Annotated in this window: 51 protein-coding genes and 2 pseudogenes (1 of these 53 cut by a window edge); 13 read left to right on the forward strand and 40 right to left on the reverse strand. The window is 57.9% G+C overall.

Annotated elements, in window-relative coordinates; translation table 11 throughout:
- Positions 1 to 320: 320 nt before the first annotated feature.
- A complete protein-coding gene (locus FJ145_16480) occupies positions 321 to 1676 on the reverse strand; it encodes a TldD/PmbA family protein (protein ID MBM4263014.1) in 1356 nt (451 codons plus the stop codon).
- 113 nt (positions 1677 to 1789) lie between these two features.
- Positions 1790 to 3235, reverse strand: coding sequence for a metalloprotease TldD (gene tldD / locus FJ145_16485; GenBank protein ID MBM4263015.1), 1446 nt, complete (start codon positions 3233 to 3235; stop codon positions 1790 to 1792).
- 159 nt (positions 3236 to 3394) lie between these two features.
- On the opposite strand from tldD, the gene FJ145_16490 reads away from it, so the two are divergent.
- Entirely contained in the window at positions 3395 to 4462 is a 1068-nt protein-coding gene (locus tag FJ145_16490) for a hypothetical protein (GenBank protein MBM4263016.1), read from the forward strand.
- 54 nt (positions 4463 to 4516) lie between these two features.
- Here the strand turns inward: FJ145_16490 and FJ145_16495 are convergent, their stop codons facing one another.
- From FJ145_16495 to FJ145_16505, 3 genes are all read right to left on the reverse strand, one after another.
- The gene (locus FJ145_16495; GenBank protein ID MBM4263017.1) at positions 4517 to 4954 is read right to left on the reverse strand and encodes a DUF192 domain-containing protein; all 438 of its coding nucleotides are present in this window, start codon (positions 4952 to 4954) and stop codon (positions 4517 to 4519) included.
- 19 nt (positions 4955 to 4973) lie between these two features.
- Positions 4974 to 6974 (reverse strand): (Fe-S)-binding protein, encoded by a 2001-nt coding sequence (locus FJ145_16500; GenBank protein MBM4263018.1) that lies wholly within the window; start codon positions 6972 to 6974, stop codon positions 4974 to 4976.
- A 130-nt stretch (positions 6975 to 7104) separates the two neighbouring features.
- Positions 7105 to 7884, reverse strand: coding sequence for an IclR family transcriptional regulator (locus FJ145_16505; protein ID MBM4263019.1), 780 nt, complete (start codon positions 7882 to 7884; stop codon positions 7105 to 7107).
- Between the two features lie 301 nt (positions 7885 to 8185).
- Between FJ145_16505 and trpE the strand changes: the two genes are divergently transcribed.
- The 3 genes from trpE to FJ145_16520 are packed head-to-tail and all read left to right on the forward strand — an operon-like array spanning position 8186 to position 10659.
- Positions 8186 to 9673 carry an anthranilate synthase component I gene (gene trpE / locus FJ145_16510; protein MBM4263020.1) on the forward strand — a complete coding sequence of 496 codons (1488 nt, stop codon included), beginning with the start codon at positions 8186 to 8188 and terminating at the stop codon, positions 9671 to 9673.
- Positions 9670 to 10236, forward strand: coding sequence for an aminodeoxychorismate/anthranilate synthase component II (locus tag FJ145_16515; protein ID MBM4263021.1), 567 nt, complete (start codon positions 9670 to 9672; stop codon positions 10234 to 10236). The genes trpE and FJ145_16515 overlap by 4 nt, the downstream gene beginning before the upstream one ends.
- 6 nt (positions 10237 to 10242) lie before the next feature.
- The gene (locus FJ145_16520; protein ID MBM4263022.1) at positions 10243 to 10659 is read left to right on the forward strand and encodes a hypothetical protein; all 417 of its coding nucleotides are present in this window, start codon (positions 10243 to 10245) and stop codon (positions 10657 to 10659) included.
- Between the two features lie 25 nt (positions 10660 to 10684).
- On the opposite strand, the gene FJ145_16525 is transcribed toward FJ145_16520, so the two are convergent.
- The 3 genes from FJ145_16525 to FJ145_16535 all read right to left on the reverse strand — a co-directional run bounded on the left by FJ145_16525 (position 10685) and on the right by FJ145_16535 (position 13995).
- Complete coding sequence (locus FJ145_16525) at positions 10685 to 11299, reverse strand: CatB-related O-acetyltransferase (protein MBM4263023.1); 615 nt, start codon at positions 11297 to 11299, stop codon at positions 10685 to 10687.
- Positions 11300 to 11344: 45 nt separating this feature from the next.
- Positions 11345 to 12316, reverse strand: coding sequence for an amidohydrolase (locus tag FJ145_16530; GenBank protein ID MBM4263024.1), 972 nt, complete (start codon positions 12314 to 12316; stop codon positions 11345 to 11347).
- 275 nt (positions 12317 to 12591) lie between these two features.
- Positions 12592 to 13995, reverse strand: a complete 1404-nt coding sequence (locus FJ145_16535; protein ID MBM4263025.1) for an MFS transporter — start codon at positions 13993 to 13995, stop codon at positions 12592 to 12594.
- A 456-nt stretch (positions 13996 to 14451) separates the two neighbouring features.
- On the opposite strand from FJ145_16535, the gene FJ145_16540 reads away from it, so the two are divergent.
- On the forward strand, positions 14452 to 15651 hold the full coding sequence (locus FJ145_16540; protein ID MBM4263026.1) for a hypothetical protein: 1200 nt from the start codon (positions 14452 to 14454) through the stop codon (positions 15649 to 15651).
- 6 nt (positions 15652 to 15657) lie between these two features.
- Here FJ145_16540 and FJ145_16545 read toward each other — a convergent pair whose 3' ends face one another.
- Positions 15658 to 15933 carry a hypothetical protein gene (locus tag FJ145_16545; GenBank protein ID MBM4263027.1) on the reverse strand — a complete coding sequence of 92 codons (276 nt, stop codon included), beginning with the start codon at positions 15931 to 15933 and terminating at the stop codon, positions 15658 to 15660.
- Positions 15934 to 16056: 123 nt separating this feature from the next.
- Here FJ145_16545 and FJ145_16550 point away from each other — a divergent pair, with 123 nt between their 5' ends.
- From FJ145_16550 to FJ145_16560, 3 genes are all read left to right on the forward strand, one after another.
- The gene (locus tag FJ145_16550; protein MBM4263028.1) at positions 16057 to 16437 is read left to right on the forward strand and encodes a RidA family protein; all 381 of its coding nucleotides are present in this window, start codon (positions 16057 to 16059) and stop codon (positions 16435 to 16437) included.
- 273 nt (positions 16438 to 16710) lie between these two features.
- Complete coding sequence (locus FJ145_16555) at positions 16711 to 17040, forward strand: DUF3179 domain-containing protein (GenBank protein ID MBM4263029.1); 330 nt, start codon at positions 16711 to 16713, stop codon at positions 17038 to 17040.
- 21 nt (positions 17041 to 17061) lie between these two features.
- Positions 17062 to 17727 carry a DUF3179 domain-containing protein gene (locus FJ145_16560; GenBank protein ID MBM4263030.1) on the forward strand — a complete coding sequence of 222 codons (666 nt, stop codon included), beginning with the start codon at positions 17062 to 17064 and terminating at the stop codon, positions 17725 to 17727.
- A 295-nt stretch (positions 17728 to 18022) separates the two neighbouring features.
- On the opposite strand, the gene FJ145_16565 is transcribed toward FJ145_16560, so the two are convergent.
- The 3 genes from FJ145_16565 to FJ145_16575 all read right to left on the reverse strand — a co-directional run bounded on the left by FJ145_16565 (position 18023) and on the right by FJ145_16575 (position 20627).
- Positions 18023 to 19330, reverse strand: coding sequence for a twin-arginine translocation signal domain-containing protein (locus FJ145_16565; GenBank protein ID MBM4263031.1), 1308 nt, complete (start codon positions 19328 to 19330; stop codon positions 18023 to 18025).
- 31 nt (positions 19331 to 19361) lie between these two features.
- On the reverse strand, positions 19362 to 20282 hold the full coding sequence (locus FJ145_16570; protein MBM4263032.1) for an LLM class flavin-dependent oxidoreductase: 921 nt from the start codon (positions 20280 to 20282) through the stop codon (positions 19362 to 19364).
- Positions 20283 to 20345: 63 nt separating this feature from the next.
- Complete coding sequence (locus tag FJ145_16575) at positions 20346 to 20627, reverse strand: hypothetical protein (protein MBM4263033.1); 282 nt, start codon at positions 20625 to 20627, stop codon at positions 20346 to 20348.
- Between the two features lie 229 nt (positions 20628 to 20856).
- Here FJ145_16575 and FJ145_16580 point away from each other — a divergent pair, with 229 nt between their 5' ends.
- The gene (locus FJ145_16580) at positions 20857 to 21030 is read left to right on the forward strand and encodes an RES domain-containing protein (protein MBM4263034.1); all 174 of its coding nucleotides are present in this window, start codon (positions 20857 to 20859) and stop codon (positions 21028 to 21030) included.
- Here the strand turns inward: FJ145_16580 and FJ145_16585 are convergent.
- From FJ145_16585 to FJ145_16625, 9 genes and pseudogenes are all read right to left on the reverse strand, one after another.
- Positions 20942 to 21196, reverse strand: a complete 255-nt coding sequence (locus FJ145_16585) for a nitrile hydratase accessory protein (protein MBM4263035.1) — start codon at positions 21194 to 21196, stop codon at positions 20942 to 20944. The genes FJ145_16580 and FJ145_16585 overlap by 89 nt on opposite strands.
- A 252-nt stretch (positions 21197 to 21448) precedes the next feature.
- Positions 21449 to 21639, reverse strand: a pseudogene (locus FJ145_16590) (BrnT family toxin).
- The gene (locus tag FJ145_16595) at positions 21596 to 21991 is read right to left on the reverse strand and encodes a nitrile hydratase accessory protein (protein MBM4263036.1); all 396 of its coding nucleotides are present in this window, start codon (positions 21989 to 21991) and stop codon (positions 21596 to 21598) included. Before FJ145_16595 ends, FJ145_16590 begins: the two are co-directional and overlap by 44 nt.
- Complete coding sequence (gene nthB / locus FJ145_16600; protein ID MBM4263037.1) at positions 21984 to 22643, reverse strand: nitrile hydratase subunit beta; 660 nt, start codon at positions 22641 to 22643, stop codon at positions 21984 to 21986. Before nthB ends, FJ145_16595 begins: the two co-directional genes overlap by 8 nt.
- Positions 22643 to 23269, reverse strand: coding sequence for a nitrile hydratase subunit alpha (nthA, locus tag FJ145_16605; GenBank protein MBM4263038.1), 627 nt, complete (start codon positions 23267 to 23269; stop codon positions 22643 to 22645). The genes nthB and nthA overlap by 1 nt, the downstream gene beginning before the upstream one ends.
- Positions 23270 to 23356: 87 nt before the next feature.
- Positions 23357 to 24100, reverse strand: a complete 744-nt coding sequence (locus FJ145_16610; protein ID MBM4263039.1) for a 3-oxoacyl-ACP reductase FabG — start codon at positions 24098 to 24100, stop codon at positions 23357 to 23359.
- Complete coding sequence (locus FJ145_16615; GenBank protein MBM4263040.1) at positions 24097 to 25719, reverse strand: NAD(P)/FAD-dependent oxidoreductase; 1623 nt, start codon at positions 25717 to 25719, stop codon at positions 24097 to 24099. The genes FJ145_16610 and FJ145_16615 overlap by 4 nt, the downstream gene beginning before the upstream one ends.
- Before the next feature lie 159 nt (positions 25720 to 25878).
- On the reverse strand, positions 25879 to 27456 hold the full coding sequence (locus FJ145_16620) for an NAD(P)/FAD-dependent oxidoreductase (protein ID MBM4263041.1): 1578 nt from the start codon (positions 27454 to 27456) through the stop codon (positions 25879 to 25881).
- A gap of 70 nt (positions 27457 to 27526) precedes the next feature.
- Positions 27527 to 28528: an extracellular solute-binding protein gene (locus tag FJ145_16625; protein ID MBM4263042.1), complete on the reverse strand. Its 1002-nt coding sequence runs from the start codon at positions 28526 to 28528 to the stop codon at positions 27527 to 27529.
- A gap of 103 nt (positions 28529 to 28631) precedes the next feature.
- Between FJ145_16625 and FJ145_16630 the strand changes: the two genes are divergently transcribed.
- Together FJ145_16630 and FJ145_16635 are read left to right on the forward strand one after the other, a co-directional pair.
- Positions 28632 to 29753 (forward strand): AAA family ATPase, encoded by a 1122-nt coding sequence (locus FJ145_16630; protein ID MBM4263043.1) that lies wholly within the window; start codon positions 28632 to 28634, stop codon positions 29751 to 29753.
- A 124-nt stretch (positions 29754 to 29877) separates the two neighbouring features.
- Complete coding sequence (locus FJ145_16635) at positions 29878 to 31452, forward strand: VWA domain-containing protein (GenBank protein ID MBM4263044.1); 1575 nt, start codon at positions 29878 to 29880, stop codon at positions 31450 to 31452.
- 151 nt (positions 31453 to 31603) lie between these two features.
- On the opposite strand, the gene FJ145_16640 is transcribed toward FJ145_16635, so the two are convergent.
- The 5 genes from FJ145_16640 to FJ145_16660 all read right to left on the reverse strand — a co-directional run bounded on the left by FJ145_16640 (position 31604) and on the right by FJ145_16660 (position 37934).
- Positions 31604 to 34423, reverse strand: a complete 2820-nt coding sequence (locus FJ145_16640; protein ID MBM4263045.1) for a formate dehydrogenase — start codon at positions 34421 to 34423, stop codon at positions 31604 to 31606.
- 110 nt (positions 34424 to 34533) lie between these two features.
- Positions 34534 to 36054, reverse strand: coding sequence for a 4Fe-4S dicluster domain-containing protein (locus FJ145_16645; GenBank protein MBM4263046.1), 1521 nt, complete (start codon positions 36052 to 36054; stop codon positions 34534 to 34536).
- A 139-nt stretch (positions 36055 to 36193) separates the two neighbouring features.
- Entirely contained in the window at positions 36194 to 36688 is a 495-nt protein-coding gene (locus FJ145_16650) for a phosphatase (GenBank protein ID MBM4263047.1), read from the reverse strand.
- Positions 36689 to 36846: 158 nt separating this feature from the next.
- Positions 36847 to 37389, reverse strand: coding sequence for a chromate transporter (locus tag FJ145_16655; GenBank protein MBM4263048.1), 543 nt, complete (start codon positions 37387 to 37389; stop codon positions 36847 to 36849).
- On the reverse strand, positions 37371 to 37934 hold the full coding sequence (locus FJ145_16660; protein MBM4263049.1) for a chromate transporter: 564 nt from the start codon (positions 37932 to 37934) through the stop codon (positions 37371 to 37373). The genes FJ145_16655 and FJ145_16660 overlap by 19 nt, the downstream gene beginning before the upstream one ends.
- Before the next feature lie 160 nt (positions 37935 to 38094).
- Between FJ145_16660 and FJ145_16665 the strand changes: the two genes are divergently transcribed.
- Entirely contained in the window at positions 38095 to 39450 is a 1356-nt protein-coding gene (locus FJ145_16665; protein ID MBM4263050.1) for an NADP-specific glutamate dehydrogenase, read from the forward strand.
- Between the two features lie 353 nt (positions 39451 to 39803).
- Here FJ145_16665 and FJ145_16670 read toward each other — a convergent pair whose 3' ends face one another.
- Positions 39804 to 40712 (reverse strand): universal stress protein, encoded by a 909-nt coding sequence (locus FJ145_16670; GenBank protein ID MBM4263051.1) that lies wholly within the window; start codon positions 40710 to 40712, stop codon positions 39804 to 39806.
- A gap of 100 nt (positions 40713 to 40812) precedes the next feature.
- Here FJ145_16670 and FJ145_16675 point away from each other — a divergent pair, with 100 nt between their 5' ends.
- Positions 40813 to 41043 carry a hypothetical protein gene (locus FJ145_16675; protein ID MBM4263052.1) on the forward strand — a complete coding sequence of 77 codons (231 nt, stop codon included), beginning with the start codon at positions 40813 to 40815 and terminating at the stop codon, positions 41041 to 41043.
- Between the two features lie 119 nt (positions 41044 to 41162).
- Here the strand turns inward: FJ145_16675 and FJ145_16680 are convergent, their stop codons facing one another.
- The 13 genes and pseudogenes from FJ145_16680 to FJ145_16740 all read right to left on the reverse strand — a co-directional run.
- Positions 41163 to 42347, reverse strand: coding sequence for a glycosyltransferase (locus FJ145_16680; GenBank protein MBM4263053.1), 1185 nt, complete (start codon positions 42345 to 42347; stop codon positions 41163 to 41165).
- A 190-nt stretch (positions 42348 to 42537) separates the two neighbouring features.
- Positions 42538 to 43983, reverse strand: a complete 1446-nt coding sequence (locus FJ145_16685; GenBank protein MBM4263054.1) for an amidohydrolase family protein — start codon at positions 43981 to 43983, stop codon at positions 42538 to 42540.
- 144 nt (positions 43984 to 44127) lie between these two features.
- Entirely contained in the window at positions 44128 to 45108 is a 981-nt protein-coding gene (locus FJ145_16690; protein MBM4263055.1) for an ABC transporter substrate-binding protein, read from the reverse strand.
- Positions 45109 to 45356: 248 nt separating this feature from the next.
- Positions 45357 to 46571, reverse strand: coding sequence for a CoA transferase (locus FJ145_16695; GenBank protein ID MBM4263056.1), 1215 nt, complete (start codon positions 46569 to 46571; stop codon positions 45357 to 45359).
- Positions 46572 to 46662: 91 nt separating this feature from the next.
- The gene (locus tag FJ145_16700; GenBank protein ID MBM4263057.1) at positions 46663 to 47871 is read right to left on the reverse strand and encodes a CoA transferase; all 1209 of its coding nucleotides are present in this window, start codon (positions 47869 to 47871) and stop codon (positions 46663 to 46665) included.
- 103 nt (positions 47872 to 47974) lie between these two features.
- Positions 47975 to 49159, reverse strand: a complete 1185-nt coding sequence (locus FJ145_16705; GenBank protein ID MBM4263058.1) for an acyl-CoA dehydrogenase — start codon at positions 49157 to 49159, stop codon at positions 47975 to 47977.
- 177 nt (positions 49160 to 49336) lie between these two features.
- Complete coding sequence (locus FJ145_16710; protein ID MBM4263059.1) at positions 49337 to 50161, reverse strand: p-hydroxycinnamoyl CoA hydratase/lyase; 825 nt, start codon at positions 50159 to 50161, stop codon at positions 49337 to 49339.
- A gap of 82 nt (positions 50162 to 50243) precedes the next feature.
- On the reverse strand, positions 50244 to 51236 hold the full coding sequence (locus FJ145_16715; GenBank protein MBM4263060.1) for an ABC transporter substrate-binding protein: 993 nt from the start codon (positions 51234 to 51236) through the stop codon (positions 50244 to 50246).
- Positions 51237 to 51375: 139 nt separating this feature from the next.
- Positions 51376 to 52503 carry an ABC transporter substrate-binding protein gene (locus FJ145_16720; GenBank protein MBM4263061.1) on the reverse strand — a complete coding sequence of 376 codons (1128 nt, stop codon included), beginning with the start codon at positions 52501 to 52503 and terminating at the stop codon, positions 51376 to 51378.
- Between the two features lie 58 nt (positions 52504 to 52561).
- Positions 52562 to 53629: a hypothetical protein gene (locus FJ145_16725; protein MBM4263062.1), complete on the reverse strand. Its 1068-nt coding sequence runs from the start codon at positions 53627 to 53629 to the stop codon at positions 52562 to 52564.
- Between the two features lie 203 nt (positions 53630 to 53832).
- Positions 53833 to 56052, reverse strand: coding sequence for a xanthine dehydrogenase family protein molybdopterin-binding subunit (locus FJ145_16730; GenBank protein ID MBM4263063.1), 2220 nt, complete (start codon positions 56050 to 56052; stop codon positions 53833 to 53835).
- A 372-nt stretch (positions 56053 to 56424) separates the two neighbouring features.
- Positions 56425 to 57243, reverse strand: a pseudogene (locus FJ145_16735) (class I SAM-dependent methyltransferase).
- Between the two features lie 66 nt (positions 57244 to 57309).
- Positions 57310 to 57520 carry the 3' portion of a class I SAM-dependent methyltransferase gene (locus FJ145_16740; GenBank protein MBM4263064.1) on the reverse strand. It continues 560 nt past the right edge of the window, so 211 of the gene's 771 nt are visible here — the last part of the coding sequence; its start codon lies beyond the right edge, outside the window — the gene reads right to left on this strand; its stop codon occupies positions 57310 to 57312.

The following is a 57520-nucleotide window of genomic DNA, read 5'->3' on the forward strand; positions in this document are numbered from 1 at the left end:
GGCCAGTGGTTACGGCGGGCAGCGCATTGGTTGGAATCGGTCCAATAACCGTATATTGATAGCGTTTTCCAATGCAGAAAACTACATGGACGAGCTATACAAGCTCTACGCAAACTGGGCCGCACTAAGATAATCTGCTAAAAGAACTAAAAACTCTCCGTGCCCGGAGGTGCGGCTTTGTGCCTGCACGTCATTCCCGCTTTGGAAAAAGAATTCAACAAGCCGGCGTTCACCAACTTGAGCGCGGAAGTATGGAACGATCTGATTCGTCCCGGCATCATCCCACCCGTCGAGGGATGGGGGAGACTGCTGGCAAACAGTTAGTTTCCCGCCACCGTCATTTTGGAAATTTTAATCGTCGGCGACGCGATCCGGCCGCGCATTTCCAAGTCGCTGCCGACCATTTCGATGTTTTTGAAAATCTCTTTCAAGTTGCCGGCGATGGTCACTTCTTCGACGGGATAGGTGAGCTTGCCGTTTTCGATCCACAAACCGGCGGCGCCGCGGGAATAGTCGCCGGTCACCATGTTGACGCCGAAGCCGATCAGCTCGGTGACGTAAAAGCCGTTCTTGACCGAGCCGATGATTTCCTCCGGCCCGTGCGTACCGGCGGCAAAGTAGAAATTGGTCGGCGACACGCCGGGAGGTTCGCCGACCGATCGCGACGCATTGCCGGTGGAGGGCATGCCAAGCTTTTTGCCGCTGTAAGTATCGAGCAAATAGCTCTGCAACTTGCCATTTTCGACGATGACTTTCTTGCTGATGGGCAATCCCTCGGCATCGAAGGGCTTGGAACCCAGCGCGCCGGCGATCGTGCCATCGTCGATCACGGTCACATTTTCCGATGCAATCTGTTCGCCCAATTTGCCGGCCAAAAACGACGCGCCTTTGTACAAAGCATAACCGGAGATCGCCGAAGATAAGTTGCGCAGGAGCGAGCCGGCGATTTCCGGCTCGAAAATAATCGGCACTTCACACGTCGCCACTTTGCGCGCGCCGAGGCGCCGCACCGTGCGCTCGGCAGCGCGTTTGCCAACCGCTTGCGGCGATTCCAACCGATCGAACCGGCGGTTGGACGAATACCAATAGTCGCGTTGCATCGAGCCGTTCTCTTTGGCCACCGGCGCCACCGAGATGCCATAGGTCGAACCGCGATATTCGCCGGCAAAGCCTTCGCTGCTGGCATAAATCACGCGGCCCGAGCCATTGGAAAATTCCGCACCTTCGGAATTGGTAATGCGCGGGTCATGACTCAATGCTGCCTTTTCAAGATCGAGCGCCATTTGAATACGCTCATCCACCGACAGCGTGCCTCCTGCATCATCGAGCAAGGCCAGATCCGGCACGTTGCGCGCCAACAGCTCCTTAGCCGGCAGCCCGCCGCTTGGGTCTTGCGCCGTCGCCCGCGCCATCTGCACCGTGTCATCGATCAGCTTGTCGATGGCGTCGCGCGAGATATCTGAGGTCGATGCCGACGCCGAGCTGTTGCCGAGAAACAGGCGCAGCCCGAGACGTTTCTCACCGGACTGACTGATCTTCTCGACCTCGCCCATGCGCACGGTGACGAAAAATGAATCACCCTCAACCATCACGACGTCGCCCGCCGTGGCGCCGCGACTCTTTGCCTTCGCAAGTATTTCTCTGCCGAGTTCTTGGGTCAGCTCTGGACGTTCCATCTTCTCTCCAATCCGTTCCAGCGGTTCAATCCCTCGATACGCGCTTCGCGCCACTCGGGATCGTCGGAATAAAGTCACCGTTTCCCCGAGTAATCCCGCAAGCCTCGATGGGTTTAGTGCGCCGTCCCCCCGACCGTGAGTCCGTCAATGCGAATCGACGGCAGCCCAACCCCCACCGGCACCGACTGGCCGTCTTTGCCGCAGGTGCCGACACCTTCGTCTAGTTTTAGATCGTTGCCGACCATCGACACGCGCGTGAGCACGTCGGGGCCGTTGCCAATTAACGTTGCGCCCTTCACCGGCGTCGTCACCTTGCCGTCCTCGATCAGATAGGCTTCGCTGGCGGAAAAAACGAATTTACCGCTGGTGATATCGACTTGGCCGCCGCCGAAAGAAACCGCATAGAGCCCCTTTTTCACCGAGCGCAAGATGTCTTCCGGCGCGCTCTCACCGGCAAGCATAAAAGTATTAGTCATACGCGGCATCGGAATACACGCGTAGCTTTCGCGCCGGCCGTTGCCGGTGGGCGCCATCTTCATCAGACCGGCGTTGAGCTTGTCCTGCAGGTAGCCTTTGAGGATACCCTTTTCGATCAACACGGTGCGGCGCGTCGGCGTGCCTTCGTCGTCAACGTTGATCGAGCCGCGGCGCGACGGAATCGTGCCGTCGTCGATCACGGTGCACAGCTCCGACGCAACTTTCTCGCCAATACGGTCTGAAAATGCCGAGGTCTTCTTGCGATTGAAGTCGCCTTCAAGGCCATGGCCAATCGCCTCGTGCAAAAGAATGCCCGGCCAACCGGGGCCAAGCACGACGTCCATCGTTCCAGCCGGCGCATCCTTGGCTGACAGATTTAGCACCGCTTGGCGCACCGCTTCGCGCGCGTAGCGCTCGTAATCTTTGGCGTCGATGAAAAAACCAAACTCGACGCGCCCGCCGCCGCCAAAGCTGCCCACCTGGCGGTTGCCGTTTTCTTCGACGATGCAGGTAACATTCAGGCGCGTCAGCGGCTGGACGTCGCCAATCACCAGGCCTTGGGAGTTCGCCACCAGCATGACCTTGTACTCGCAGCCGATCGACGCCATGACGTTTTTTACCCGCGGATCGAGGGCGCGGGCGTATTTGTCGATCTCGTAGAGCAGCGCGACTTTCGTGTCGAGGGGCACATCGTTGACCGGGGTTTTGATCGGATACAGGTCATGTGCCTCGGCCTTTGCTTGCCCCACCGGCACCGGAGCTTGGCCGACGCGATTCTGCGCGATGTAGTGCGCCGTGCGCGCGGCGATTTCCAAATTCTTGATCGTGATATCGTCCGTGTAGGCGTAGCCCGTCTTGGCCTCCGCCAGCACGCGCACCCCGACCCCGTTGGAAGTCGATTGCGAGCAGTTCTTGACGAGCCCCTCTTCAAGACTAACGCCTTCGTTCTTGCGATATTCAAAAAACAGGTCCGCGTAGTCAGCCTTCTGTCCGAGCGCCGCGCCAACAACTTTGTCAAGATCCTTGGTGCCGATGCCAAAATTGCTGTCGAAAAACTTCGCCGGGAGATTCTCCTGTTTCATAAGCGTTACTCCTTTACGAAATTTTTATCATGTGGCGGCCGACCTTTAAAGGCGCGCATTTACTTGATATGGAGAGCAGAGCACCGGCGACTTTCCAACTTGACACCGGCACTCATTGGGCTACAATTTCGCCAGCAACGGCTGTGGGGGAAGGAATTTATGGCTAACAAGAAAATCGTACACATCGTCGGCACCGGCACCATTGGCGAGCCCCTTATAGGCATCCTATCCACCTTTCGGGAACAATTTGGCATCGACGAAGTGACCTTCCATAAGCGCACGCCGTTATTGACCGACCGTTCCAAAGTTAAAGTCTCCGGCGCCAAGGGTGCCAAGCTCGCCGTCGACAAAGACCGCTGGTCGAAGTTTGTTGAAATGGGCATGGAGCCAACTTTCGAAGCCGAAGAGGCGATTGAGCGCGCCAGTGTCATTATCGATTGCACCCCGGTGGGCAACCAGAACAAGGAAAAGATCTACAATAAATACGCCGGCAACGGGCGCGGCTTCATAGCCCAGGGCAGCGAAGACGGCTTCGGCAAAAAATACGCACGAGGGATCAACGATAAAGCATTGGTCAAAGGCAAAGACCAATTCATTCAGGTCGTGAGCTGCAACACCCATAATCTCGCCGTGCTGATCGATACCATCGCATTGGGGCCGGAGAAGGAAGACAATCTGACCGAAAGCCGTTTTGTCTGTATGCGCCGCGCCAACGATCTGAGTCAAGAGGGTGATTTCATTCCAGCGCCCGAGGCCGGCAAGCATGACGATAAACACTTCGGCACGCATCAAGGCCACGATGCGCACGAGCTATTTAAAACCTTGGGGCTAGATTTGAATATTTTCTCGTCGGCGTTGAAACTAAACACCCAGTATATGCACACGATTCATTTCAACCTGCGACTGCGCCGCGCCATCGACAAGGACGAACTTTTGCGCCGCTTCCGCTCAACGCGCCGTGTTGCGTTGACAAACAAAGCTTCCTCCGCCTCGGTGTTTTCATTCGGCCGCGATCACGGTCTGTTCGGGCGAATTCTCAACCAGACCGTGATCGTTAATCAGAGCTTGACGATCCACAACCACAAAGAAGTGATCGGCACGTGCTTTACGCCCCAGGACGGCAATTCGTTATTAAGCAGTATCGCCGCCAGTTTGTGGTTTATGTATCCGGATTCATACGAGGAGAAGTTGGCGCCGGTGCGCCCCTATTTCTTCGACGAGATTTAACTTCGCCCTCTGTGTTCACAAAAAGCGACCGCGGCGCCCAGCCCGGTCGCTTTTTTATTGCTTCACGGCGGCAACATCGATGCCATCAAAAGCCACGGCATCACCGACCCGAATGCCGTGCTTCTGCGCTAGGCCGCCGTTGATCTCCAGCACAAACTGACTAGGCGTTGGCACGCCGCGCGGATCGAGGGAAAAAGGCACCGCCTGCTCGACGATACCGACGATTTTCTTGCCCGCGCTGATGAAGATCATATCCAACGGCAGCGGGGTATTTTTCATCCAAAACGACTGCGGATACTCTTGTGGGAAAATAAAAATCATGCCCCGGTCGGCCGCCATCTCTTTGCGATACATCAGGCCCATCTCACGTTTTGACGGTGTGTCGGCGATTTCCACGGAGAAAGCAATCGCTTTGCCGTCGCGCGTCGTGATCGTCACCTTGGGCTCAGCTTGACAGCTCGTTGCAGCCATAAGCAAAATTCCCGCAACCAGTAGCCGTAGCGCTTTCACCTTACTTGACCACGCTGCGGGCGACGATCTCGGCGATGTCCATCACCTGCATCGCGACCTCCGGCTCTTCTTTGGCGGTTTCCTCGGTGATCATCCGCATGCAAAACGGGCAGCCGGTGGCGACGGTTTTAGCGCCGCTTTGCTTTAGCTCGCGATAGCGGTTGGTGCTCACTCGTTCTTTGCCCTTTTCCTCTTCCTTCCAAAACTGGCCGCCGCCGGCGCCGCAGCAAAAACTATTGGAACGGTTGCGTTCAGGCTCGGTGAGTTTGGCGCCGGTCGCCTGGATCAACGCGCGCGGTGGATCGAAAATCCCGCTGTGGCGGCCCAAATAGCAGGGGTCATGATAGGTGATCGAGTCCGTGCCATTGGCCGCCAGTTTGATTTTTCCGTCGCGAATCAGCTCGTTGATAAAATCCGTATGATGCTTGACCACATAATTGCCGCCGAACTGCGGGTACTCGTTACCAATCGTGTGAAAGCAGTGCGGGCAGTTAGTGACAATGGTTTTGGCTTTGACTTCGTCGAGCACCGCGACGTTTTCCGCGGCCATTTGCGCGAACAAATATTCGTTGCCGGTGCGGCGCGCCGTGTCGCCGGTGCACTTTTCTTCGCGGCCGATGACGGCCCAATCGAGCCCAGCTTGATGAAAGATTTCCGCGAGGCTGCGAGCGATTTTCTGGGCGCGCGGATCAAATGCGACGGCACAGCCGACCCAATAGAGCACGGTCGGATTGGGCTTCTCGGCGAGGGTCGGCACTGGAAACGGCAGGTCTTTGGCCCACACCATGCGCTCGTCCGGCGCCATGCCCCACGGATTGCCAGCGCGCTCCATATTATTAAAAGTGTTTTGTAAGCCCTTAGGAAACTCGGCGGCACTCAGCACACGTTCGCGCCGGATGTCGAGGATGTGCAGCATCTGCTCGTTACCGACGGGGCAAATTTCGATGCAGGCATTGCAGGTCGTGCAGGCCCAGGTCGCTTCTTCACTGATCGCAAACTCGAGCAGCGGCCGCGGGCTAGCCTCTCCAGAGGCAAACGCGGGCAAAATCTTGTTCAGCTCATAGCGCTCGTTGATCAATAGCGCGGCCGGGCTGAGCGCCTTGCCCGTGGCATTGGCCGGACACACGTCCTGGCAGCGGTTGCACATGATACAGGCGTAGGAGTCCAAGAGCCTCGGCCAGGTGAACTCTTCCAATTTGGCCACGCCGAAGACCGCGTCTTCTTTCTCGAAGTCCATCGGTTGCAGCACGCCCGGTTTGTCCTGCTTGAGGGCCAGATTGATCGGCGCGGTAAAAATATGGATATGCTTGGAGCGCACGAAATAAGGGAGAAAGCAAAAAATGGCGCCGAGCGAACCCCACCAGAACAGATGATTCAACACTTCGAGCACGCCGGGGCTCACCGCCGAGAAAAGGCCCGCGAACAGAGAGCTAACCGGCAAGAACGGATCGTGGCCTTGGCGCGCCACCTGGGTCGCTTTGAACAGCAAACGGCAGCCGACGTGAAACAGTATGAAAGCCGCAACGATTTGTGAGTCGCGCGCAATCCCACCGCGCACCTCCGGCAGCACCGGCGTGTTGTCGGCAAACGAAAAATCCTTTGGGCGAAACACAAAGCGCCGCAGCACCATGCCGACCACACCCGCCAGCACGCCCAAGGTGAGGAAATCGGCGAGCAGATTAAACGGATTCCAAAGCCCGCCGTGCAGCTTCAGCGCGAAAAAGCCCTCTACGAGGTCGACGAAATTGACCGCGAAATAGCTGACAAAGCCATAAAAAATTAGCGCATGAAAAAACGAAACCACCGGGCGCGTCTTGAAAACCGTTTGCTGCGTCAAGACCTGCCATAGGCCACGGCGAATCCGCTCGGCCAAATTGTCGAAACGAGCATCGGGTTTGCCACGGGCGATGGCACGGTAAACTTCGCAGAATCGCTTGCCGCCGTAGTAGAGGGCAGCGCTAGCGAGCAGCAAAAACAAGATTTTTTCGATCCCGGTCAACATACCGCCACCACCGACCTCCGTTTCTCGCACCTTCCGCTAAGAACATTCGTCAACCAAAGCACGTAGATCGTCACAAGCGCAACCCAATTGAAGGGCGCACGACAACGCTCAGGGCAGCCTCAGTCGCAGTCTAAGCGGAATAACCGAGTTTTTTGGAAAGATCGCTACTCGCGCGCAGAATCGTTGGCGCAATGCTAGATCTAATCACCTCAGATGAAAACCTGTGGCTCGGCCCGATCACCGCCAGACTGCCCACCAACGTCCTGGTATAGTCACGTATCGGCGTCGCCACCGAACTGACTTCCTGAGCGAACTCTTGTTGCTCCACAGCGTACCCCTGCTCGCCGATTTCCCTTATCTGTTGATCGAGCAGATGGCGGTCGACGATCGTCTTGTCCGTGTAGCTTTGCAAACGTTCCGGCAGGGTTTGGCCCAGTGCCGCTTCAGATTCAAAAACCAGATGGACCTTGCCCGCGGCCGTGCAATGGGGCGGCAGCAGGGTGCCAAGAAAGGACGTGACCCGCACCGGCCGGCGCGCTTCGACGAAGTCGAGGGGAATGACCCCGGCGCCTTTGCGCACAGCCACGAAAACGCTCTCGTTCAACGACTTGGCAAGCTCTTGCAAAACGGCGCGCGATTGCAGCAACAGACCGGTCTGATGAATGAAAGTCTGACCGAGTTGCAGGCATTTCAAGCCGAGTCGATAATTTTCCGTCAGCCGGTTCTGCTCGATGTAGCCGCGCGCTTCCAAGGTCGCGAGCAAGCGAAACACGTTGTTTTTGTGCAGCTTTAACCGTTTACTCAGCTCCGTGACGCCGATCTCTTCGATGCTGCCATTGAACTGCTCCAGAACGTCAAGGGCGTGTGAAACGGACTGAATTGTGTAGTTAGATTTTTCACGCCGGACCATGGTCCCCTCTTCCCTACCAAGAACTGAACAAGTAGCTTTCCACGTTTGGTTCCAAAAAAGCGTTTTAACCTACCTTGGGGGGGTCCGGCTTGTCAAATGACGAAATTCCTGCCGCTTGACCGCCTAGAAGCTATCGTGCAGAATGCTGTTTGTGGCACAGCGAGTAGGTCTCACGCGTAAAGTGCAATCCTGGTGCGGCTGGCGAATCGATCCCTGCCGGCGCTATCGCTAAATATTAAATTGGCGCAACGAACGGCGGCAGGGCCATGGGGAAACCTCATGGCCCTTTTTGTTTCTACGCATGCTTCAACCGACATTTAAAGAATTTGTCCAGCTCGCCAAGCGCGGCAACCTGGTTCCGGTCTATCAAGAACTATTGATGGACTTGGAAACACCGCTCTCCTTTTTTAAGCGTTTGGAGCGAGATCGCTACGCCTTCCTGCTCGAAAGCGTCGAAGGCAGCGAGCGCTGGGCGCGTTACTCTTTTCTTGGCACCCGCCCGCAGCGAGTCTTCAAAGCGCGCGGCGATCAGGTCGAAATCATCGAACATGGCAAGACTAAACGCTGCACCGTCGCCGAGCCGCTCAAAATGCTCGAAGAGCTATTAAAAGGCTGCAAGCCAGTGACGGTGCCGGGCGTGCCGCCGTTTTTTGGCGGCGCGTTGGGTTACGTCGCTTACGATGCCGTGGCGCAGCTGCACGAGGTGCCCAGCGACAAGCGCGACCCGCTCGACACGCCCGAGATATTTTTTCTCTTTGTGCAGACGCTAGTTGCCTTCGACAATCTGAAACATACCATCAAGGTCATCGACAACGTGCGCATCGACACCGGCACCGACCTGCGCAAAGCCTACAATCAAGCCAGCGCGCGCATCGAAAAAGTCATTTCGACTTTGCAAAAAAAACCGCGCGGCATCGAAAGCCGCGCCGTGGCCGGCGGCAACGGCAAAGTCAAATTTCGCTCCAATTTGTCGCCGGCAAAATTCAAACAGGCCGTCGAACGGGCTAAGGAGTACATCCGCGCCGGCGACATCATCCAGGCCGTGCTCTGCCAGCGGCTGGAGACCGAAACCCAAAGCGATCCGTTCGAGATCTACCGCGCCCTGCGTTTCATCAATCCATCGCCTTACATGTATTATCTGGAACTGGAGGACCTGCGTGTCATCGGCTCCTCACCCGAGACGATGGTCCGCCTGACTGGTGACACCATCGAGCTCCGCCCCATCGCCGGCACGCGCCGGCGCGGCGTCACCCCGGAAGAGGAACGCGCTCTAGAAGCGGAGCTGCTCGGCGACCCCAAAGAACGCGCCGAGCATATTATGCTGGTCGACTTAGGGCGCAACGACGTCGGCCGGGTCGCCAAGATCGGGACCGTGGAAGTGAACGAATTGATGGCGATCGAGCATTACTCACATGTGATCCATATCGTCTCCAACGTGCGCGGCCAGCTGGCACCGGAGAAATCTGCCTTCGACCTGTTCGTCTCAGCCTTCCCCGCCGGCACGGTCTCAGGTGCGCCGAAGATTCGCGCCATGCAGATCATCAGCGAGTTAGAGCCGCAGAAGCGCGGCCTCTACGCCGGCGCCATTGGCTATTTCGGCTACAACGGCAACCTGGATACCTGCATCGTCATCCGCACCATCGTCATGAAAGCCAAAAAAGCCTATATCAACGCCGGCGCCGGCATCGTCGCCGACTCCGATCCCGAGTCCGAATATCAAGAAACCCTCAACAAAGCCCGCGGCATGCTCAAAGCGATTGAATTGGCCGAGCAATGGAGGAAGCGATGATCCTCCTGATCGACAATTACGACTCATTTACCTACAACCTTTATCATTACCTGGGCGAGCTCGGCGCCGACGTCAAAGTTTTTCGCAACAACAAAATCACCCTCGACGAAATCGCCGCGCTGCGCCCAGAGAAGATCGTCATTTCTCCGGGCCCTTGCACACCGAAAGAAGCCGGTATTTCCTGTGACGCCATCCGCCGCTTCGGCGCTCAGACACCGATTCTCGGTGTCTGTCTCGGCCATCAATCGATCGGCGCCGCCTACGGCGGTGCCATCATCCGCGCGCCGTCGATCATGCACGGCAAACTGTCCGCAGTTAGCCACGACGGCAAAACCATCTTTCGTGCAGTAAAAAACCCCTTTGCCGCCATGCGCTACCATTCGCTAGTCATTGACTCCACCCGCGTGCCGGAAGACTTGGCCATCAGCGCGCGCACCGAAGGCGGCATCATCATGGCGGTGCGCCACAAGAGATTTCCGGTTGAAGGCGTGCAATTTCACCCCGAATCGATTCTCGCCGAGGAAGGCAAAAAACTCTTAAAGAACTTCCTCGATAGCTACTAAGGCGCGATGAAACTCTTGTGCTTTCAGACTAAACGCTTTCGCTGGAAGAGCCACTCGAAAACGTTGCCGGATGTCCCCGACCTGGACATCGAGGAAAGCGTTGCTGAAGCCGTCGTCATTTTCGTTCATGCCGAAGCCAAGGATGAAAGCGACGAACGGCAAGGGTCCGTACTGCGCCAGAGCCTCAAGCACATCAAATGGCTCGCCAACAAACGCGGCCTAAAAAACATTGTGCTGCACTCCTTCACCCACCTGGGCGGCGCGACGGCGAGCGCAGCCTATGCCCAAGCATTTATCGAAGGATCAGCCCAACGGCTGCGCGAAACCGGCTACCAGGTCTGGATCACACCGTTCGGCTATTTCTGCGAGTGGGATTTGAGCGTTTACGGCGACAGTCTGGCGAAGGTTTGGAAAGAAATCTAGCGGCGCAGCGGCGCCCTGCGCGGTACTATTTCGAATCGTGTTTGCGAATAAACTCGCCGATCTGATTGCTTAGTAGAAACGGCAGGCTCTTGCGAATTTCTTCATCGGGCCAATTCCACCAAGCAATCTTCAGCAATCCTGCGATTTCTTCCGGCGTAAAGCGATATTTGATCACTCTCGCGGGATTGCCGCCAACGATGGCGAAGGGCGGAACATCCTTAGTGACGACTGCATGGGCGGCCACCGCGGCACCGTGGCCAACTGTAACCCCCGAAAGGATCAAACACTTTCGGCCCAACCAGACATCGCTGCCGATGGTGACGTCCCCTTTGGTCGCAGGATGTCCGACAATGTGGCGCGCCTTGTCCCAAAGAACGCTAAAAGGATAAGACGTTACCCAATCGGTGCGATGCTCTCCGCCAAGGAGTATCGTCACGCCGTCGGCGATCGAACAGAAGTTGCCGACCCGCAAAGTCGCGCCTTCGCCCCACGACAACACCTCCAAGTCGCCCGCGTAGCTGCCTCTGCCAAATTCGTACTCTGGGAACCGCTCCTGTAAGGCCCGCGTGGAGACATCTTCTTTGAGAACATGCTCCAGGAGGCCCGCAATTTTTTTCTTGATCGAAGTATTCTTGGCCATCGGCTGTACAGTCTATTGCGATCAATTCTCCGCTTGATTGCAAGATCAGATCTTCAAGAGCCGCTTCGCCGTCCCGCTGAGAATCGCCTCTTTTTGGCCAGCTGTCAGTTCGAGCGCGTGCACCGCGCCAATATAGGCCCGGATGTCTTTCATCCCCCTGCCGGTGTCGGTGTTGACGCCGCTGAAGTCCTGCGGATAGTCGCTGGCAAAGACGAGCTGCTCCGGGCGCATCCCTTGGAGGGCGCAGTTGAGCGCCGGCAGACAACCTTCGAAGCCGGCAAGGTCAAAATAGAGTTTGTCGAAGTACACGCCTAACGGCTGTTTCAACGTGCCAAAGCGGTAGCCTTTGTTAAGCAGGCGGTCTTTGACCGCGGCGATGCCGCCGCCGAAGTGGGCGATGACGAGCTTGAGATCAGCAAACCGGTCAAAGACGCCGCCAGCGATGAGCCGCGTCGTCGCCACCGTGAGATCGACTTCGCGGCCGAGCACGCGCGGCAGATCGTAGTCCTGCAAGAGATCGTAGCCGATTGGCGCAAGCGACGGGTGCACAAAAATCGGCACGTCCAACTCACAACATTTTTCGTATAGTGGGTACAGCTTTTCCGAGTCGAGCGACAATCCATCGGTTTGCGAAGTGATGGTCGTGCCCTTGAGCCCAAGTTGGCGCACGGCGCGGTCGATTTCAGCGACGGCGGTTTTGCCTTCGAGCACCGGCGCCTGCGCCAGACCGACGAACTTGCCCGGATATTTCGCCTGCACCTTCGCAAGGTCCTCGTTAATCATGCGGCACTCTGCCATTGGCGCGCTCCAACCAAGCAGACAGGAAAGCACCGAACAATCGATACCGGCCTCAGCCATTTCTTCGAGCTGCAAGTCGAGATCGTAGAGCCGCGTGTGCAGGGTGGTGGCGCGCTTGCCGCCCTCTTGCAGATAGGTCCTCTCGCCTTTTTCAGAATAGAGCCCGCGCTTTTTCGCCAATTCAACCGGCACATAGTGATGTTGAAAATCGATAACCATGGTTGTCACCTCTGTTCTGCCTCAAATTAAGAAAGTCCATCTCACCACGAAGCACCCAGCGCGGGGAGCCGCAACCGACCGGAAGAATCTCCCGCAAAGGCACAATGTTTCGGAGGGGAAATATTCGCCACGAAGGCCACGAAGACCACGAAGGTAAGAAAATCAAGAAGTTTTCTCCGAACTTTGCGTCCTTCGTGCGCTTCGTGGTGAAAAATTCTCTTTGCACTTCACCGAGCCAGGTTCTTTGCGCCTAGATCCGCGCATTCGTCTCTCTTCTACGTACGGCGCCAGCGAAACGAGACTGCTATAGCCAATAACCCGATTGGCAAGAGCCACGCAAACGCAAAGCTCTGCGCGCGGGCAAATACCGTTGGCTCGCTCCATAGCTGGCGACCACCGGCGTTTTCCATGAGCGCCACCGCCAGGGTAATACCGATGGTGCCTGCCGAGGTGCCGAACGAGCTTAGCATCGCTGCTAACACGCCATAATCTTCTTGCCCGACGGATGAAAACGCCATCTTCTGATTGGCCGGCGTGAAGCAGCCGATGCCGCAACCGATCAGCGCCAACACCGCGCTCGCGCCAAGAAACGTCGAATGCGCGCCAAGGCGCGCGTAGAGCGCAACGCCAAGAACTATCGTCACGGCGCCGAGGCCAGCGATGCGCCGCGCATCGAAGCGGTCGGCCAACCGACCGCTCAGTGGCGAAGCCAGCGCAGTCGACAACGGCAAGACGGCCAACAGCAAGCCTGCTTGCACCGCCGAAGCGCCGAGCACGTTTTGTAAATACAGCGGCGCGCACAGCGCCAGCGGCTGATGCAGCATGTGCGTTAAAGCATTGACCAGTTGGGCCACCGCCATGCGGCCGCGGCGGAAGATCGCGACCTCCACCAACGGCTTCACGACGCGGAGCTCGACAACCAAGAACGCGCTCAAACCGCACAGCGCGATCACAAACGCCGTTAACACGAGCGGCTCGCGCCAGCCGATCTTCGCGCCAAAGGTCAAGCCGATCAACAAAGCAGGATAGCCTATGAGCAGTGCCAACGAGCCCGCGAAATCGAAGGGCTCGGGGCGGCGCGCGCCGATACCGCGAAGGATCTGCGCGACTGAGATCGTGACTGCGACGCCAACCAGAAAGTTCATCCAGAAAATCCAGCGCCAACCGCCCGCTTGTAGAAGAAAACCGCCGACCGTCGGGCCAGACATGCGACCGACGGCAATAGCGGCGGCGAAGAATCCCAAAGCACGGCCGCGCCGTGACGCCTCGAAGCTCGCCGCCAAGATCGCGGTCGACATGGGCAGCGCCATCGCCAAGCCCATGGCCATCACCGCTCGCGCAAACAACAAGGCAACAAACGAATCTGCCAAAGCCCCAAGGCCCGCGCCGGCCGCATAGAATGCTACACCAATTTTGTACAAACGGCGCTGACCGAAAATGTTGCCCGCCCTGCCGAAGCAAAACGACAAGCTCGAGATGGTGACGACACCCATCAGCGTCACCCACTGCAACTCGGCGAGACTGTTGCCAAACTGTTTTTGAATTGCCGGCAGCGCCACACCGATGCTGCCGAAGCTGTTGAAGAACAGAAACGCCGCGAGGCCAGTCACCGTGAGCATGGCTCGCTCCTCAGCGCGCGACAGTGGCGATTCAGATAACGAAGGAGCTTGCGATGACATAAGGGAACGGCGCGGCGGGTTTTACCATCCTTAACGCATGTTGGGCGCCAACGAAACTAGCGCGGCAAAGATTTTGTTGAGCAATTTTGTTCAGCACGCGAGATGAGCTTTCGATTTTTGTCCAACATTTTACGTTTTTGTTCGCTTCACGGCCGTTAGAAACTCTATGAAATTTTCTTTCTACATCCAGAAACCCTTGGAGCATCGGTGCTTTACGAAGTTGCGACCAGATCTAACCTAGTTGGCATGGCTTTCGCTGTTGTTCCAAAGCGAAGTCCACTGCGGCTTCGGAGGGTGTCGGACCCCTTTTGTGTATGGCGCAGGCCGGCAACAGCTTGGCGATAATTTTTGCACGCGCGCAATGTAGTACGAGCGCGCCGTTGAAATGACAGTCAAACTCTGACGGCCTGCGCCACGCACACTCGCAACCCCTGCCTGCTCTTAGGGAGCTAATCTATGGAGAACCTGGTTGTCTGGATCCTGATTTTCGCCGGGGCGACCATCGGCCTGCTGGCTACATTCCTACTTGCCTCGGAAAGACAGTTGCAACAGGCGGAAGAACAAGAAGCACAAGTCAAATCTAATCAAACAGCAGATGCGGCGCAGCTCTCCACCTATGCCACTCCGCGCGGCGAGGAGTTTCACGCCGGCGAACCCCACAACGAGCTGGTGCGCGAAATCACCAAGCTCAACAATGAAATCAAGTCTAGTCAAGCGATGGTGACCGAGCTCCAAGAATGGTTAGTGCATAGCCAGCGTCGGCAGCAAGATCTGACCGAACGCGCCGACCGTCTGGAGACCGAGCTCGACGCCTACAGGCGCCAACCAAAGACTGCATCGCGCGCGGACGAAGGTCGCCGAGAAGAAACACTGATTGAGTTGAACGCCCCGCAAAGTGAAACTGTTGTGACTCATCCCCCGGTTTCGCGCGAGCAGCACGAAGAATTGACGCGTGCAGCTGAGCGTTTGCGGCAACAGGGGGCCGAAGATTGCGCCAGGATCGACGAACTGGAAGGCGCTCGCCGGCAGCTCGTTGAGAGCAACCGCGCAACCAACGAAGACAACCAACGGCTGCGCGCGCAGGTCGACGAGCTGCGGCAGCAGCTTCAGGGCTGCAACGAGGCACGCGAACGTTGGCAACATGCACACATGGTGCTGGGTGGCATTGCCGCCAAGCAAGCGGCCTGCGCGGGCAGCGCCCAAGAGGTTCAGCATGCGCTGCTGCAGCTGACCGAATTCATGGTTAGCGGTAACAGCGCTCAACTATCAGCACCCACGCCGGAGCCGGCGAAAGACTCCCACGATGACCCGGTGGAATTAAGCGAACGCCAAGTGTTCTTCTCACCGCCCCTGGCGGACAATCGCGCGGACCGGCGGCTACGCCATCGCACCGACACACGCGCTGACATGGCTAGCTCGGCACTGGCGATTACCGTGTTTGTGTTCGCCATTGGCATCCTCGTCAGCCAAACCTGGCGTCTCAATCCGGCCGAGCCACCGGCCAACGGCGATGGCACGTCTGCGCAGAAGTCGCTGTCAAACGGCAAAGCCGGCGCGACCGAACGCACCACGGGCGAGCCGCCGCAAAAACAAACGGCCCAACTCACCGAAGCCAACGCCGACGAACGAGTCGAGGCGCAGGCCGGGACGAAGTAGCCGTGGTCACACCAAGCGTTTGAGCAATCGGTGAATGGTCTTGTTCTTGCGGATTTCCCGCTTCAAGCCGGCAAGATGAGACTCACTGAGAATCAACGGCCCACCCTGATAGAATCCTTCGTGGTAGTAGCAAAAACGCAGCGACTTCTCGCCCGAGTCGAACGATAGCAGCTGAATCGAAGGCTCGTGATACTGCGTTTGGGAGCGAGCCTCCTCGCTGATCCAGCCTTCGCCCCAATGCAGTTTAAAGCGTCTTTTGCCGACAGTTTTGGTTTTCTTCATAGCTCTCATCGGTATAGTCGAAGCGTGCCCGACGTGTCCAACAGGAGTGTGGCCAGCCTTCGGCCGCTAGACCGAGCTCTAACGCCATGGTATGAAACGGGGCAATTGTCCAAGGAGCTCACTATGGCAAAACGCAAAAGCATCCACATCAAAGGCATGGAACATGGCGCACCGATCCCCAACGGTGCGGTGCTCGGCAACGTAGTTTTCTCTTCAGCGATCGGCGGTAAAGACGCGAAGACCGGCGTGTTGTCCGACGACCCCGACGAGCAGGCCGCAGCGATGTTCCGCAATCTGGAACTCTTCATGGAAAGCGTCGGCGGCACGCCGGCCAACATCGGCTACATGAAGGTCTATTTAAAGGACGAAAAATACCGCGACAACGTCAACGGCCCCTGGCTCAAAATGTTCCCCGACGAGCACGACCGCCCGGCGCGCCATGCGATCAAAGTCGACCTGCGCGGCAAGAATTTATTTCAAATCGAAGTGATCGGGGTGCTGTAAGACTCGGAATATCTCGCGCAAAGACGCCAAGGGCGCAAAGAGATCTTCAACACCAAACGCTTTCACGCCTGGATGCATTATTATAAGCCGGGCCAGAAAGACGACATGCATTGCTACAACGCCGACCAGACGTTCTACGTCATCGTGACGCAACTGTGCCGGCTGTTCCAAAGCGGTCGCGCTTGGCAGATCAGGCACAGCCGGAGTTCTTTTTCGGGAACTTTTCGCGGCGCTGGGAGTTAACCCCATAAATCCCTTCCGACGAGGAGTTCCATGGGGCCGCGCATTAGCAGATTTCTCGCGCCATTTTTCTTTGGCGTTTGCCTAGTCTCCTCCGCTCCAGCCCAGCACCGCTCCCGGCAGGACATTGAGAAAGAATATCTCGCCCACGCGCAGCAGGCGGTGCCGCGCGATGCTTTTCCCGTGCTGCTCAACCCAGCCATGGGAACAGTGGCCGACGGCGACAAGCTATTTCAGGCCAATGAATGGATCATCGGCGTTGCCATCAATGGCGAGGCCAAAGCCTACCCGGTCACGGTGATGGGCATCCATGAGCTGATCAACGACAAGGTGGGAGGCCAGCCGATCACGGTCTGCTGGTGACCGCTCTGCCAAACGGTTGTCGTGCACAACCGTAACCTCAACATTGCCGGCAAAAGCACGACCTTGGAATTTGGCCACGAGGGCGTGCTCTACCGCCAGTCGTTCATCATGTACGACAAGCAAACCGACACCAAGTGGAATCATTCCACGGGCCTCGCCATGTTCGGCAAACTCACCGGCATGCGGCTGGAAATTTTGCCGAGCTGGGTGGTGCGTTGGGAGCAATGGAAGGCCATGCATCCGACGACGAAAGTCCTGGCGCGCGAAGGGCGCGGCGGCTTCATGGGCACCTACGTCGCGGATCGCAATTTTGCTGAGTTCGGCCTCAGCGTCGGTCAGGGACCCCAGGCCAAGCTCTATCCGTACGATCTGCTGGCCAAACGGGAGGTGGTCAACGACACGGTCGCGCCGCACGCGCTGGTCGTCACCTTCGACCCCGCGCACAAGCAAGCCATGGCGTTTTCACGCAAGCTTGGCGCGCAAGACTTAAGCTTCGAGCCCGGCAAAGAACCCAATCCGCGCAGTCTGATCATGCGCGACCGTGAGACCTCCAGCCTCTGGGATCGCCTGAGCGGCAAAGCCGTCGAGGGGAAAATGAAAGGCAAGAGCCTGCAACCCTTGATTGCCGTTCCCTGGCTAAAAGAACGCTGGCGGCAGATCTATCCAGAAGGAATTGTCTACAAATAGCGCTCGTAGAATTGTAGAGTAGCGTCTGCGCCGCGTGCCGGGCGCTAACCCGACCCACATGAATCACATTTGCCGCGATTGTTCGTAGGTTGGGTTAGCGGAGCGTAAGCCAACTCACCTCTCCGCCTCACTCCGACCCAACGCCCTCGAAATCGCGCACTTCCCCGCCCCAACTTCGTGATAGATTCCCGCCTCAACAAACCGACCGAAACTAGCCAGATAGTGCGCCGACCCTGGCATTTGACCACGGGTCAGTAGCCCCCCCGGGCTGAACGCGCGCGCCAAATGCCGATCTTCACTCGGCGTCGCCGTCGGCGTTAAAAGTTACCTTGCGCAGCAGCATGTTCTTATCGCTCAATATTTCGATGTCGACGCTCGGACGCTCGCGCTCGGCGTTGACCGTGACCAAAGCGTAATTGAACACTTCGTTGTTGAAGTACTCGAAGCGCTTTGCCGTGCCCGAGGCTTTGCCCATTGGCGCACCCAACGGTCCGGTGATGATCTCCCGCAGCACTGGGGCACCCGGCACTCTCACAACCGCCGCATAGTGCACATCGGCTGTCAGAAATATCACGCCGCGAATCGGCTTTTTCTTGATTGCCGCCAACACTTCGTCGCGATCCGCAGGGTAGCCGCCCCACTTGTCCGCGGAAGGACTGGAAAACGGCACCGAGGTGCAGACAAACTTGAACCGCGCATCCGAGCTGGCAAGCCCATCAAGAAACCACCGCATCTGTCGCGGTCCAAGAATCGCCCCGGCCGCCTCGTCACGGTACTGCCGCGTGTCGAGGACAAACAATTCCGCCGCACTGCCCCAACGAAGCGAACGGTACAGGCGGTCGGGATCGGTGGGGTCCTGCCGCACCGGCCAATATTCCATGAAGGCGCGGCGTCCGAGCGGCGCCAAAGGATGCGCCGCGCGATAATTATCAGAAACTTCGTGATCGTCCCAAGCGACCACCAGGCTCGCCTCGGCCAGCAAGCGCTGCGTCGGCGCGTCCTTGCGGTTGATCACGTACTTATTGCGAAACTGCTCCAGCTGGCGCGCCACACCCTCACGGTCTGCATAGATCGTGTCGCCAAGGTGCATGAAGAAATCCGGCTGTTTGTTGCGGATCGCATCCATGATCGAGAACGGCTGAAAATTCTGCCGCGTATCGCCGCTAAACGCGAAGCGCACATTGGCCGGCTGATCGGCGCGCGGCGCGGTCACGAAGCGCGCAATCGGCCCCGGCCTGCGATTCTCCACCAGCGCGCGATAATAGTAGGTTGTTCGCGCATCGAGCCCCTGCAGCACCACTTTTCCCGTGAAGTCCGCGGCAGTTAAAAGTTTAGCAGGCGCCGATCTCTGCGCATTTGCGAGCGCTGGATCTTTACCATACTCGATAACCCCCGCGCCTTCGCGCTCACCGCGCAACCAGATCACCGCACCGTCGGCCGCAACGTCCCCGGCCGCACAAGGCAGCGACAACCCCGTGTCTTGCAGCGGCTCTGCCGCAGCCACTTTAGACGGCGCGAGCCATGGCGGCATGGCGGCGCTCGCCGCGGCTGCGCCGGCCATCGCTAGAAACCTACGTCGGCTAACGCGTCGTCTTCGCAACATGGATCGTCCTTAGAAATACACCTAGACTCGCCTAGCCCATTGCAAACACCTCACCCAACGCCTCCAACTGCTCGGCGTAACGGCACACAGGATTCAAAATCAGGTGATTCACACCGGTCACGGCGAGCTCTTCTATTTTGGCGCGGACTTGTTCCGGCGCGCCGCAAAATCCCGACGTATCGGCGCCCTTGGGGTTGCGATAGACAATGGTAAACCAGTGTTCCAGCTCAGCGCGCGCAATGTCGGCGCGTTCGTGCACGGAGAGAAAAACGCGCTTCGATATCGGAAATGTTGCCGGATCCCGTCCGGCCCGCCGCAGCTCCTGTTTCAAAAGCGAAATGTCTCGCTTGAATGACTCGACGCTGCCGCCGCCGGCGCCCATCCAGCCGTCGCCGATAGTCGCGGCGCGCCGGATGGCGTCCGGGTGAGTGCCGCCGAGCCATATCGGCGGGCGCGGCTGCTGCACAGGCTTGACGCCGAGCTTCGCGCCCTTGAGTTGAAAGATACTGCCGTTGAAATTGGCTTCAGGCTCGGTCCAGAGCTGTCTGATCAGCTCGACGCTCTCGCGAAACCGCGCCACGCGCCGTTCACGGGGAACTTGAAATTCCTCATAGTGGCTATCGCGTCCCAAGCCAGCGCCAAGAATCGCCCGCCCACCGCTCAAGTAATCCAAAGTCGCCATCTGGTGCGCCACATGCACGGGATGGTGCAGCGGCAGCACGATTACCGATACCCCCAGGCGAATCCTGGTCGTGACAGCGGCCGCGTAGGTCAGCGCCACCACCGAGTCGAGGCAAAACACGTGGTCGAGGGTATTCTCCGTCACCCACAGGTCGCTGAAGCCGAGTTCTTCAGCACGTTGCGCCACCCGGCGCACCGCAGCGGCATTGATTGGGTCCGGAGACCGGTGTGGCAAAGCGAAGCCGAGGGATATGGTGTCGTTGAGAGCCATCGTTCGAAAAACAAAGTCAAAATCCTCTTGTTGTTCTTGTTACGGGAGTGTTGCTGTCGTGGATTACGGGAATTCTCGGACTCGGTAGCGGCTCTCTTCAACGATAACAATCGCGCCTCTGCTCAGCTCTCCTTCACAGTCGGCAATCACTGCGGAAAGCCGCTGAATGACAAAAGCCAAGCGAGTGTTTCGCAGGCGAAAAAGAATGACCCCAGTCTTTTGGCCTTTCGAAAATGCCACGATCTCGCCGAAATCTAGATCGTAGGTTACGACCACACGAGATTCGGCAACCGCCTTTTCGCAAATCCCACCGTTAGGTAACTTTTGCAGGCCTTCGTCGCGCAAGTGTGTTGCATCATGACCTTGCGAGTTGAGCCAAGTGTATGAGCCTCACATCCATGCACATGTCGATTAGGAACCGCACCGGGAAAATCTAACGGAAATGAATTTCTTCCTGCGTCAGCCAAGCGGCCTCTTGTCCGATTTTCATCTAAAGATACATCATTGCCAGTACGTAGCCAAACAAGCAACATAAGGGTGGCGCAACGAGGCATCTAGCCGCACGTCTCAACTTATCGGCGATAAGTGGTTACGCGCCAGAACGTCCGTTCTTATGGAAGTACCGTCGGCGATTATTCCGACACAAACAAACCTCGTCATCAATCCCTTGCATCCGGAAGGGTGGCGAGCCAGTGGAAGTAGTAGGTTTCGCCGGTGTCTGGATCGCCGGCGGCTTGGGCTTTCTTGATCTCTTCGCCGAGCATTGTGGACCATTCCGGCCAGACGAACAGACCCTTTTCGTGCAGCGTTAGCACCATGGCGAATGCGTGGGCTTCCCAGGGTGCGCGGAAGACCGGCCCGGTGGCGTCGCGTGGAATGCCTGGCACAGGTTCCGCGGCGGGGCCGCTTCGGATTCAATCAGGCACTCGGATGTTCAAACACAAGACAGTTTGGAATCGGTTTAACTCATGAAACAGAAATATTGACGCGCCCGTTTCGTAGGCTACTTTTATTGACGGGTCGCCTGTCGCGAACGCGCTGTACGTGACCAGAGGCGGCCTTTGCGGTATTTGCTAATAACCGTAATGCCCTGTTTACCGACTCTGTATCCGGAAAAATATTCGTCAAGTCTGGCTCAATCAAAACGAGGTTGCTTCCCGCTCATCTTAGTCGGAGTGATCGGGGTCGGGGAAAGTGATCGCCAAGGGATCTGAAAAACCGTTGATGCTTTTTCAAATGAGACGCCGTGTTTCCGGAAATTTGTCTTGGCCTTTTTAGCGTCCCAATATACCCCGGTCAGGTTGGCATGCCCATCATTTTCCAAAATCCTCAGTCTTAAGCTCAATCGGTTTCCCATGCGGCGTGCGGTGCATAGCGCGCTCCCAGGCGTCAAAATGCTCTTTGAGCGCTTGGGATGAGGTTGCGCCTTTTTCCGCGACCATGCGTTCGAGGGTGGCGAGCCAGTGGAAGTAGTAGGTTTCGCCGGTGTCGGGGTCGCCGGCGGCTTGGGCTTTCTTGATCTCTTCGCCAAGCATGGCGGACCACTCGGGCCAGGCGAATAATCCTTTTTCGTGCAGCGTTAGCGCCATGGCGAAGGCGTGGGCTTCCCAGGGCGCGTGGAAGACCGGGCCGGTGGCGTCGCGGGGAATGCCTGGCACAGATTCGGCAGCGCGCCGGGCGGCTTCGGGTTCGATCAATGGTTCAGACATGTTCAAGATAAGGTTCAAATGCTTCAATCGAAACTTTCAACGTTGGGTCGGCATCCAACCCCCAGATTTCTTGCGAGTCGAATTTCACCGTGTAGAGCCACTGAGGATCGTCGCCTTTGCCCGACGCTACTGAGTCAGGAAACGCGTGGGTACCGTGGATGCGCTCGACCACCCCGACGTGGCCGCGGGCGTAGCGCGGCAGGCGCGTGTGGGTCTGCGGGTGAATATTTTTGGTCCGGACGCGGTCGCCGATCTTGAACTGCGCCGGCCCTTGGGCCGGTCGATAAAACGAGCCGCGCTTGGTGACCTTATCGATGTCGGCGATTGCGAACGGGCCGCGAGTTCGATTTTTCGCCGGACGCAGGGCGTGACCGGCCTCGACTTCGTCGGCGTCTATCAATCCCTTCTCGATGAGCAGGTTTTGATTGCGCACGAACCACTTCTCGTAATAAGGGCGGCTCAAATAAAAACTCGGCGCCATCATTTCAATGGCGTAGCGGCTGGTGTCGATGGTCCAGGCACGAAAAACACCGATGGCGCGGCTCATCGCCAGCACGCGCCCTTCCCAGCGATGATGAAAAACCGGCTCGTTGGGCTCGGGCTGGACTTTGCCGAACCCGTCCATGCCGCCCATGTCGTGTACGCCGTCCATCACTTCACCTCGCTCGGATTTTTCGCCAGCCGGGCGCCAATCATGCTGTCGCGAGTTACCAGTTTGGCGAGCCGTTCCTCGCTCCAACCTTCGGTGCCAGCGGGCCGCATCGGCACGACCATGTAACGGGTCTCCGCCGTCGAATCCCAAACCCGAATCTCTGTCTGGGCCGGCAGCGTCACTCCGAAATCCGCCAGCACTCCACGCGGATCTTTCACCACGCGCGAGCGGTAAGGAAACGACTTGTACCAGGCCGGCGGCAAGCCAAGCACGTCGGTCGGATAACAGGAGCAAAGCGTGCAAACGATTATGTTGTGCTGCTGCGGCGTGTTCTCAACGGCGACCAAATGTTCGCCAACGCGCCCCACCTGCTCAGCAATCGTCGCCGCCGCCTTGCTGGCGTCTTCCAACAATGCCTTGCGAAACCCGTCATCGACCCACGCCTTGGCAACGACCTGCGCGCCGATGTGCGGCCCAATTTTGGTCTCGTAGAGCTCGACGATGCGGTCGAGGGCCGCAGTCTCAATGTAGCCCTTCTCGACAAGAATCGTCTCGAGCGCGCGCACCCGGAGGTCCATCTCGGTCAGCGTCGAGCCTTCATTGTGATCGTGATCATGTGTTTCCATAGGTGAAATATAGCTAAGGAGAGCCGCTTCCTGCAATCAGTAATTGATGGGTATCGCTGCGCTCAACCCATCCTACACTTGTATGAATCAGTGAAACACACTGCCGCCATCGACGACAATCGCCTGGCCGGTCATGAAATCGCTGTCGGAGGAGCAGAGAAACACTAGAGTTCCCATCAAGTCCTCCGGCGTTTGCAGCCGTTTGATGGAGCGCTCCTTGAGCTGCAGCTCGGTCAGCGCTTTGGGCGCGTTTTGGCCTTCGTGTTCGACCAGGCCGGGAGCGATGGCGTTGACGCAAATGCCGAACTCGCCGACTTCGCGGGCCAGCGAACGGGTCATGCCGATCAGCGCGGCTTTCGATGCAACATAATGCAAGAAATTCGGCGTGCCCCAGTAAGCCGTCGATGACGAGATGTTGATGATCTTGCCGCTCTTCTGCTCTTTCATTTGCGGAAATACCGCCTTAGCGCAGAGAAACGGGCCTTTGATGTTGACCGCCGAAACTTTGTCCCACTCCTCGGCGCTGATCTCGTAGAAGGGATGGCGATGGATGGCGATAAAAATCGCGGCGTTGTTGACTAGGATATCAATGCGGCCAAACGCTTTGACAGCTTCGGTCGCCATGCGGTTGGTGTCAGTTTCACTCGACACGTCAACTTTGAGCGCCAGCGCTTTGCCGCCCTTGGCGCGAATCTCGTTGGCCACCGGCTCGCCGTCGAGCACGTCGGCGATCACGATTGCCGCCCCCTCTTCTGCCAAACGCCGGCAATACGCTGCGCCGATATGGCGCGCACCGCCGGTGACGATGGCGACTCGCCCCGCCAGTCTCATACCAGCCCCTTCAGATGCTCGCGAAAATCCACCGGCTTCCACCATGGCTTCATGCCGAGCGATTCGGCGATAACTTTAGCGGCGTTGTAGCCCGGCGCGCCGGTGATGTTGCCGCCGGGGTGGCAAGACGAACCGCACAGGAACAGGCCGTCAATCGGTGTCTTGTACTGGCCCCAGCCACGGAACGGACGATTTTCCAGCGCTTGATCGCCGCTGTATTCGCCGACCATCCAATCGCCGCAGTACATGTTCTTGTCGTGACGCTCGATGTCAAGCGGCGTGGTCGAGTCGGTGGAGAGAATATTATTGTCATCTAGGTTAGGCGCGAACTTCTGCCAGATGGCAAGCTGCTTTTTGAACCAATCGTCGCGCGCCTTGTCCCAATTCAACGGGTTGCCCCAAAGATTGTAGGTCATGAGCTGCCACATGAACGCCGTCGCTTTGCCCGGCGGCGCCTGGGTTGGATCGTGAAACGACGGCGTCGCGCCGTTCATAAACGGCTTGCGCGGCAATTGGCCGGTGCGGCAGTCTTCGAACAGATTCACCAGATCCTGATATTCCTCTAACCCGACGATATGCATGAATGAACCCGCGACCTCGGGATGTTTTTCTTCGGTGATGTATTTGGGCCGTTCGTTCAACGCCAGATTGACCGCGAAGATCGGCGTCGTTTTTGAAAACCGGAAATTGCTCGCCAGCTCGGCAAACTTGTTATCGAGATTCTCCCTGCCGACGAGCTTGATGAAAGTCTCCACCGGATTGACGTTGGACGCGACGAACTTGCGCGCGTTGATCACCGTGCCGTCTTCCAGCACCACCGCGGTGGCTTGCCCTTTGTCGACGAGAATTCTTTCGACGCCGTTGGCCTCGATATAGTCGACATGATTGTGCGACATCATGTGCGCAAGATTGTCGCCGAGCGCGTGCGACGTGCCGCGGCAGAGCTGCGGATTGACGCCCCAGGCGATCATCGCAGGGATCAAGTAGCCGGTCTTCGGCGCGTCTAATTCGTAGCCGCGCATGACACCGAGAAAACCGATAAAAGCACGGACGCGCGGATGTTCGAAGTGTTTCAATACAAATTCTTCCGGGGTGGTCTCGAAGTATTTCAAATACTCGCGGCCCTCCGGTGTCTTCTCCAGCAGCGGCTTTTTCTCTTCGAAGGGCAGCGGCACAGCGTAGGTCTCGGTGAAGACGATCTTCTGCACCACCGGCTGCCAGCGCGTCCAGATATCGATAAAGGACGCGGCGTCTTTCTTCGAGAGGCACTCGATGGTCTCGACGGTCTTCTTCACGTCGGCAAACCAGCCGAGATAGGTCTTGTCGAGAAAGTGATGCACCACGCCCGGATCGGGCCGATAGTAGTGAATGCCGAAGTTCTCCAGCTCCAAATCTTTGTACCACGGCAGCATCATCAAACCGCGGTGAAAAACGGAATGAATGTTGTGCCAAAAGCCGGGATAGTTGCGGTCCTCGTGGGAGTCGAGCCCACCGCCCACTTCCATGTTCTTCTCGACGACCATGATCTTGAGGCCGCACTTGGCCAGGTAGCCAGCGCAGATCATGCCGTTGTGGCCGGCGCCGATGATTACGCCGTCGTATTCTAGGAGTTTTGCCATAACAGTCTCGATGATCGAATCAGGTTTTTGTCATACCGGTCCCTCGATTTAGCTCAGGGTAAACATGGCCGGTATCCATCATGCAAGTTTGCGCTTCGAACGTGGATGCCGGCCTGCGCCGGCATGACGGACTGCTGAAAATGCTGTTGTTGAAACACCTCACAACCCCAAATCCTGTCTCATCACCTTCCAACAATTGTATCCCGAGCCGGCGATGACCGCGTCGGCGGGATGCATCGATACGCCAACCTGGTACAAGCCCTTGATCGGCGTGCGGTAGTCTGAAATCTGCTCGATGGGCCGCATCGCGCCCATTTGCTCGGGAACTTTTCTTGCGCCCCAGACCGAGCCGCGGCGCATGCTCGGCCAGCGGCCCGCCATGTAGAACGGCTCCATGGCGACCTTCATGGTGATGTTTTCGTCAGTCAGATTGGTCGCGTAGCGACGCCAAATTTTCAGCACCGATTCCATGAATCCGTTCTTGAGCTTCACCCAATCTTCTGGCTTTTTGCCTTTCAATTGAAACGGCACCGGTAAATAAACCGACGCCGCATGCTTCCCGGTCGGCGCCTGCAACGAATCGAATGCCGTCGGACAGATCGCATGCAAACAGGCATGCGCGGGAAACTCACCCGCGCGAATTTCTTGCCACATCGCCTCGATATCCGCCGGCTTCTCTGGTCCGATATTGACGTTCATCGCCTGGCCGACGGCAGGATCATTGGCCTCATGCAGCGCGTAGCGCACCGGTGCCTTGAGCGCGAGGTGCACTTGAAAATAGGAAAACTCATCGAGCTGAATGTCTTTCACTCGCTCGTAAAACGTCCGCGGCAAATAATCTTCGCCGACCATGTCGACGAGTGTCGTGTATGGGTCCGAGTTAGAAACGACCGCCAACCGCGCCTTCCATTCGCGCCCGTCGCGCAGCCTCACGCCGACAGCCTTGCCATTGTCGTCGACAAGAATCTTCTCGACGTGATGCACGGCGCGAATCTGCCCGCCGCTGTGCACGTAGGCGCGCTGTAACACTTGGGCGATCGAATGCGATCCGCCGCGCGCCAGCTCAGGCTTTTCGTCGCCGGCAATCATTTTTAAGACTTCGATGCCGCCGCCACGGTAATCGACCCCAACGCCGCGCGGGATCGCCATCTGCGACAGCACCAGCGTCTTCACCGCGTTGTTCTCGAACAACACATCGACAACTTGGCGCGGCGTCAACTGCCACAAACGGCGAAACTCCTTGCCGTCTGGCTCGCCGTCCAGCTTTTGCAAGAACGCCGCGCCCTCAGCCGGCAACTGGTAGTAGAACGGAATTAAGTATTCACGGATGAGCCTGTGAAAGCGATCATGAGTCTGAGGCCAGGTCGCAGCGTCTTTGGATGAGAACTTTTGGATGCCGGCGACGGTGCCATCCAACGATTGGTGACGCGAAATCGACCGTCCATCCGTAAGCAGCAGCGAACTCACCACCGGCGGTGAAACAAAATCGGCGTGGTGGCCATTTTCCCATTGTAACTCTTTCCACGGCGGCGAGACTTCCCGGTTGTCCTGAAAGTAAGCGAGGGTGTTGTGCCAATAGCCCGGCAGCGTGATCTCTTCACTGGCCAGCCGCCCGCCGTTTTCCAGACGCGACTCGCAGATAACGGTTTTTAGTCCCGCCTTGCCAAGATAGGTGCCAAGGGCAAAGTTATTTTGCCCGGCACCGATGAGAATCACATCCCATGCGCTATCGACCATTGGAACTCTCCAACCAGAGAGGAGTAAGGAGTTTCCGATCCGAGTCTCCTCACTCCTCACTTATTACTCATTACTGCAAGAACATCTTCCTGTACTCCGCCATTTTCTCCTTGAGCTCGCCGCGCCCCATATTGAGCATTTCCACCAGCTCAATCTTATCTGCGTCCACAAGCGGCGGATAGATCCCCTTGCGGGTGACGAACTCGCCCAGCCCAGCCATGATTTTCAAACTTTCCTCACCAAGAAAATAATCGACAAAGGCCCGGGCCGCATTGGGATGCTGCGGCTTGGCGGATATGGCGAGCGACTGGCCGTCGCCCATGAATTTGCCCAAACGAACATAATCGAGCGGCACACCCTTCTTGCCGTAGAAAATCACGTTCTTCAGAAACGCGACGCCGATCGCCGCCTCGCCGGTGGTGATGCGCTCGCCGGCGGGTGTCAACGACTCCACCAACAATGGCCTCGAAGCAGCAAGGTCGCGAATGAACCTATCCGCCTTTTCTTGACCCAAGATCTTGTGCAAACTTGCCAGCCACTGCGCGGTGGTCACATGCTGGCTCGGATCGGGGAAAACCACTTTGCCCTTGTATTGCGGCTTGACCAAGTCCTCCAAAGACTTCGGCGCCTCCGCCAGTTTCATCACGCTGGTGTTGTAAACCAGGCCGATGACGCTGTTGCGATAGCTGGGGTAACCGAGAACCGGATTGATGACTTCTTTTGGAAAGGCCCGGGCCGACGGCGAGTCGTATTTGCCCAGAAAGCCGTCGGCGGCGATCAATTGCAACGTCACGTCGGTCGTTATAACCACGTCGAAATTGGCCTTGCCGGCGCGCGACTCCGTGGCGATACGGTCGGTAACTTTGTTCGATGCCGAACGCCAGTAATCGACGTCAATCCCATGGCGCTTTTTCAAAGCGGCAGCGATCAGATCCATGGTCTCGTTTTCCAACGAACCGTAAACGATCACCTTCCCGCCCTCTTTTTTGGCGGCCTCAAGCAGCTTGGCGTCCTGCGCCCAACCCAAGCTCGCCCCTAAAAACAAAGAAATGATGAACGTAAACTTAAACATCTAATCCCCTTTCTTGCGACCTTCATATGATTCTAATATCGAAAAGCACAGGCGAAGTCTATGTTTGTCACCGCGACACCCTTTTGCTACGATTTGAATTCACATGACGCCCAGCCAAGAAAAGCTCAAGAAAATCCGCGACGAGCTGCGCCAGCAATTTCTCGAACGCGCTGACCTGATCGACGGCGCGCTGGCAGCCCTCCTATCGTCGAATCATATCCTGATCATCGGTCCGCCGGGCACCGCCAAGTCGATGCTCGCCGACGAGCTGTGCCGGCGCATCGAAGGGGCGAATTATTTTCAATGGCTGCTGACCCGCTTTACCACGCCAGAAGAAATCTTCGGCGCCGTCAGCTTGAAAGCACTGGAGCAGGACGACTACCGCCGCGTCACCAGCCGCAAGCTGCCCGAGGCGCACATCGCGTTTCTGGATGAAATCTTCAAAGCCAATTCGTCGATCCTGAACGCGATCTTGACGCTGATCAACGAGCGGCTGTTTCACAACGGCAAGGAAATCGTGAAAGTGCCGCTGCTCACGCTTTTTGGTGCGAGCAATGAGCTGCCGGAAGAAGAAGAGCTAACCGCGCTCTACGATCGTTTCCTCGTTCGCTTTGTCGTCGGTTACATCAGCGAAGACTACCGTTTTCTGCGCATGCTCGAATCGCAAAAAGCGCCGGAGCGGACGATCCTGACTCTGGACGAGCTCACCGAACTGCAGGCAAGCGTGCGCGCCGTGATGATCCCGCCTCATGTTAACCGCAGCATCGCCGACATTCGGCGCGAGCTGAATAAAAAAAATATCCAAGCCTCTGACCGCCGCTACCGCCAATCGCTGGCCCTCCTCCAGGCCCATGCCTTTCTCGAAGGCGCGACTGAAGTCCAGGAAAAGAGTCTGTTCTTTTTGGAGCATGTGCTGTGGCGCGATCCTGCCGAGCACGAGCCGGTGCGCAACACCATTCGCGAACAGCTTTTGGGCTACGAAGAAGAGATCGCCGAGCTGCTCTATGAATCGCGCGAGATCCGCGATTCGGCGTTGCAACCGGGAAGGACCAGCGACGAGCGCGCCCGCGCATTGATCGAGTACCACACCAAACTTCGCAACATCATGGCCAAGGTCGATCAAATCGCCGAGCGCGCCGAGCGCATGGGCCGACCGCTCGATAAAGTGAAGTCCGTGCGCAACGAGATCGAAGAGATGCAGAAGGAGATGCTTGAACAGTTTTGAGGCGCGAGGCGCGGGATTCGGAACACGAAACAAATGGATAATGGAGAATTGATAATGAAGGAGACTCGGAGTTTTCAAACCCCCAAATTATCCATTATCAACTATCCATTATCCATTCCCTTCTATGCCGCCCAAACCGCGTAAGAAACCGCCCACGAAACGCGTCTTCGCGCCGCTGCCGAAGAACACCTTCTGGATTGAGAACGACCCCTACGATCGCCGTGTGTGGGAGCAACTCCGCGCCGACTCGCCGTCGCTGCGTGAGTTGGAAGAAAAAGGCAGCATGTTTTTGCCCCACTTCGGCTCGCTGCTGCAGGATATTTTTTCGCTCTTGTTCAAATACAACATCAACTACTTTCCAGACCAGCAAGTCCTGCCGAGCGCGCTGCTCAATCAGAAATTTCTCCGCGGCGTTCATCAAGGCGGCCAGTACCCGATGCTGCGCGAGCAAACTTTATTGAATGAGGCGCACGCCGGCCTATCGACCTTGATTCTCGGCGATCGCTTGCTCGCTCTCGTGCGCGAGCAAAAGTTTTTGAACCAGCGCGATCTGCGCGATCTCTGGGATATTCAAAAGCAAGAAGAAATCGTCGGCGAAAAGATGGAAGAGTACGACGCCGCCGACACGATCCCGGAAGACGAGTTATCGGAAGAAGGCAAAAAAGCGCTGCAAAAAGCCAAGGGAAAAATGGCCGGTGAAGTGCAAGGCGCCGAGGCGCTTTTGCGCCACAAGACCGCGCAGTTGAAAGAAGACCTAAAACAGATCGAGGGCCAGGCGAGCCAGCGTTTGCAAGCCGAAGCGATCAAAGTCGCGCAGCAGCTCGAAGACGCCACCGAAGAAGCCGAAACCTGGGGCAACACCATCGGCACGGGGCAAAAGTCACCGCCGGGACAGCAGCTGGAATTGGGTCGCCGCCTGGCCGGCAACGAGAAGCTCAAAAAACTCGCCAAGATGGTCGGGCGCATGAAATTTCACGCTCTGGCGCTGCGCAAAAAAGTCTTCGAGCGCTCCAGCGAAGAACTATTGGAAGTCGAGCAAGGCGACGCCCTGCACAGACTATTGCCGCATGAAATGCTCTCGCTGCATCATCCCGTCCTGCGCAAAGATTTCTACCGGCGCTTTTTGGACCAAGAGCTGATTCAATACTCACTGCGCGGCGTTGAGGAAAAAGGCAAAGGACCGATGGTGGTCTGCCTCGACGGCAGCTCCTCCATGTCCGGCGATAAAGAGATCTGGTCCAAAGCCGTCGCGCTCACGCTATTGGAAATCGCCCGCAAACAGCGCCGCCGCTTTCGCTCGATCTGTTTTTCGTCGGCGGAAACACCGCTGCAAGTCTTGGAGATGAACCCGCGCGACCGCTACGAGGTCGAAACCAAAACCATTATGGATTTGGCCGAGTACTTTCCTGGCGGCGGCACAGATTTTCAAAAACCGCTGGACGCGGCTTTAGAGTGCTTGCAGCAATCGCAGTTCAAAAAAGGCGACATCATTTTCATCACCGACGGGGAATGCCAGGTGAGCCCGGAATGGGCCGAGAACTTTCGCGAGCAAAAAGAAAAACTCGGCTTCTCACTATTTTCGATCCTCATCGACATGGGCCCCGCGCAGCTCGGCACGCTGAAAGAGTTCAGCGACCGTATCACGACGATCAAACAGCTCACCGGCGACGAGGCCAAAGATATCTTCGTGTCGTTTTGAGCTCGCCGGTCACGTGCGGCAGCGCAGCAGCTAAGCAGATGCTTCGCTTCGCTCAGCATGACAACCCTGCAGAGTAATGTGCCTACGCTGTGGGGTGAGAGTACAACCCCGATAACAAACAGATTATTTTCTTCGGTTTAAGGTTAGTTGTTCATTCCTTAATCACATACGCTTCCAACGCCGGCTTGTAGGACCGCGGCAGCCAATAGGGCCGGCGCATATTGCCCGGCCCCGGCGCCGGGCGCGTCTTCAGCATCCACTTCTTATAAACCTCGTGCGATTTGTTGGTGTCGACGAAGACGTCGCCGTATTTGTCGTCCGGCCCCGGTTTGGTGACGCGGACCTTTTGATGCCAGCAGTGCTGGCCGCTGACGAAGTCGGGCTGCACCGGGAACGTCAAGTTTTGGTGCACGCCGCCGTCCTGCCAGAAAATCCGGCCCGAGTCGGGGTCGTCGCTTTTGAACGGCGCGATACCGTGGATGGTCCGCATCATCCACTGCCCTTCGCCGACTCTCTTGATATCGACCAGCGCGGTCGACCAGCGCTCGCCGCCTTGATCTTCGGCCAAACGCCAACGGCCGAGATGGTGCGAGCAGGCGATCACGCCGGGCTTGATGCCTTCGGTCACCCAGACTTTGTCGACGAAGTAGCCGATCTCGGTGTGCACTTTCAAGAGATCGCCGGTTTTGACGTCGAAGTTCTGCGCGTCTTTGGGACTGAGCCAGAGCGGATTACGGTGTGAAATCTCATAAAGCCACTTGGCGTTGCCCGAGCGCGTGTGAATCAACGTCGGCAAACGGAAGGTCGGCAGCAGTAGCATTTCGCCGGCGTTCAAGTCGATATTGTCGGCGTGCACGTGGCTCTTGATGTAGCCGGGAATTGCATGCTCCGGCCATTTCCAGTCTTTCAGAGTTTTTGAATAGAACTCCAACTTGCGCGACGGCGTCGGGAAGCCGGCGCGGGGCTGGCCGTCAATCTCTACGCCTAGCGCTGCGCCATTTTTTGCAATGATCTTGCTTTTCGGGTCGGTCGTCGCGCCATCGAGATCCGCCGGCTTCACGGCGCTTAGATGGACCGCGTAGACATTGTCCTCAATCAGAAACGCACCATACTTGCGCATGTATTCGAGCGGCGTCAGGCCTTGTTTGGATGCCGCGGCCGGCAAACCCGGCACACTGTTCTCGAACATCCAACGATAATAATCGTCGACGGTCATCTTCTTGCCGGGCTCGAAGGGCGACTCGAAATATCTGCGTATGCCGAGCGAACCGTCGGGATCGACACGCCAGGAAAGCTCGATCCAGAACTCGTCTTCCTCCCATACTTGGCCGATGCCGGCGGCTTCGTGCGCCTCCCACGTTGTCGAAAATTTCTTGCCTTGCTTTTCCAGCGCCACCCGCAACACCGGCTGGCGAAAGCCAATCCAACGCGCTGCTTGGGTTTCCTGACTCATGACGTCGTGGCGCTCCGAGCCATGGCCCATGGGCAGCACGTAATCGGCGTACCACGCCGTCTCGCTCCAGGTCGGCGTCAAACAGGCGTGGCGCTCGACTTTGCTCTCGTCGGTGAGCATCTCGATCCAGCTCATGCCGTCGGGATTGGTCCACACCGGGTTGTAGACGCGGGTGAAATACATCGCCAGCTTGCCGCGCCCTTCTTTGACAAAGTGCGGCAGCAAAAAGCTCATCTCGAAGAACGCCAGGGGAAACTCTTTCGGAATGAGCATCTCATTCCAAACCTTGGAGGGCGGCGGCATCAGCGGTGGCGCTGGGATGAATTTATTGAATGCATTGGGCGCCGTGCCGCCGAGGGTGCCGACGGCGCCGACCAGCACCGAAAGAAACTGCAGCGCGCGCGCCACCTGCCAGCCACCGAGATTGCCGGCGGCGGTATTGCGCCAGACGTGGCTGGAAAGAGCCGTGCCCGCCTTGGCGATCTCATGGGCGACTTCGACAATCACCTTTGGATCGATGCCGGCTTCTTTGGCTGCGAATTCTGGCGTGTAGCTGGCATATTGCTGTTTGAGGATTTCGATGAACGATTCGAAGCTGTGCGCTTTGTCGGCATGCTCTTCGCGCAGGTACTCTTCCCAGTTGACCCACTGGCGCACGAATTCGCGGTCGAAGAGATTTTCCTGCAAGAGAATATTGCACATCGCCAGCAAGAGCGCCGCTTCACTGCCCGGCCAGGCGGAAATCCAATAGTCGGCCTTGGACGCCGTATTCGACAAGCGCGTGTCGATGACGCAGATTTTCGCGCCGCGCTCTTTGCCCTCGATAATCCGCTGCGCGTGGGGATTGAAGTAATGGCCGGTCTCCAAATGGGAGCTCAGCAGCAGCATGAAGCGTGCATTGGCGTGATCCGGCGACGGCCGGTCGATGCCGGACCAGAAAGCATAGCCGGCACGCGCGCCCGCGGAGCAAACGTTAGTATGACTGTTGTGGCCGTCGATGCCCCAGGAGTGCAGTATCCTTTGATGATAGAGTAGCTCATGGCCCGGCCGGCCGACGTGATACATGATTTCGTTGCGCCGATCTTCCTGCAGCGCCTTGCGCACCCGCCCGGCGATATCGTCGAGCACTTCGTCCCACGAAACCCGCTCCCATTTGCCTTCGCCGCGCTTGCCGACGCGCTTTAACGGATAGCGAATGCGCTCGGGATCGGTCACTTGGTTCAGCGTCGCCGGTCCCTTGGCGCAGTTGCGGCCGCGGCTGCCAGGATGTTCCGGGTTGCCCTCGAAGCGGCGAATCTTGTTGGTGTCTTTTTCAATCACTGCCACCAGACCGCAGGCCGCTTCACAATTAAAACAGATCGTCGGCACGATGCGGCAATGTTTTTCCACCTTGCGCGGCCACTGCGCCGTGTCGTATTCGACCCAATCGTCCCATTTTTCCACCGACGGATAGTTGGCAAGACCATTGGGTTCCAGTCGCAAAGCGTCGGGGTTTAACGGCGTACGGGCTTCACTCATAAATCTATGATCCTCAAAGGAACCTGCTTCGACAGGCTCAGCATGAATGGTATTCGCTTCATTGCTCCGTTTGTCCTGAGCTTGTCGAAGGACTCCGAAGCGATTTTACTCTAGCTCAGCGGCAGCGCCTGCCCGGCCTTGATCCAAAGATGCTCGTAGTACCACAGGCCAAAGAGCACCAAGGCTGCAGCAACAATGTTTGGAATCAACGAATTGATCGGCGCCAAGACCAGGGCGATCGGAATCACAATGCCCACGCCGATCGCCAGCAGCCAAAACTGTTTGGCCAGCGAACCGCGCGCCAGCAGCGCGCCGGCGCGGATGGCGTCTTCGGCGCCATGCTTCATGAATAGCTCGCCCATGATCATCGCCAAGCTCGCCAGCAGTGCGATAATCAGGAAATGGCTGAGCGAAATGAACAGCGTCAAACTCGCACCGAGGGTGCCGAGGAGAATCATGGTCGCCGCGCCGGCGGCGATCGCTTGAATGATCAAATGCCAAAACAGCAGCGGGCTCTGCCAAAAATCCCGCCCGCGCGCTTGAGCGAACAAAAACGCCGAATACCCAGCGGACGCGATCGCAAACAGCGCCGCCGGCCAAGTGATCCAGCGCGACACGGTGCCTTGAAGAAACATCTGCGTTAACCATGCCGCCAATAGCGCACCGAAGATCGCCAACACATAGCCGCCCAACACCAGCCATGAATTCAGATTTGGCTTGGTCAACAGAAAGAAAAACCGCCCGGGCTTTTTCAGATCGAAGATCAGCAAGAGCACGGTCGCGATCAAAAAGACCAGCGAGACGATGGGATTGATCAAGCTCAAGATCGCGGCGTCCTGCTCGTAGCCCATGTTGAGAAAAAGCACCGACAGCAATAACACCCCCGCGGCAATCGACTTGGTCCAGAGATAAGACGCGACGCGCTTGCCCCAGGGCACGATGTGCGGCACGTCGTAGACTTCGCGCGCCGCGCCCGGCGTCGGCCGCTCTTTGCTCTGCAAGCTGAGGGCGTAAAGATCTTCGCCGGGGTCTTTGTCGGCCCAGAAGTGCGCCGCCTGGGGCTCCATCATCGACGGGTTCAACAGATCGCCATCGGCGCCGGCGTAAAACAATTTCGGCTTGGTCCCTTTCTCGGCTTTGCGCACACTGACCTTTTCCATGGCGATGCGCTTGCTGATCGTGCTGGTGGGGTCGTCGAGGTCGCCGGAGAGAATCGCTTGGGTCGGGCAAACCACTTCGCAGGCCGGCTTGTAGCCCATGTCGACGCGCGAGGCGTCGAAGTTGCACTTGGCCGCCGTGTTGCGGTCGGGATCGATATAAAGCGCGTCGTAGGGACAGGCCTGCATGCAGGATTTACAGCCGATGCAGCGCTCGCTATCGAAATCGACGATGCCGTCGGGGCGACGAAACAAAGCCACGGTCGGACAAATCTCGACGCACGGCGCGTCGTCGCAATGATTGCAGCGCAAGACGGCGAAGTGGCGCCGCGTGTCGGGATAGTGGCCCTTCTCGATGTACTTGACCCAAGTGCGGTTTACGCCGAGCGCGATATTGTGTTCTTCCTTGCACGCCACCGTGCAAGCGTGGCAGCCGATGCAGCGATTTTGATCGATGAGGAATCCGTAGCGCATTCCATACCTTTCTGATCGGAAAACTTTACAGCGAAAAAAGAAATTTTCGATTCTCTAGCAGGAAGTGCGCGGCAGGGTCAATGAAAACTCCGAAAGTTTCTGACAAGCTTGAGCGCCCCCAACGGGCCGTATCGAAGGGTTAACGCGCGGTCGCGCGCGTCGCACACCAGGCAAGCATTTCCATCTGCGCCATGGTCTCCACCGTCGATCCGGCGCGCGACACCGTGCGCTCGGCGTGGTGGGCAGGCTGCCCCAACGCCATCAGCACCGACACCGCAAACATCGCGGTACGCCCGACACCGCCGGCACAATGAATTAATACTGACTGACCGCCGTGCAGACGGGAGGCGACATCGCGCACCATAGTCCAAAAGGCGTCCTTATCAACGGGAATGCCACCCTCGCGAATCTCCATTCCCAACATGGAACAAGGCACGGTGCCTGCCTCGATGGCATCGGCGTAGGCGGAAGACTTCTGGCGGATTTCAAAGTGCTCGTTCAAGCAAACGATGGCGCCGACTTCGTCTTCTCGCACTTGGTGCCAAACCCGATCAAGCGCCTCGAAGCGGCCGGGCATACTGTGCAGTAAAAGTTTTCCCGGGACCTGTGCGGGCATCTCGACACGACGAAACATCTAGGCAACTCTCCTGAAAGTCATCCTCTTAGCAATACGCAAAGATCGACCAACAGACAAGGACGCTATCGCTTTCGTCGCTCGTGCTCGTAAGTCGCAACTCGCACCGACACTCCCCAATACGAGCACGAGCAACGAGCACGAACCACGATCCCTGCTCACACAATCCCAACAATCCCCGCCAACGCCCCCACCGCCAAGAGCCAGAGCGGATTCCACGGCTTCCACAACACGAACGCAACCGTTGCCAGTGACAACAGATAGCCGCGCCACTCGTGATTGACGGCGCGCAACAAGATGGTTGCGCTGGCGAGCATCAAACCGAGCGTGATCGGCGTCAGCCCATTGCGCAGCGCCTGGAAGATGCGCGCTTTCGGATAACGCTCGTTGAAATGCACGATCACCATCGTCAGCGTGCAGGCCGGAATCAACAGCGGAATCGTCGTTGCGGCCGCGCCCGCCAAACCGGCCAGGTGCCAGCCAATCAGCGTTGTGTACATGACGTTGGGTCCCGGCGCGGCCTGCGCCAATGTGTAGAGCTCGGCAAACTCGCGATTGGTCAGATAGTGATGCACGTCGACGACGTAGCGATGAATGTCCGGCAAAACTGTGGACGGCCCGCCGACCGCGATAAACCAGAGCAGCAACAGATGAAAGAAAAGCCCGACCAAATCGACCTGCATCACTTCGCCTCCCGCCATGCCGCGATCACGCCCAACGGCGCTAAACCGAGAATCACCCAAAACAACGGCCAGCGCAGCACTCCGACGCCGACGAAGGCCGCCACCGCAAGAAGCCACGGGCGCCAGCGCCGCGGCAAAACCATTGCAAGCTTGATCACGGTGGCGAGCAGCAAGCCCGGCGCAACCTTCGACATGCCCGAGAGCGCCTGCGAGACAAACGGCAGCGAGCCGTAGCGATGGTAGAGATAGCCCATGCCGATCACCACCAAGCAAGGCCAACCGAGATAGCCAATGACCGACGCCGCCGCGCCGCGCCAACCGCCAAAGCGGTAGCCGACCATCACGGTGAGATTCAGGACGTTCGGCCCAGGCAAAAGTTGGCCGAGAGTGAGCAGCTCGACAAATTCTTTGTCGGTTATCCACTTGCGTTGATCGACTAACGCTCGGCGCGTCCAGTAGATGGCGCCGCCAAAGGCGGACAGCGTGATCTGTGAAAAGGTGATGAATAGCGCCAGCGGCGCGACCCGCTGCCGCGATGAGCTGGACGAATTGATTGGCTCCATGATTTCTTGATTACCCTACACACGCAGATTTGTCGCGTCGACCGCACCCCGCGTCAGAATTTTGACTCGCTTTATTCTGTTTCCTTTTAACTTGTTGCTGCCAAGCCCACGCCGATCTGCTATCATGCTGCGAATTGTTCGGAGCGAAGGAGACAGAGTCATGGCCGATGCCGTCAAAACGGAGCTTGAAACATTCATGCAAGGAGTGCAGCAGCGCAACCCCGGTGAAGTCGAATTTCACCAGGCGGTGCGTGAGGTAACGGAATCGTTGATATCCTTTGTCCTGGAAAACAAGAAATATCGCGACGCGAGTATTCTCGAACGCATCACCGAACCGGAGCGCATCATCATCTACCGCGTCAACTGGGAGGACGACCGGGGACACATCCAAACCAACCGCGCCTGGCGCATCCAATTCAACAGCGCCATCGGTCCATACAAAGGCGGCCTGCGCTTTCATCCGAGCGTCAATCAGTCGGTGCTCAAGTTCCTGGGCTTCGAGCAGATTTTCAAAAACTCTCTGACGGGGTTGCCGATGGGCGGTGCCAAGGGCGGCTCCAACTTCGACCCGAAAGGCAAAAGCGATCGCGAAGTCATGCGCTTTTGCCAGTCGATGATGAACGAGCTTTTCCGTCACATCGGCGAAGATACCGACGTCCCAGCTGGCGATATCGGCGTCGGCGGGCGCGAGGTTGGCTTTCTCTTCGGCCAGTTCAAGCGGCTCGCCAATCGATTCACTGGGACGTTTACCGGCAAGGGGCTCGCCTACGGCGGCAGCTTGATCCGCACCGAAGCCACCGGCTACGGCTGCGTTTATTTCTGCGAGAACATGTTGAACCACAAAGGCGATTCGTTGAAAGGCAAAACCTGCGCCGTCTCCGGCTCCGGTAACGTGGCGATCTATTGCGTCGAGAAAGCGCTTCAATCCGGCGCCAAGGTGCTCACCATGAGCGACTCCAATGGGACCATCTACGATAAGGACGGCATCGACGCCGACAAGCTGGCGTTCATCAAAGACTTGAAAGAAGTGCGCCGCGGCCGCATCTCGGAGTACACTGACAAATACCAATCGGCACAGTACCTCGCTAACCAGCGGCCCTGGTCAGTGAAATGCGACGCCGCGTTTCCCTGCGCCACGCAAAATGAAATCAATCTCGACGACGCCAGGGCGCTGGCGCAGAACGGCGTCAAAGTCGTCGTCGAAGGCGCCAACATGCCGACCGAATTGACCGCTGTTCATCTATTGCAGGAAAGCGGCGTCCTATTCGGCCCCGCCAAAGCCGCCAACGCCGGCGGCGTCGCGGTCTCAGGCTTGGAACAAAGCCAAAACTCACTGCGCCTCAGCTGGTCCCGCGAAGAAGTCGACGAGCGCCTGAAGAACATCATGCGCAACATCCACAATAAATGCTTACAGTACGGCGCCGGCGCCAACGGCCAAGTCAACTACGTTGCCGGCGCCAACATCGGCGGCTTTGTAAAAGTCGCCGACGCCATGCTAGCGCAGGGGCTGGTGTAAGGAGATGCGAATTCGGACTTTATGATTCACCACGGAGACATGGAGGGCACGGAGTTCGGAAGGAAGGATGAACCCAGCGCGGTGCAACCCCAACTGACCGGATAAGAGATTTAACCGCAAAAAGCGCAAAAGACACAAAACTCGGAGGGGAAATTTTCACCACGAAGACACCAAGATCACGAAGGTAAAGAGAAGACAATCAATAAGTCTTCTCCGAACTTCGTGTCCTTCGTGCGCTTCGTGGTGAGACTAGAGTTTTTCTCCGCAACAAAGTTTGCGCAAGCTGCGCAAATCCTCAAACCATAGCAGCACGTTTTGTAGTTTGTAGGGTGCGCCGTGCGCACCATTCGTGGCTACTCCCCTCGCCCGCCGCGCACGATCAAGACCGGATCGTCGCCGTGGCGCACGACTTTCTCTGTCACGCTGCCGAGCAGCCAGCGTTTGACGCCGGTATAGCCATGGGTCGACATGGCGACCAGCGCGTGGGTTTCGTTGTGCGCAAAGTTAATGATCTCGTCCGCGGCCGTGCCTTCCATGGTCCGTATGGCAACCGTGCGGACGCCCTCTTTTACCAGCCGCACTTCTTGGTGTTTCAGATAGGCGGCTGCCTCATCGTGCGACTCCTTACGCAGCTCGTCATAGTCCGGCAGATACACTTCGCTGCCCGCGTACATGGCACCGGGCATCTGAAAGGCGCGAATCAATGTGACCTCTAGGTCGAGCGCTTGTGCCCAGCTCGAAACCGTCGGCAGAATCTCTTCCGCCAGGGCCGAACCATCCAGCGGCACCACGATGGAATTGATAATCCGCTGCGGTGAAGTCTTCGCGACACCCGCGCGGACCAGAAAGAGCGGATTCGTCGTGCCGCGCAGCACTTTTTCCGCCACGCTGCCGAGCAGCCAGCGCTGCGCGCCGGAGCGGCCATGGGTCGCCATGGCGACCAGCGTGTTGCGATCTTTAGCCGCGGCCTCAAGAATCGCCTCTGCCGCATGACCGCGAAGGACGCGACATTGGCTTGAGATGCGGGCAAAGCGCTTGGCGATATTTTCCAGATAGGCAGCGCTGTTTTTCGCCTCGGCCGCAACCACCGCGTCGGCACGGTGCGTTTTGTCCGCCGCCAGGTGGCTTGTCATGGCGCCGACATCGGCCACAGACAAAAATTCAACCGCTGTCCTAAAACCGAGAGCCAGCGCTTCCACGTAGGGCAAAACCGCTTCGGCAGTTGTCGACCCATCCAGGGGAACCAAAATCTTCGTGTACATGATCGCCTCCCGAATTTTTCCGCGCTGATTTTGTCCTAACCGAGGCCGCGCCGCTACACAATAGCCAAAGATTTTTTGTCACGGCGCCGCCAAATTTTCGTTGACGGATTTTTCAGCCGAGTGGGAACTCGGCAATGACAAGGAGATATCCATCGCGAAACGGTTTCGGCTGCATCCCATTGCTTTGCTGTTCGTTGGATTGGCCCTGGGCATCACTCATGAGACCTGTCGCGCGGCCCAGCCCGACAGCGTGACCATCGGCAATTCGTCTTTCTCAGAAGACTACGTGCCGCTCTGGCTCGGCGTCGAGGGGCGCCTCGCGGTGCAATGACGAAATAAGCCGTTTTGTTATCCTGAGCGTAGAGAAGGATCTGCTTTTTTCACGCACTGGCATTAAGCGGATTCTTCGGCACCGCCTCATCAGAATGACGATTCTGATACAGTCTCTCACTAGAACGGAAAAAGTTTCACTCGCTGCCCGGCGCGCAGTTGTTCGACCGGGTAGTGGGTGCCGCGCCAGTCGATGCCATCGTCGCGGATGCACTTGTAGGCGGCGCGGATCATCATGCACGTAAACAGCAGCACGCCTATCGGAAACAACAACGCACTCAGCATATCCGCTGGGCTTTCACTGTAGAGAAGAGCAAAAATCCAATGCAGACCAATAGCGAGCAGGGCCGGGGTCAGCACAAGCAGCGATCCTAAAATCATGCCCGCTGCCAGCGCCATCGGCGGCACCAGCAGCAGGGTCCAAATCGCCAAGACCTGCAGCGCCACCAACCATCCGCGGTAGCCGGAACCGGGGCCAAAAAGATTTTTTTCCAAGCCCTTGAACATCGCCGGCAAGGACTCGTACCAATTGACGCGCAGTTCGTCGAGAGCAAACGCCAAGCGCGTTACAGCGCCCGCTTGTTTGATCATCAAACCTAAACCCACATCGTCACCCGGCTCGAGTCGCAGCCACTCAAAACCGGCCGTGCGGTGAAACGCTTCGGCTTTGACCAGATTAAAAGCGCCGATGCCGACGAACGCCCGTCGGCTCGAACGATTGACGCGGCTCGCATGGGTCGCCAGAACAAACAACAAGCCGAACGCGCGCGCGGCAACATTGAGCCAAAAACCGTGCAGCACCATCCGCGGCACTAGCGCGAGATGATCGGCGCCCTGCCCTACAGCAAAAGCGAGCGCGCGGCGCAGCGTCGCCGGCGCAACATGCACGTCGGCGTCGGTGAATAAAAACCATTCGCCGCGCGCCAATTGGACACCTTGATGCAGCGCGTGAACTTTGCCGAGCCAACCCGCCGGCAGAGAGTGAATGTGCACGGGCCGAATACGCGAGTCGGCCGCAGCCAAGCGATCGACGATTTCGCCTGTCGTGTCCGTCGAGCGGTCGTTGACGAGGATGATTTCGAAGGCCGGATAATCCTGCTGTGACAGTGTCGAGACCGCAGACTCAAGATGCACTGCCTCGTTGCAAGCGGGAATGATGATGCTGAGAAACGGCCAGCTCTCCGGCGCTGCGACGTTTTGCTTGCCAAGCGCCGGCACGTAGAGCGGCAGCAGCATGAGCCGCGCGAAAGCGAGCGTCCATAAGCTGCAAAGTAAGATGAGAAAGATTTGCAGTTCGGCAATCATTCGCCCAAGGACTTAATGTGATCAACCCATTCCGATTCCCTCGCCCTCCGGGAGAGGGTGAGGGTGAGGGCGCTATGTGGCAACAAACCTGCTTACAGGCGCCCTCATCCCAACCTTCTCCCAGAGGGAGAAGGAGTAGAACACCAAGCGGCTATTGCTGCCCTGACTCTCGCTGCGGTTGAAGTTCCACTTACTCTTTTCTCGTCGGAAACGCCGGTGGAATAATGTCTTCCACTTTCCGTCCCGCCCAATCGCGCGCCGACCAGGCGTCCCAGGCGCGGTTCGCGCCGGCCTGCGCCTGGGCGAAAAGCTCGGCGTCGTTGACGCGCGTCGACTTGCCGCCTTCAATCACTACTTCACCATCGACGATCACGGTCTCGACGTCGGCGCCGCTGCCATACTCCAGCAGCGCGTTGATCGGATCGCGCACCGGACCATAGCGAGTCGTGCGCAGGTCGATGATAACGAGATCGGCTTTGGCGCCGGGCGCCAGCCGGCCGAGGTCGCTGCGACCCAGCGCGGTTGCGCCGCCAATGGTCGCTGCGTTGAAAACATCCGCGGCGCGCGCCACCGCCGCCCGGCGATCGACGAGGCGTGAAATCAAAGAGGCGTAGCGCATCTCAGAAACGATATCGAGCGGATAGGTATCTGTCCCCAACCCAATTCTTACGCCGGCCTGCAGATAGCGATCGAAGGATTCCATGGCGAAGGCCATCTTGGCGCACTTATGCGGGCAGTGTCCGACGGTCGCCCCGGTCTCGGCGAGGATTTTCATTTCGTTGCCGAGCGGGTAGTCGACCCGCGAGTGGCCGCCGGTGATCGCCATGTGCCCCAGCGTCGTGCGCGGACCGAGAATGCCGACGTCCGCGAGAAACTCGGCCACCGGCTTGCGATGGCGATTTAAAATTTCCAAGAACTCACGAAAATTGCCGCCGGCGTGAATGTGCAGCGGCACGTCCAACTCTTTCGCCGCCGCGACACTTTCTCGCAGCAACGACGGCTCGCAGGTCTCGGCCTGCGCCGGATTGAGAATGCCCTGCAGCCGGCCGTTATGCGCGCCATGAAACTTCTTAATGAAGTCCACCGCGACCTTCAATCCTGGGCGTCCCTTATCAGCGCGCTCTTCGTAATAATGCCGTCCCTCGGCGTCGGTAAAAATGTCGTGGCTGCGAAACGGTGGACTAAAAAACACCCGCCCGCCGAGTTGACCGACGATGGCGACGTAGTCGTCCAGTGCTCCCGGGCCGCCGCCGGGATCGAGCACCGTCGTCGCGCCATTGCGCAGCGCGCTGTAAAGCGCATACTTGCGGCCCATGGCGACCGCCGGCGCCGCCGGTGGCTCGACTTTATCTTTTAGCGGCGCGCCAAAGACAAACCAGTTGGCGGCCAGATAATCTTTTTTCGTGACGTCGGTAAGCAGGTAATCGCCGACGTTCAACTGGGAATGCACGTGCAAATTGACGAACCCGGGAGAAACGATCTTTCCGGCGGCGTCGATCACCCGATCCGCCGCCGGCTTGTCGGTGCCGACGGATTTGATCGAGTTGCCGTCGATCAATACCGAACCGTCGGGAATAATCTCATGGCCCGTGCCGGACCAACCGACCACCGTGCCGCCATCGATGCGAATGCTCATGAGTGAAGCCCTTCTTAGTAAATGATGTTCAGCATAGTTAGCATGGCCGCCGGGCGAAAAAAAAGGGCGGGTTTGAAACCCGCCCCAGCCACGTTGCCACCGGAATGCCCTGCGGCGTTTGCGGTAAAGTTGACGCCGAGTCTCCTAGCGCGCGCCTAACTCTTTCAATGCTTCGCGCAGGTAGCTCTGATCGACATATTTTGCCGCGTTTGGCGCCGCACCCTTGGCTTGCGACTGCTCCCAATAAATTTGCGTGACGTTTTGCAAACCTTCGACGTTGAGATCGCCGTCCGGGTGCCACATCTTGGTCGACGTGTAGAATTCCCAACCGCGCCGGGCGTGCTCGCGCTTGAGGTTCATTTCTTTGGCGAGATAATCCACTGACGCATCCTTGTTTTGATAGATCCAACGCATGGTCTGCGCCATGGCGCGCATCACACGCACCAACACGGGCCGGTTCTTTTCGGCCCAGGAGCGTGGCACCGATAACGATGCCAATTGATAGTTGGGAATGACATCGACAAAGCGACCGATCTCGTTGAAGCCCTGCTCTTCCGCGGCGTAGTTCACCGGCAGCGACAGCGCCGCTGCGTCGATGGAGCCCGCCACCAGCGCTGCATAGGTTTGCGGCGTACCGCCGATGACGAGCAGCTTGTAGTCACGCGGGTATTCGAGCCCTTTGATTTTTAGAACCTGCCGCAGCGCAAACGTCACCCCGGAAGTCAGGCTAATGGCGCCGAAGGTCGCACCGCGCAGATCGCCGTAGGTCTTGAATCGCTTAGCCGCCATGATCGACTGGGTTAGCCCGTTGATCAGGCCGCCGACAATCACCAGATCGAGCCCCTTTTCGATGGCCGCAACCGGAGCGTCCGACGAGCTGCCAGCGATCTCCAACGACCCACCAGCAAGCGCCTGAATCCCAACATCGGAAGCGCGAATCACCACCAGATCGACGTCGAGCCCCTGCTTGGCGAAAAACCCCATGCGCGACGCGATCCACAACGGCCCGTAGCCAAGCGTCTTGGTCGCCGAGCTGATGCGCAGCTTGGCGCGCTCTTGGGCGCGGCCGGCAGTGCTGGTGCAAACGACAAAAGCAATGACCAGGAAGAAAATGGTTTTAGGCATGGTGAGCTCCTTGGGAGAAAGGCCACAAACAGATCATACCCCGTGAATGACCCGGAACTTTTGTAACTGTCTCTGCCAAAACAAAAAAGGGCGCGATAAATCGCGCCCCTAGATCCGGATTTTTCTTTGCGTTCTTTGCGGTTAAATTATCCGATTCGGAATCTCTTTTGCGCCTTTTGCGCTTCTTGCGGTTAATTCTCCGACTCCGATTTTCTATTTTGCGTCTTTTGCGTTTTTTGCGGCCATTCTTAGGTCAGCACTTCCTCTTGCTGCCACTTCTCAATGGTCGCTTTGTCGTAGCCTAGCAGCTCCGTCAGGATCTGCTCGTTGTCGGCGCCGAAGCGCGCCGGTAGCTTGAGCGGCTCTTCCTCCATGCCTTTGAACTTGAAGCCGGCGCGAGAGATCTCGAACGGACCGATGAGAGATTCTTTGAACGGCGAAAAAAAGTCCCGATGGCGCAGCTGCGGATCCTGCAGCAAATCGGCGCCGGTTTGCACCATACTCCCCGGCACGCCGGCGCTTTGGCACTTGTTCATGATCTCTTCTGAGGGTCGCGCCTCAGTCCACTCTCTAACAATCGCATCCAGCTCGGCGCGGTGCTGCACCCGCGCCTGCAGCGTCGCGAAGCGCGGGTCGCTCAATAGCTCGGCGCGGCCAATGACGCGGCAGAAATTTTTCCATTCCTCCTCGGTCCTAACCGAGATCACACACCAGCGATCCTCGCCCTGGCAGCGATAGACGCCGTGCGGCGCGGCCAGCGCGTAGTGATTGCCCTTGGGCTTGGGATCGTCGCCGTTAACGGACGTTTCGAGATATGTCGTCCCCAACACCGCCGCCGTGCCTTCGATCTGCGCCAGATCGATGGTCACGCCCTTCCCCGTGCGCCGGCTGTTCAAGAGCGCTGCCATCAGCATGGTCGGCCCCAAGACGAAACCGAGATGATCGGGATAAACGCCTTGCGATCCAATCGGTCGGTCTTGCTCCGGATGATTCCAAAGATAGGTGATGCCGGAGAACGCCGTGAGATTGAAACCCCAAGTGCCGTAGCTGCTCTTCGGCCCCTCGGTGCCGAAGCCGGGCAGCTTGACGATAACCAGTTTCGGATTCACTTTGCGCAAATCGTCATCGCCCAGGCCCAACTTGTCCAACACCCGCGGGCGAAAATTCTGCAGCACCGCATCCGCTTTGCCGGCTAGCTCGCGGATCAATTTGGCACCGGTCGGATGCTTCAAGTTGATCGCCAGCGAGCGCACACCCAAGTTGCACTCGATAAAACGCGGCGCCTCGTCGATATCCTTGTGCTGGCCGTAGTGGCGAAAGGTATCGAGCCCGCCCTTCTTCGACTCGATCTTGATCACCTCCGCGCCATAGTTGGCCAACAACCGGCCAGCGTAGGGCCCGGCGTAGCCGGTGGTGAATGCCAGGACTCGGATGCCTTTTAGGATGTTGTTTGCTGCTTCCATGGTCACTACGTTCCCGATTCCAGATTACAAATTAGATTATAGATTCTCCGCAGCCAATTTGGAATTTGGAATCTGTAATCTGGAATCCTTACTATATAATTCGCTCCGCCGTGAGTGCTGGCAGGTCCCTGGGATCAACCCCTAATTCGCCGCAAAGAATTTCCTGATTGTGTTGTCCCGTCAGCGGCGCCGGCGCCGGGGCGTTGCGCTTGCCGTCCATGGTAAAAAAACCGCCGGGCGCCGCGAACGTGCCGAGAACCGGGTGCGTCACGTTGCTGAAAAAGCCACGCGCTTGGATGTGCGGGTCTTTCATAAAATCGGACGGCGAGTTCACCGGCAGGCCGGGGATGCCGTGCTTCTGCATCAGCTCGGCCAGGTCTTCTTTGGTGTAGCGCATGGTGAACGAGGTCACCTGGGCGTTGATGTAGTCGGCCTCTTTGCGTCGCGTGTTGCTGTTGATCCACTTTGGATCGTCGAGATCGGCGTCGTGGTTGTCCCAGACCTTGAGCAAGAGCGGCCAATGGGTCTGCGTGACGAACAGCGCGATCCAGCCGTTTTTGCACTGAAATAAGTTCGCCGGGGCGTTGTGCTGGTGCTGGCTGCCGGCGCGCTTCATGACGCGCTTTTCTGCGGCGTAATTAAACGCGACATGCTCGTGCAGCGCCATGCTCGCCTGCACTGACGCATCGATCCACGCGCCGATGCCGCGCTGCTCGCGCTGCCACAGCGCCAGCATGGTCGCGTAACACGCAAACAAACTGGCATAGTAGTAGGCTTGGGTCTCCGGCGGATTGCACGGCGTCATCTTCGGGTCGCCGCTGATATAAAGCAGCGAGCCCATGGCATTGCCGATGATGTCCGGCGCTTTGTATTTCGCGTACGGCCCGTCCTGCCCGAAGCCGGTCAGCGAAATAAGAATCAAATTGTTCTTCTTTCTCAGCAGCTCGTCGTAGCCAAGACTATTGGCCGCAAGATGACCGGGCTCAAAGGTCTCCAGCACGATGTCGGACTTCCCAACCAAATCCAGAAATATTTTGCGCCCGCTCTCTTTGGTGATATCGAGCGTGACGCTTTTCTTGCCGCCATTAAGATAGTTAAAGCGCAGGCTGCCCTCGCGATGGGCATGTCCCTTGGCAAACGGCGGCTCCAAGCGGCCGGCATCGCCCTCGGGCGGCTCGATCTTGATGACGTCCATGCCAAGGTCGCGCAGCACCTTGCCGCAAAACGATCCCATGGAGGAGCTTAGGTCGAGGACGCGGTAGCCGGATAGTAACGAGAACTTTTCGGTGGTGATGCTCATTGCAGCTTCGACTCAATTGGAAATGGAAAGTTGAAAATTGAAAACTATCGAAGTACGGAACTCATTTCCGATTCTTTCATCTTCAATTTTCCATTTTCAATTACTATTTGTGATTGCGAATGATGTGCTCCGCCAGCCGCCAGCGCAGCACCTCCGGGGTGCCCTCGGTGATGCGGATGCTGCGCACTTGGCGGTACCACCATTCGAGCGGCAGCTCGCGCATCAAACCCAAACCACCGTGGACTTGGATCGAGCGGTCGACCACGCGGCCCGCCATCTCGGCGCACTGAATCTTCGTCATGTAAGATAGCTGGCGGATGTCTTCGCCGCGGTCGTGGCGCCAGGCGCATTCGTAGACCATCAAGCGGCAGGCGTGCAGCTCCATGGTCGAGTCGGCGATCATGAACTGGATCGCCTGGCGATTGGCGAGCGGCTGGCCGAAGGTCGTGCGCACTTTGGAATATTCGATCATCATGTCCAACGCACGCGAGGCGATACCGCAGGGGCGCGCGCCGTGGCCGCGCACCCGGCCTTCTTCGATCCATTTCTGCGCGATGGAAAAGCCCTGCCCTTCGGCGCCGATGCGATCAGCCTCCGCCACACGGACATTCTCAAAATGAATCTGCCCCGGCGTGTCGCCCATCATCGTCGGCCATAATTTTTCCAGCGTCACCCCCGGCGCTTTCATACTGACCATGAAGCAACTCACGCCGCCGCGCGCCCCTTTGGCCGGGTCGGTGACAGCGATGACCTGCGCGTAGTCGGCGTTCTTCGCGCCGGTGATAAATCTCTTGGTGCCGTTGAGAATGTAGTGATCGCCATTTTTGACGGCGCGAGTCTTCATCCCCGCTGGATCGCTGCCCGCGTCCGGCTCGGTCTGGGCGAAGCAAATTTTGATTTTGCCCTCGATCACCGGCAGCAGAAAACGCTTTTTCTGCTCGTCGTTGGCGTTGAACAAGACCGGCCGGACTTCCGGCCCGAAGATCGGCGCGTAGCGGAAAGGAATCGCAATCGTCCGTGCGACCTCTTCCATGATCACGCAGCGGCTCAACAGATCGAGCCCGGCGCCGCCGTATTCCTGCGGCACGTCGAGCAGCCACAAGCCGATCGCCTTGGCCTTTTCCTGCAGAGGCTTGATGAACTGCTCCGGCATATCCTCCCCTTCGGGACGACATTCGCGCTCGAGCGGGATCAGCTCGCGATCGACGAATTTGCGGACGGTATCTTTGAGAACTTGCAGTTCTTCGGGGAGATTGAAATCCACGCTACACCATTTTGGATTTTGGATTTCCGATTTTGGATTACCGGATCAACGCCCGACCACAGTTGCTTCCAAAGTTCTTACATTATCAGCTTCATTCGCCCTCACCCTAACCCTCTCCCAGAGGGAGAGGGCAGGGATAAGGAGGGAAAATGAATTACGACGTTGAACGTTTGAACCGTTGAACGGCGCGGCAAAGCCGCGCTATTTCGCCCGGTTGTACTCGCCCAAACCCGGACGATAGGTCTTCTTGTCGAGGAACTGTTCCATGCCGGTCTCACGGCCCTTTTCCGGGTCGGTGAGGCGCAGTGCCGTGCCCTTGGCGCTCATGTACTCTTCGGCCTGGCCGTAGTCCATCGTGCGGCAGTACTTGTAAACTTCTTTGGCCGCGCGCAGCACTGCCGGGTTTTTCTTTTTCAGCTTATCAGCCAGCTCGAGAGTTTTCGCGCGCAGCTGGTCTTTCGGAACGGCAAAGTTGACGAGCTTGATTTCCGCAGCGCGTTTGCCGTCGAACGGATCGCCGGTCATGATGTACCACATGGCGTCGCGATAGCACATGGCGTCGGCCAACACGCGGCTCACCAAACCGCCAGGGAAAATACCCCAGTTGATTTCGCTCAGGCCGAAGGTCGCGTCCTCGGCGGCGATGGCAAAGTCGCAGGCGATGAGCGGCGTAAACGCGCCGCCAAAGCAGAAGCCGTTGACCATGGCGATGGTCGGCTTCGGGAACCAGAACAGCCGGCGCCAGCGCCATTCCTGTGACGCCCAGCTCGCTTTGCGCCGCTCCAACGGATTGTTGTCGGTGCCGCGGAAATATTCGCGCAAGTCCTGCCCGGCGCACCAGCTCGGCCCCGCACCGGTGATGATCAGCACTTGCGTTTCTTTGTCCACTTCCAGCTCGGTGATCGCTTCGAGCATGTCGTAGTGGAGTTGCGGGTTCATGGCGTTTCGTTTCTCTGGGCGATTCAAGATACACCAGCTAACGCCATCCTCTTTTTCGACGCGGACGGTCTTATATTCTTTCCACAGGGTTGCAGCCACGGTTCGTACCTCCTAAGTAAATTTACTCCCTACTTATTCGAGCGCTCGTCAGTCTGTCAAGCGATTCATTTTATTTGGTATAGAGCGTCTTGACGAACCCTGTCTGCTCAATCTCTTTCAGCAAACTGTCGTCGTAGAACTGCTTCGGATCGGCGCCTTTGGCCTTGGGATTGTCCTTTTCGATAAAGCCGAGCACGGTCTCGACGCCGCGGTGCGACGTGTAGGGAATCTGTTCGTAATATTTGTCGGCCACGAGATCGACCGCGCGCTGCAGGTTTTTCTCCCGGGCCGCACCGATGCGCAGTTTCTTTTTGACGATCTCGATGCTCTCTTTGCGGTTTTGTTTGACGAACGCGACGCCTTCCAAATAGCCCTTCAGGAAGCGCGTGACTTTGTCACGGTTGTTTTTCACGTAGCTCCGCGTCGAGCCGATCATCGTGTGCAGGTAATAAATGTCCGTATCAGCCATGTCGAGCAGAATTTTGTAGCCACGGTCTTCGGCGACAAACATTGATGGAATCGTCAGCACCGCCGCGTCGATGCCCTTCTTATCGAGGCTCACCAGCATGTCGGGTGAAGAACCGACCTGCAGGACGGTCACGTCGGCGGGGTTCATCTTCCAGCGCTGCAGCATCATCTGCAAAACGACATGCGAAACCGCGCCGATGCGGGTTACGCCGACGCGTTTGCCCTTGAGGTCCGCCGGCGTCTTGATCTCTGGAATAGTCATGATGCGCTGCAAGCCTTTGTTCACCACACCCGCCAGCATCACCGCCTCACCGCCGCGCAGACCCGCCGCCGCCAGCAGGTCGCCTGCAGAGCTAATCATCTGCACATCGTTGGATAACAGCGCGGCGATGCCGACGGTCCCGCCCTGCCCGGTGACAATCACTTCCACGTCCAAGTTTTGCTTGCGAAAGAAACCTCGCTCGGCCGCGACCCACGTCGCCGTATGCAGCGCGCTCACCGAGCTAAGCCCCATGCTAATCTTGTCCTGTGCAGAGGCCGAAGTTGCGGTGCAGGCCAACAATCCAAGAACCAAAATGGTTTTCAAGCTAGTCATCGTTCAACTCTCCTAATGCATGAGTTAAAGCTTCCAAGTCCTTCGCCCCTGAGACTGTGTCGCAATGCGAATTTCTCGTTGTTGTCACTCTTTCGACGCTTTTTCATTGTCGCGCGAACTATTGCCTACTGCCTGTTGCCTATTGCCTTAGCTTCAATTCAGAAAGCGCCTGTCTAAGATAACTCTGATCGATATACTTCGCCGGCGGCGCCAGCGGCTCTTTCTGATTGTTAATTTCGCCGACGATCTTGATCATCGTGCGCACGCCGTCCAGGGATAGCTCGGCGTTGCGGTCCCAGACTTTTTTGACGCTGTAGTCCCAGGCAGCGCGGCAGCCATCCAGTGTCATCGCCATCTCTTTCGATAATAGAGCGCAGGTCGGCTCACGGTTTTCGAACATCCAGCGATGGGTCTGGGCGATCGCCTTCATAAAGCGCACCACCAGCGGGCGATTCTTCTCGGCCCAGGAGCGCTTGACCGTGTACGGATTCAAAAAATAGTTGGGAATGTCATCGGCGAAGTAGCCAATGATATTGAAACCCTGTTGCTTGGCCGTCATGTCGAGCGGCACGCTGACCGGCGTCGCGGCGATCTGGCCGCTTTGCAGCGCGATCCAACGATCCGACACACCGCCGACGTGGAGTATCTGATAATCGCGCGGATACTCCAGCCCATGCGCGCGCAGCACCAAACGCAAAGCGAAACCGGTGCCACTCGTGATTGTCTGCGAACCGATCACTTTGCCGCGCAAATCGTCCCACGTCTTGTATGGCTTGGCAGCGACCAAGCTCATGCTCAAATTGTTGAGCAGGCTGCCGATCATGGCGAAGTCGAGCCCCTTGTCGACACCGGTTATAACAGCGTCGGTGCCGGCGTTGGCAACGTAAATCGATTCCGTCGCCAGCGCCTGCAGCGTGATCGGCGTGCCGCGCATGACGACGATCTGGCCCTCGATGCCCTCTTTCTCGAAGAAGCCCATCTTCTGCGCCACCCAGAGGGGTCCGTAGCTGAACGTCTTGGAAGAAGCGCCGATGGGAAAGCGAACTTTTTCTTGCGCGGAAGCTAAAGCAGTTGACGCAGCAATCACAACGACAAAAATCAGCGCTGCATGCGCCCTTACCCTAAGAGTCAGTGCCGCAATTGTCATTCTGAGCCGGAGGCGAAGAATCTGCTTCGTGCGCCTGCGCCAAAAAGCAGATCCTTCGCGAGCGCTCAGGATGACAAAACCGACAATTCTTCGCATTACGCGACCGTCTCTATTCTTCATCGGCAATTTGAAAGCACCCGCGGGCACGATAAATCGCGCCCCTACTATTGCCTGTTGCCTATTGCCTTATTCCCTTGATCACACACAACGTATTACGCCCCGTCCACATGGGCAAAAACACCGAATGGCGATGCTTGCCGCCGATGACGATCACCATGATGTCCTCGGGCTTGCTTGATAGATGGACGACACCGTCAGGGGTCATGTTGATCGACTCGCGCATCAGCTCTTCGTCGGACTTGTGGCCTTTGCGGCGCGCCGGTATTTCCGAGAACTTAAGCGACGCGTGCTCGTAGAGATAATCTTTGACTTGTTTTTTGGTAATGCCGTCGCGCGCCATGATCTCGGCGTCTTCGATGCCGAGCGCTATCAGCGGCGTGCCGCCGCCGAAGCTGCCGACGTCGAGATGGCTCACACCGTGATGCATTCTGATCACTTCCGCCAATGACGACAATGCCTGCTCGCCGGTGTTGCCGGCGGTGTGAATCGGCAAGAAACCGTTGATGCCGAAAACCGTCACCGCACTTTCTTCGGCCTTGAAGCCGAACTCGACATGGTACGGCTCCCACGGACTTTTTTCCTGATTCTCGCCGAAGCACATGGTGTACTTTCCCGGCCAGCCGAAGGTCGAGCGATCGGTGTCGCCGGGATAGCCGCCGCCGACGGTGATGAGGATCAAACGAATCGCCCGGCCAATTGTCGCGTTGGAGCGAAAGCCGGGACCGAACACACCCGAGTCGCAATTGACGTTCAACTGCTTGCGGATCGGCCCGTTAAGCAGCAGCGCTGGGCCAACATAGCCCGTAGTCGCCTGCACGCCGTAAAGATTGAAGCGCGGCTCGCAGATCGCTTCGACGGCAGCGATGACGACCGGAAGATACTCCGGCGCACAGCCCGCCATCACGGCGTTGATGGCAATCTTCTCCACCGAGCAAGGCGCCCACTTGGGCGGAATCGGGCCGATCACTTCCGCCGCATCGCGCGTCGTGCCGGCGAGCATGCGCTCGACCCGCTCCCGCGTCGGCGGCACGATTGGCAAACCGTCGCTTAGCTTTTCGTTCAGAAACCAATCGTTGACAGCTTCCCAGCTATCTTCGACTTCGATGACATTTGAGGTGAGGTTCATGGAAAATCAAACTCCAGATATTCGAGAGTTAGAACAGATGAAAATAGCGCGCTTAGAACTCCGTTGACTGCTCCTTCCCCCGCCTCGGGGGAAGGTTGGGATAGGGCCACACGCTTCGAGACGGCCCCCACTCTAACGCTCCCCCGAAACGGGGTAGAGAACTTTCATGCTTCGTGGGCGAGCGTAAGCACATTCCCCTTGCGTTACCCGCGCGCTTTCAGCGCCGCCCACACCTTTTCCGACGTTACCGGCAGATCGGTGATGCGCACGCCGCAGGCGTCGGCGACGGCGTTGGCCACCGCAGCCGCCGTCGGCGTGTTCGCTACTTCGCCGATGGCCAAACTATTATAGGGTCCAGGGCCGCCGGGCACGATCTCCGCTACGTGCGTCTTCAACGGCGGAATGTCCGTGATGTTGGGAATCTTGAACTCGCCCATGTTGGTGGTTGTGATGCGCGGGCCATCGAAATTGATCTCTTCGGTCAGCGCGTAGCCCAGACCGAACACCACACCGCCGTCGATCTGCCCCTGGTGCATCAGGGGATTGATGACTTTGCCTGTAGTATGCGCCGAGACCATGTTGCGCAGCGTGACTTTGCCGGTCTCCGGGTCAACGTGCACTTCGCAGATCTGCGCCGAGACGGACGCATCGTGCGACTTTTCCGCGCTCTTGTAGTAGCCCAGCTCGTGAATCGGCGAACCTTTAAATTTTATTACCTGAGCAAAACTCATCTTGCGTTTGGATTTCTTGTGCGCGACGCTGCCGCGGTCGAGCTCCAGCTCTTTGGCGTCCACTTCCAAAGACTGCGCCGCATATTTGAATAATTCCTCGCGCGCTTTCTTGCCGCCTTCGTAGGCCGCGTTGCCGTACACGCGCGTCGCCCGGCTGCCGCCGACGCCGCCGTCGCTCGGCACCACCGTGCTGTCGGTTTGGATCAGTTCGATTTCCGCGGCGGGGATGCCAAGCTCTTCGCCGACACACTCGACGATGACGGTCAACACGCCGGCACCCTGATCGACCACGGGCGAAGAAATTTTCACCTTGCCCGATTCGTCGATGGTTACAAAAATGCTGCCTTCGCCGCCGCTCGGGCTCCACTCGGAAAATGCCAAACCGCGGCCGATGTTTTTGCCCTTGGGTCTACGATAGCCGGCGAGATCGATGGCTTTGTCCAACGCTTCGTTGCCGCGGATGTGCGAGATGTGGCCGCCGATGGGTGTCGAGTCGCCGTCCTTCATTAGGTTTTTGCGCTTGAAATCCACCGGATCCATGCCGAGCTTGCGCGCGACGATGTCCATCTGGCTCTCGTTGGCGAAAAAGCCCTGCGGGTCGCCCGGCGCGCGCATGTGACCGCAAGGGATCTTATTCGTATAAACCATGCGCTCTTCGATCAAACAGTTGTTGATTTTGTACGGGCCGGCGCAGGTCGACGCGCCGATCAAATAACCCGCCGGCTTCATCGACGCATAGGCACCGCTGTCGAAGAGAAAGTCCATGTGATGCGCCGTGATCACGCCGTTTTTCTTAACGCCCGTCCGAACTTTTATGATCGACGCGTGACGCGGATTGCCGGCGGTCAATTCTTCGGTGTAGTCCATCACCATCTTCACCGGTGCGCCCGCCTTCTTCGACAAAAAGTAAGCCAGCGCCACGTCCATGAAGCCGCCCTTGCCGCCGAAGTCGCCGCCGATGTGCATCGGATGAAAAACCAACTTTTCCTTGGCGATGCCGATGCAGTTAGACAATTGGCCGCGCACCGCATACGGCGTCTTGCTGCACGACCAGATATCGGCGCTGCCGTCAGGCCGCGCGTTGGCGACACAGGCGTGCGGCTCTAAATAAGTCTGATGCGTCACTTGCGTCGTAAAAGTATTTTCGACGATCAGATCGGCTTCGCGAAAGCCGGCCTCGATATCGCCCTTGCCCCATTTGAGATAGGCAAACACGTTGCCCAACTTCTCCACCGGCACCGGTAGACCTCGATAGGAAAGCAGATCGGGATGCAAAATCATCGAGCCGTCTTTGGCGGCTTCCTCGGGGTCGAGCAGCGGTTCCATCTCTTCATACTCGACCTCGATCAATTCCAGCGCGGCTTCGGCCTGCTGCTTGGTCGCCGCGGCGACCGCCGCGACCTTCTCACCGATGAACCGCACTTGGCCATCGGCCAACACCGGCGTGTCGTAGATGCACCGTCCAATGCGCAGGCCAGGCACCTCTGAACCGACCAACACCGCCTTCACCCCTGGCGCGCGCTCGGCTTTGCTGGTGTCGATGCGCTTGATCTTGCCATACGCCACCGGACTGCGCAGACAACGCCCCCACAGCGTCGCCGGCAATTTCAAATCGGCGCTGTATTGCGCCTTGCCCGTTACCTTCAGCTCACCTTCCACCCGAGGCGTCGGCTTGCCCACTACCTGCGTCATTTAGATTCCTCCGTTATGAATGATGAAAGCCCCGCGTGCAGCGCTGCCGCACGCGACAGCCATTTCTAAAACGGAACCTGGCGCTTGTCCAGGGCTTATGGATGGGTAAACGCTGACAAGATGCGCGCCGAATGCGGTGCGCCGGGTTAGGAGTCAGGATACAGGTCCGGCGGTGATGAGAAAAATCTCCCCTGCCGTCATGGCAATCGACAGCGTGAACTCATCACTCCTCGTGCGTCCACGACTGTCATTCTGAGACCAAGTCGAAGAATCTGCCGATTGCGCCAGCCGAACAAGCAGATGCTTCGCTGCGCGCGGAGTCCAGCTATCAACACTGTCTCCGCTGAGACGCCAACAACAAAGCGGACAGCGCTATTTGCGCAGCGCTTTCCAGCTCTGCCCGCTGCTGGTTTTACCTTCGATGCTGTTGCCGTTCACACGGCCCGTGTAGGTGGTCGCACCGATGGCAAAGCTGATCTGCTCGCCGTTTATGCGGCCGTTGCTGATGCCGGTGGACTGATTCCCTGCTTTCAAATCGCCGGACAACATCTGATAGCTCTGCTTGAGCGTCAGCTCGCCCTGCGGCAGCTGCCATGTGCCGGCGACTTTGGCCGGCACGATCCATAGGAGCGCGGTTCACCAGGTCATGCAGTCGTCGCTCAGGATCGCGTGCTCGTCCGACGACCACTCGCCCATGGTGAAGGAATTGGAAACCACCCGCGTGCCTGGCTTTAGGTCGAGAATCTTCGGCCGCAGCTTGAGATTGATTTCGGGCAGCAAGAACAACGTAATCACCGAGGCCTTTGACAGGTCGGTTTCGAAGAGGTCGGCTTTCTCGAAGGTCGCGCGGTCGCTCACCCCCTCTTTGACGGCGTTGCGCTTGGACAGCTCGACCATGTCGGCGTTGTATTCGATGCCGTGGGCGCGAATGCCGCGTTTGGCCGCGGTGATCACGGTGCGGCCATCGCCGGAGCCCAGGTCCATGACGAAATCGCCCGGTGCCGCCTTGGCCATATTGAGCATCCTATCGACCAGCTCCTGCGGCGTCGGCACCCAGATAACATCTTTGCCGGCCTGGCCGACGCGCGGTTGATAATCCTTGGGCGCGTCGGTTTGCGCGGCAGCAGTCGAGGCCAACGCAAAAACAACCAAGACGAAAAACATACCGCGGGCACTGTAACAATTTACCATGAGATCTCTTCCCAATTTTCCACGAAAATTTTTAATGGGCAGACACAGGAGTCCGCACCTACATCGCTACTTCGCGCGCGTCGCCTTCCAGGGAATCGGGCCTTCAATGGTATTGCCGCTGACACGCCCACGATACGTCGTGCCGCCGGCGGTGAAAGAAATCTGCTCGCCATTCATCTTGCCGTCGGTGATTTGCACCACGCGATCGCCGGTTTTCAGCGAGCCGGTGAGCATCTGGAAGCTCTGCTTGAGCGTCAACTCGCCCTGCGGCAGCTGC

The organism is Deltaproteobacteria bacterium, from assembly GCA_016874755.1.
In the GTDB taxonomy this organism is placed as follows: domain Bacteria; phylum Desulfobacterota; class Binatia; order UBA9968; family UBA9968; genus DP-20.

What these genes read in the sequence shown, in the direction of transcription:
- FJ145_16480 (MBM4263014.1), bottom strand. Translation starts at nt 1,676, where the DNA reads ATGGAACGTCCAGAGCTGACCCAAGAACTCGGCAGAGAAATACTTGCG.
- tldD (MBM4263015.1), bottom strand. Translation starts at nt 3,235, where the DNA reads ATGAAACAGGAGAATCTCCCGGCGAAGTTTTTCGACAGCAATTTTGGC.
- FJ145_16490 (MBM4263016.1), top strand. Translation starts at nt 3,395, where the DNA reads ATGGCTAACAAGAAAATCGTACACATCGTCGGCACCGGCACCATTGGC.
- FJ145_16500 (MBM4263018.1), bottom strand. Translation starts at nt 6,974, where the DNA reads ATGTTGACCGGGATCGAAAAAATCTTGTTTTTGCTGCTCGCTAGCGCT.
- FJ145_16505 (MBM4263019.1), bottom strand. Translation starts at nt 7,884, where the DNA reads ATGGTCCGGCGTGAAAAATCTAACTACACAATTCAGTCCGTTTCACAC.
- trpE (MBM4263020.1), top strand. Translation starts at nt 8,186, where the DNA reads ATGCTTCAACCGACATTTAAAGAATTTGTCCAGCTCGCCAAGCGCGGC.
- FJ145_16515 (MBM4263021.1), top strand. Translation starts at nt 9,670, where the DNA reads ATGATCCTCCTGATCGACAATTACGACTCATTTACCTACAACCTTTAT.
- FJ145_16520 (MBM4263022.1), top strand. Translation starts at nt 10,243, where the DNA reads ATGAAACTCTTGTGCTTTCAGACTAAACGCTTTCGCTGGAAGAGCCAC.
- FJ145_16525 (MBM4263023.1), bottom strand. Translation starts at nt 11,299, where the DNA reads ATGGCCAAGAATACTTCGATCAAGAAAAAAATTGCGGGCCTCCTGGAG.
- FJ145_16530 (MBM4263024.1), bottom strand. Translation starts at nt 12,316, where the DNA reads ATGGTTATCGATTTTCAACATCACTATGTGCCGGTTGAATTGGCGAAA.
- FJ145_16535 (MBM4263025.1), bottom strand. Translation starts at nt 13,995, where the DNA reads ATGTCATCGCAAGCTCCTTCGTTATCTGAATCGCCACTGTCGCGCGCT.
- FJ145_16540 (MBM4263026.1), top strand. Translation starts at nt 14,452, where the DNA reads ATGGAGAACCTGGTTGTCTGGATCCTGATTTTCGCCGGGGCGACCATC.
- FJ145_16545 (MBM4263027.1), bottom strand. Translation starts at nt 15,933, where the DNA reads ATGAAGAAAACCAAAACTGTCGGCAAAAGACGCTTTAAACTGCATTGG.
- FJ145_16550 (MBM4263028.1), top strand. Translation starts at nt 16,057, where the DNA reads ATGGCAAAACGCAAAAGCATCCACATCAAAGGCATGGAACATGGCGCA.
- FJ145_16555 (MBM4263029.1), top strand. Translation starts at nt 16,711, where the DNA reads ATGGGGCCGCGCATTAGCAGATTTCTCGCGCCATTTTTCTTTGGCGTT.
- FJ145_16565 (MBM4263031.1), bottom strand. Translation starts at nt 19,330, where the DNA reads ATGTTGCGAAGACGACGCGTTAGCCGACGTAGGTTTCTAGCGATGGCC.
- FJ145_16570 (MBM4263032.1), bottom strand. Translation starts at nt 20,282, where the DNA reads ATGGCTCTCAACGACACCATATCCCTCGGCTTCGCTTTGCCACACCGG.
- FJ145_16595 (MBM4263036.1), bottom strand. Translation starts at nt 21,991, where the DNA reads ATGTCTGAACCATTGATCGAACCCGAAGCCGCCCGGCGCGCTGCCGAA.
- nthB (MBM4263037.1), bottom strand. Translation starts at nt 22,643, where the DNA reads ATGGACGGCGTACACGACATGGGCGGCATGGACGGGTTCGGCAAAGTC.
- nthA (MBM4263038.1), bottom strand. Translation starts at nt 23,269, where the DNA reads ATGGAAACACATGATCACGATCACAATGAAGGCTCGACGCTGACCGAG.
- FJ145_16610 (MBM4263039.1), bottom strand. Translation starts at nt 24,100, where the DNA reads ATGAGACTGGCGGGGCGAGTCGCCATCGTCACCGGCGGTGCGCGCCAT.
- FJ145_16615 (MBM4263040.1), bottom strand. Translation starts at nt 25,719, where the DNA reads ATGGCAAAACTCCTAGAATACGACGGCGTAATCATCGGCGCCGGCCAC.
- FJ145_16620 (MBM4263041.1), bottom strand. Translation starts at nt 27,456, where the DNA reads ATGGTCGATAGCGCATGGGATGTGATTCTCATCGGTGCCGGGCAAAAT.
- FJ145_16625 (MBM4263042.1), bottom strand. Translation starts at nt 28,528, where the DNA reads ATGTTTAAGTTTACGTTCATCATTTCTTTGTTTTTAGGGGCGAGCTTG.
- FJ145_16630 (MBM4263043.1), top strand. Translation starts at nt 28,632, where the DNA reads ATGACGCCCAGCCAAGAAAAGCTCAAGAAAATCCGCGACGAGCTGCGC.
- FJ145_16635 (MBM4263044.1), top strand. Translation starts at nt 29,878, where the DNA reads ATGCCGCCCAAACCGCGTAAGAAACCGCCCACGAAACGCGTCTTCGCG.
- FJ145_16640 (MBM4263045.1), bottom strand. Translation starts at nt 34,423, where the DNA reads ATGAGTGAAGCCCGTACGCCGTTAAACCCCGACGCTTTGCGACTGGAA.
- FJ145_16645 (MBM4263046.1), bottom strand. Translation starts at nt 36,054, where the DNA reads ATGCGCTACGGATTCCTCATCGATCAAAATCGCTGCATCGGCTGCCAC.
- FJ145_16650 (MBM4263047.1), bottom strand. Translation starts at nt 36,688, where the DNA reads ATGTTTCGTCGTGTCGAGATGCCCGCACAGGTCCCGGGAAAACTTTTA.
- FJ145_16655 (MBM4263048.1), bottom strand. Translation starts at nt 37,389, where the DNA reads ATGGCGGGAGGCGAAGTGATGCAGGTCGATTTGGTCGGGCTTTTCTTT.
- FJ145_16660 (MBM4263049.1), bottom strand. Translation starts at nt 37,934, where the DNA reads ATGGAGCCAATCAATTCGTCCAGCTCATCGCGGCAGCGGGTCGCGCCG.
- FJ145_16665 (MBM4263050.1), top strand. Translation starts at nt 38,095, where the DNA reads ATGGCCGATGCCGTCAAAACGGAGCTTGAAACATTCATGCAAGGAGTG.
- FJ145_16670 (MBM4263051.1), bottom strand. Translation starts at nt 40,712, where the DNA reads ATGTACACGAAGATTTTGGTTCCCCTGGATGGGTCGACAACTGCCGAA.
- FJ145_16680 (MBM4263053.1), bottom strand. Translation starts at nt 42,347, where the DNA reads ATGATTGCCGAACTGCAAATCTTTCTCATCTTACTTTGCAGCTTATGG.
- FJ145_16685 (MBM4263054.1), bottom strand. Translation starts at nt 43,983, where the DNA reads ATGAGCATTCGCATCGATGGCGGCACGGTGGTCGGTTGGTCCGGCACG.
- FJ145_16690 (MBM4263055.1), bottom strand. Translation starts at nt 45,108, where the DNA reads ATGCCTAAAACCATTTTCTTCCTGGTCATTGCTTTTGTCGTTTGCACC.
- FJ145_16695 (MBM4263056.1), bottom strand. Translation starts at nt 46,571, where the DNA reads ATGGAAGCAGCAAACAACATCCTAAAAGGCATCCGAGTCCTGGCATTC.
- FJ145_16700 (MBM4263057.1), bottom strand. Translation starts at nt 47,871, where the DNA reads ATGAGCATCACCACCGAAAAGTTCTCGTTACTATCCGGCTACCGCGTC.
- FJ145_16715 (MBM4263060.1), bottom strand. Translation starts at nt 51,236, where the DNA reads ATGACTAGCTTGAAAACCATTTTGGTTCTTGGATTGTTGGCCTGCACC.
- FJ145_16720 (MBM4263061.1), bottom strand. Translation starts at nt 52,503, where the DNA reads ATGAAGAATAGAGACGGTCGCGTAATGCGAAGAATTGTCGGTTTTGTC.
- FJ145_16725 (MBM4263062.1), bottom strand. Translation starts at nt 53,629, where the DNA reads ATGAACCTCACCTCAAATGTCATCGAAGTCGAAGATAGCTGGGAAGCT.
- FJ145_16730 (MBM4263063.1), bottom strand. Translation starts at nt 56,052, where the DNA reads ATGACGCAGGTAGTGGGCAAGCCGACGCCTCGGGTGGAAGGTGAGCTG.